A 55,714-nucleotide genomic window follows, 5' to 3' on the forward strand; every position below is an offset into this window, starting at 1 on the left:
GACCGCGTGCGTGACCGTGCGCGGGAAGACGCCGGGGCCGACGTCTGCCTTCAGCTTCGCGGTCTCCTCGTCCGCGGTCGAGAAGAGCGGGCCACCGGTCGCCACGGCCTGGTCGCCGACGCCGGAGGTCGTCGTGTTCGCGGGCTCGCGGCCGCAGGCGGTGAACAGGGTCGCGGCGGTGAGGATGGTCGCCGCGGTCGCGACTAATCTGGTCCATTTGGCCATCTGGAGACCTTTCGTTGGGACGGGCGAACGCTCACGTGGTGGGAGTGGTGCGGTGGCGGCCGACCGGGACGACCATCGGGGTGCCGGACACCGGGTCGGTGATGATCCGGCAGGGCAGGCCGAACACGTCCTCGACGAGTTCGGCGGTGAGCACGCCGGCCGGCTCGCCCTCCGCGGCGATCCGGCCGTCCTTCATCGCGATCAGGTGGTCGCCATAGCGCGCGGCGAGGTTCAGGTCGTGCAGCACGATCACCACCGTTGTGCCGTCGCCTCGGTTGAGGTCGGCCAGCAGGTCCAGGACCTCCACCTGGTGGCAGATGTCGAGGAACGTGGTGGGCTCGTCGAGTAGCAGGAGCCGGGTCCGCTGAGCGAGCGCCATGGCGATCCACACCCGCTGGCGCTGCCCTCCGGACAGCTCGTCGACCGGGCGGCTCGCGAGCCCGGCGGTGTCGGTCGCGGCCATGGCCCGGGCGACGGCGTCGTCGTCCTGGCTGGTCCAGCGGCGGAACATGCCCTGATGCGGGTAGCGGCCCCGGCCGACGAGGTCGGCCACCGTGATGCCCTCCGGTGCGGTCGGCGACTGCGGCAGCAGACCGAGCATCGTGGCAACATCCTTGCTGCGCAAGGAGGAGATGCTCTTGCCGTCCAGGTACACCCCGCCGGCCGCCGGCGCGAGCAGGCGGGCCAGGCCGCGCAGGAGTGTCGACTTTCCACACGCGTTGGTACCGACGATCATCGTGACCTTGCCCTCGGGGATGCGTACCGACAGCCCTTTCACGACCGTCAACGGGCCGTAGGCGAGGTCGAGGTCCTCGGTGTGCAGCCTGGAAGTCGTTGTCACCATGGCGTTCCTTCGCGAGTGGTGGTCACCGTGGGCGCCGCGAGTTGGCACATGTCGTGGTCTCCCTTCAGATCCGGCCGGCCCGGTTGGCGGTCGCGAGCAGCAGGAGCAGGTACGGCGCGCCGACCGCGCCGGTCACGACGCCGACGGGCAGCTGAGGGCCGAGCAGGTGCTGCGCGACGAAGTCGCCGAGCAGCATCACGAGTGCCCCGACCAACGCGGGCGGGACCAGACCGGTCCGCGCGCCGCCGACCAGGCGCGTCGCGATCGGATTGGCGACGAACGCGACGAACGCGACCGGCCCCGCGGCGGCGGTGGCGAAGGCGGCGAATCCGGTGGCGATCACCAGCAGCAGGAGCCGGGTGCGCTCGACCCGCAGCCCGAGCCCGGTCGCGGTGTCGTCGCCGAGCTGCAACCCCGTCAGCGCGCGGGTGAGCAGAAGCGCGGCCGGGACCAGCACCCCCAGCGCGATCGCGAGCGGGAGGACGTGGTCCCAACCGCGGCCGTTGAGGTTCCCGGTGATCCACACCAGGGCCTGCTGCGCCAGCGTCACGTCGGACCAGGTCATCAGGTACGACACGATGCTGGTAAGGACCGCGCCGACGCCGATTCCGACCAGCACCAGCCGGTACCCGGTCACGCCGCCACGCCGAGCGAGCTGGTAGATGACGGCACCCGTGACGACCGCGCCGGCGAGCGCGGCGCCCGACACGGCCGGGCCGGACACGCCGAACAACACGATGCACAGCACGGCGGCGGCACTGGCTCCCTGTGTTACGCCCACGACGTCCGGGCTCGCGAGCGGGTTGCGCAGCAGCCGCTGGAACAGCGCACCCGAAATGCCGAACGCGATACCGACGAGCAAACCTGTCACGGCGCGCGGGAGACGCAACTCGGTCACGACGTACGCGCCGCCACCGGCACCGTGGCCGAAAAGGATGCCGGGCAGGTCGCCCAGCGGGACGGCGAAGTCGCCGACGGCCAGCGACAATGCGAAAACCACGAGCAGGACGGCGAACAACGTCAGCGAAACCAGCCGGGAACGCATCGCCCCCCGCCGGCGGGCGGTACGGAGGGCACGGCGGGCCTCGGCGAGGTCGACGTTCATACCGTCACCAGCTTCCGGCGGCGCACCAGCACGATGAACAGTGGTGCGCCGACCACCGCGGTGATGATCCCGGCCTGCACCTCCGCCGGGCGCGCGATCACCCGTCCGACCACGTCGGAGGCCAACAGCAGCAATGGGGCGAGCAAGGCCGAGTACGGCAGTAGCCAGCGATGGTCCGGACCGGTGATCAACCGCGCCACGTGGGGCACGGCGAGACCGACGAACGCGATCGGCCCGGCGATCGCCGTCGCGGATCCACAAAGGACCACCACGGCGAGGGCGCAGACCAGCCGGGCGAGGGGGACGTTCTGGCCCAGCGCGCGGGCGACGTCCTCGCCCAGCGCCAGCGCGTTCAGCATCCGGCTCGACACCAGCGCGAGGAGAACCCCGGCCGCGATGAAGGGGATCGCCTGCAGGATCGCGTCCAGGTTCCGGCCGGTCAGCGACCCGACCTGCCAGAACCGGTACTGGTCGAAGGTCGTCGAGTCGGTGAGCAGCAGTGCGCTCGTAACAGAGGAGACGGCGGCGGACACGGCGGTACCGGCGAGCGCGAGCTTCACGGGGGTCGCACCCACGCGGCCGAGCGAGCTGATGCCGTACACCACGGCGCCGGCCGCGGCGGCACCCGCGAACCCGAACCAGACGTAGCCGTTGACACTGGTGATCCCCAGGGTGCTGATGCTCAGCACCACGAAGAGAGCCGCGCCGGAGTTGACGCCAAGGAGGCCCGGGTCGGCAAGCGGGTTGCGGGTCGCGCCCTGGATGATGGCGCCGGACAGGCCCAGCGCCACACCCGCGAGGATGCCGGCGAGGGTGCGCGGCAGCCGCTGCTCGTGGACGACGAGGTGGTCGTAGTTGCCGCTGTCGAAGTGGAACAGCGAGTCGAGCACCGTGCCCAGGGAAAGACCCCGCGAGCCAACAGCAATGCTCAACAGGACCGCTGCCACCAGCGCGGCGAACACGAGGAAAAGTCCGGCCGTCCGCGAGAGAACTTTCGGCCGCGCACGCTCGGACACAGATCGCCTACCCTTGCCTCCAGTTACTTAGGCTTGCCTAGCCTATCTAACAGGAGTGAGGATGTCGTTGTCGAACAGATCACTTCGATCGCGGGCAACTGGATCACTCGTCGATGCCGGCCGGCCCAGGTCCTGACCATGCCACTTGCGGGCGGCGATCAGCCGGCCGTCGCCGCAGTGGTGTTGGTGAGGGCAAATCGGCTTCTGGCGCGGGTTCGTCCACGAGATCACCGGACGATGGACGCCCGGCTGATCTCCGAAGCAGCGGCGGACCTGTGGAGAGAGTGGGCGGCCTGGGGCGGCACCTGGACGACGCCGACCCTGCCTTACGTCCGGACATGATCAAGAAGGCCGCTGCCTGCCGATCAGGAACCTGAACAAGCGGCTGATGGTTCTGCTTGTTCACATGAGCTGCTTCAGCGTTGGAGCGAGCGACCACGCGCTTTCACGGCGCCTTGTTCAATTGGAGCCAGATGTCCGAAACAGTGTCGTGGCTTGTGAGTTACTCGCGAAAACGCCTGCGGCGGAGGGATTCCAGATGGTTTCATTCCTGCCGTGCACCCCCAACAGGACCCGAAAGCCCAGCCGCCGCAACCGGCTCAGTTCCCGGCCGCGCCGGGATATCAGCAGAACCAGTTCTACGGCATGCCCCAGATTCAGCAGCAGTATCCTCAGCAGGCGTTTCCCGCCGCACCCCCGGTCGCGTTGCCGCCCGAGCCCGGCGCGCAGCCGGTCGACTCGGCATTGCGCCTGGTCATCATTCTCATGTTCGTCAACCTCGGGCTGTCCGTGTTGACCACGGTCATCACGCTGCTCCTGCAGGAAAGCGTGATCGACTACCAGTTGGCCCACTCGCACCTGTCGCCCGACGCCAGCCCGGCGGAACTCGACCTGGTCCGGCATGCCCTGCAAGTCGGGCTGTGGACCAAGCTCGGCGCGACCGTGCTGGTCGCCGGCCTCTACATCTGGCGGGCCTATGCGCTGCGCCGGGGCTCGCGGGGCGCCTACATACGGCTGTACTACATCTGCATCGCGGGTGTTCTCGGTATCGCTTACTTGATCTTCGCGGCCCAGGCCCCGGTGTGGATGCGCGTCGAACAGGGCTTGCAGGCGGCGGTGCTGGTGGTCTTGCTGTTCGCGGTCAGTCGCAAGGAGGTGCGCTACCGCTTCGCCAAGCGGCGGTATTCCTGATACCGCAAGTCGAGGACCTGCGCGACGGCCGCCATCACCGCGGCGACTCACCGCCATCGTCGCTGCGGAATTGTGTCCTTTTGCATGTCACCGAACCACTACTGTGCCGTTGCTGAGGTAGTTCACCGCATTTCGGATCTCCTCATGCGCGACGCCGATGTCCTTGAGGGGCAGCACAAGCTCGCCGAACATGCCGAACGCGCCGATTGGGCCACTCCAGTACGGCACGCGAACGCTGAGGTAGTGCCGGCCGGCCCAACTGTTGATCCGCATCCGCCTGACCGCGGACCATGGCGCATGGAACGCGCCTACGTCCGATTCGTAGCCGACGCCTTGCGGACTGAAGATGAGCCGCAGGTTCCGCATTGCTTTGTGGACGCTGTAGACGCGGAGTTGCTGCACTGCTAGACCCAGGGCGGGCACCGCGGCGGCACTGAGGATCCATCCGCTTGCGCCACTGCCGAGCACCGCGAGGGTGATCGAGCCGGCCAGTGGCCACGCGACGTTGCAGCACTGCGTCGCGATGAAGATCCGGAGACGCCGAAGCTGACGGCGGTGGACGCGCGAACTGCGTTCCAGGAAGAAGGTCGTTGGAGGAGCGGGCTGCACGCGCCGAAGTGTGCCAGAGATCCCCGGCCGGAACGGCGCCGGACGGCCCGGTACCCGCGCCAGGCCGGTCCGGCCAATGCCGCCTTTTCCGGCCCTGGACCTCATTACGTCGACTGCCGGCCGCGCTATCGTGTCGGGCCCATGGATACGAATTCAGCCGGCTCGCTGCCGGGGTTTCGCCGCAGATGGCTGCTGCCGCTGATCGTGGCGGTCGCGGTGATCGTCGCCGTGGGGACGCTGCTAACCATACGTCTGCAGTTCACATCCGGCGAAGACGCCGCAGCAACGATGCCCACGACCGCCGGCCGGGCGGTGGCCCGCGGATATGCCTGCGGCGGAGACAGATCAGACCCGGACCTGGGCAACATGTGCGAACGGCAGGTCAGGGACTATGCCCGCAGAAGTGAACTCACCACGCAGCAGCAGGCCGAAATCACAGGCGCCACCGCGCGGCTTCAAAGCTGGTTTCCCCAACTGCCCCAACAGCTGAAATGCGATGTCGGCACCGGGCGGTGCCAGGTCCAATTCGACCCCATCGACGAGACCTACGTTGCCGCCGCGCGCTCCGCAGTTGCCCGGGCCGGCTACCCGAACGCGGTCATGCGGCTCGCCCGCCCCGATGACCCAGCCCCGACCGGCAGCCTGGTGTACGGAATCCCAGTCGGCTCAGGCTGCACTGTCGGCTATCTGAACTCTGGCGGCGCAACCTACCACGTGGTCGGACCATTACCAGAAGGAACCTGCCTGACGCCGTAGTCGCCGGCCGCCGTCCGATCTCGGTGGCGGCCCGGTGGCCCGGTTTTGTCGGTGCTTGTCGGGAGACTGCGTCCATGGCTAGCTGGGCACAGTTCGAGAAGGAGGCGGCCGACCTCGCGGCCTTGATGATCACGTCGGTCGAAGGCGACGAACTTGTCGCCCGCCTCTGGCATCCTGGGCATCCGGTGAAAACCTTCCGCCGTAAGTAACCCGGCTCATCTGGCCACTACCGGGAGTCATCGGCTTTTGGTGTGGCTGTCGAGGGTTCGGCGGTGGGGCGAAGGGCGGCGAGAGCGCCGGCGAACATGGTGGACTTGATGGCGCCAAGGGTGCCGGGGTCCTTTCCGGCCAGCGGGCTCACCAGGCCGCAGGCGACGGTGACGAGTTCGGATTCGGACGCGATGTCGTCGACGAGGCCGAGATCGCGTGCCGAAGGGCCGCCAAAGCGGCGGCCCGTGGTCATCGAGGCGATGGCGGCGGACGGGGTCAGCTTGCTTTGGATCAGGGCGGCCATTCCGGGCGTGAACGGGATGTTGATTTCCGCTTCGGGAAAACAGAAATAGCCGCGGTCGGAGCGCATCACGCGGAAATCGTGTGCCATGGCGAGCATGGCGCCGGCGCCGAAGGCATGGCCGTTGACCGCCGCCACGGACGGAACCGGAAAGGCGAGTATCCGGGCGAGGAGGTCCTGAACATCGGCGACATAGCCTTGCGCCTGGTCGGAGTGCGTGGTCAGCCACTCCAGGTCCAGGCCGTTCGAGAAGAACTTTCCGGTCGCCGTGGTGACCAGGGCCGTCGCGCCCGTGATCGAGTCCAACTGGGTGTGCACCGACTTCAGCCAGTCGGGAGTGAAGCGATTCTCGGTGTCGCCCAGATCAAGGATGTGGACGCAATCCTGGGAACGCAGGGTGGGCACGGTCATTCCTTTCTCGGGGGAACGTCGAGAACCGCACGGACGGCGGCGGCAAGGCGGTCGCGAGTCGGCTGGTCGATCGGTTCGGCGGCCGTCAGGGGGCGGCGAAACAGCGCTGTCGGGAGGTCGACCACGCAGGTCGTGACCACCGCCACGGCCGCGGCGTCGCGGCGGTTCCAGACCAGGTGAGCGAGCCGGACCAACAGCGAAACCAGGCGTTTGTCCAGCGCCAGCAGAGCATCGGCAAGCTCGGTCGGTAGCTCGGGGCCGAGCAGGTGCTCCCGCTTCACGGTCAACAGCATCCTGGCCGCGGCCGGGCGTTGCCCGGCGAACACGGCTGGGGCGTCCGCCGCGGCCACCACCGCCGACACGGGGTTCGTGGCCTGATCGACCAGCCTCGACTGGAGGTCCAGAAAGCTGGTGGCGGCACGCAGCCACACCTGGCCGAGCAGCGTGGCAAGCGAACCGAAGGCATGGTAGATCGAGCCGTTCGACACCCCCGCCGCCGCGGCCACGGCGCGAACGGTCAGCCCCCGCGCGCCCACGTCAGCCGCCAGCCGCTCCGCGGCGTCGAGCAGCTCTTGCAGGTCGTGCACGCGGGGCCGGGGCATGCCCCACCATAACAGAGCACATGCTCCAAAACGACGGCAGCTAGTCTGGATCGTCGTCTGAAGCCAGCTGCGAAGAAGGAAGCTGCCTAACGCCGTAGTCGCTGCCCTTTATGTGTCCGAGCTGAAGTGATCTCCAGGCGGGATACTGGGTTGATGTTCGAGGGCTTCAGTACGGAGATGGTGCCCGGGGATGGTGTGGAGTTGTTCGTGCGCCACGGGGGTTCGGGGCCCGCGGTGTTGCTGTTGCACGGGCATCCGCGTACCTCGTCGACTTGGCATCGCGTCGCGCCGCGTTTGGTCGACTCGGGCTTGAGCGTTGTGTGTGCGGATTTGCCGGGGTATGGGCGTTCGGGGAAGCCGACTCCGGCCACGGACCATCGGCCGCACTCGAAGCGCGCGGGCGCCCGGCACCTTGTTGCGGTGATGCGCGCGTTGGGGCACGAAAGTTTCGCCGTGGTTGGGCATGATCGCGGCAGTTACTACGGGATGCGGATGGTGCTGGACTATCCGGATCAGGTGTCGCGCGCGGCATTGTTGGACTGTGTGCCAATCAGCGAGCACCTCGACCGGGCCGATGCGCGGTTCGCCACGGCCTGGTGGCACTGGTTTTTCTTCGCCCAGCCCGACCTGCCCGAACGTGCCATTACCGCGGACCCGACAGCGTGGTATCGAGCAGATCGACCAGCGATGGGGCCGGAAAACTACGACGAGTGGTATGCCGCCGTTCACGACCCCGATGTCATCCGCGGGATGCTCGAAGATTACCGGGCAGGGCTCACGGTCGACTATCGCGACGAGCAGGCCGATCGTGCCGAGGGGCGACACATCAGGCAGCCCGTCCTGGTGCTGTGGTCGTTGCGGGACGACTTGGCGGAGTTGTACGGCGATCCATTGGTCATCTGGCGGGACTGGGCCGACGACGTGACCGGTTTCGGCATCGACTCAGGTCATCACATGGCGGAAGAAGCTCCCGAGGCCCTCGCAGCCGCGTTGCGCGACTTCCTGGCGAACTCGTTGTGATCTCGGATGATTACGCGTGAACAGTCTCACGGTCACTCTTTCCCGGCGTTGTCCGGTGTCAGTCCGGCGACGAGGTTGAAGGCGCCGGTGAGGAGGTTGAGCGCGACGATGCCGACGACGTCGGCGATTTCTCGATCGCTGTAGCCGTGCTCGCGCAAGGCCGCGATCTGCTGGTCGGTGATGGAGGTCGGCTCGCGGTAGACCCGGAGTCCGAGATCGATGGCGGCCGCGATCGCCGGATCGGCCGAAGTGCCCTCGCGGGCGCGGGCGATCTCGTCGTCGTCCACCCCGAGGCCACGCGCCGCCGCGATGTGCGCTTCGAGGCACAAGCCGCATCCCTGCTGGACCTGGACCGCGATGGAGAGCCGTTCGCTGATCTTGCGGTTCAGCTTGGCTCGTTTCATTGCCCGGCTGAGCTGGAGATAGCCGCCGAGGACGGCCGGTGAATGGGCCATGGTGGCGACCATGTCGCCGACCTGGCCGTGCCGGGACACGAGTTCGCCCAAGAGGTCGCGCGACGCGCCGACCGCGGTGTCCGGAGTGAGTCGGGTGAGTCGGGGCATGGGACTCCGCCTTTGCTGGTCGGGGGGCCTTCGTGCTGTTCGTGGCCGGCAACGGTGCTGAGGTCCGATACCCCCAGTCCGTCGGCGCACATTCGGTCGGGGGTCGGGGGCTCGACTGGGCGGCCGGGGGTATGTGTCCCCTCGTGTTGCGTCAGTGGGCTGCTGGTCAGGATCGGACCAGTCGGGCGATGGCGTTCGGATGGTTCCTCGAGCCACTCGTCGATGAGATACCTGCCAGGGGTATTCGTCCTTGCGCCCTAAACTATACCCCCCTAAGGTAAGTTGCAACCCCGGTTTCCCGACAGGGCCACGACAGGTCCGTTGACCAACAGTCGGGGCGGACAAAGGAGAACCCAATGCGAGTGCAGGTCGATCTCGATCGATGCGAGGCCAACGGTCTGTGCGTCCTGGCGGCACCGGAGGTCTTCGACCTCGACGACAACGACCAACTCCAGTACGACCCCGAGCCCGGCGAGGAATTGATCCTCGACGTCGAGGACGCTGCTCGCAGTTGCCCCGTGCAGGCCATCGCACTCACCCGTACCGCGGCCGATGGCGGAGAGGTCCCGTCATGACGGCCAACCGCGCGGGGTTGCACGTCGCGATCGTCGGCGCCTCGTTGGCGGGAGTCCGGGCGGCGGCATCCCTGCGTCAGCTCGGCTTCGAAGGGAGGCTGACACTCATAGACGCGGAACCAGGCGAGCCTTATGACCGTCCGCCGTTGTCGAAAGGGTTGCTCGCCCAGACACTCGACGACACCGCCGTACGGCTTCGCGACGCGTCGAAGATCGACGCAACCTGGATCCGAGGACGACGAGCGATCAATGCATCGACGGCCGAGCGGACGCTTGACCTCGACGACGACACGACCGTGGGCTTCGACGGGCTGATCATCGCCACCGGGTCACGCCCACGATCCGACCTCCAAGCCTTGGTACCCGGAACTGACGGTCCACCGGCTGAAGTACACGTGTTGCGCAGCTTGAACGACGCCACCCGACTGCGACGGGCATTGTCGAGGCCTGGCATCCGAGTCGCCGTCATCGGAGCCGGATTCATCGGCACCGAGATCGCCGCCACGGCACGTCGACTCGGACATGCGGTCAGCCTGATCGACCAGTCCCCGGTTCCACTCCGGAAGGCGGTCGGCCCGACCGTGGGCGGATACGTGGCCGCCCTCCACCGTGACCACGGCGTCGACCTGCACCTGGGCACTCAGGTCCGGGCGCTCGACGTGCGGCACAACGGGCGCATCTCCGGCGTCGTCCTCGACGACGACACCGTCATCCCCGCCGACCTGGTGGTACTGGGGCTCGGCGCGATCCCGAACGTCGAATGGCTGCACCACAGTGGTGCTCTCCTGGACGACGGGGTACGCACCGACGCGCAACTCCGCGTTCGCGACATCTCGCACCAGTCGATCCCCGGAATCGTCGCTGCCGGAGACATCGCCCGCTGGCCGCACCCCCTCTTCGATGACGAACCCGTCCGGCTCGAACACTGGAGCAATGCCGCCGACCACGCGGCGATCGCAGCACGGACGGTGCTGGCGGACCTGGTGGGCGACCGCGCCCCCGAGGTGTGCGCGAGCGTGCCGTCGTTCTGGTCGGACCAATACGACCGCAAGGTGATGTCGGTCGGCCTCCCTCACCTGGGAGAGGACTCCGCCGTGCTCGACGGGCGGATCGCAGATGACCGCTTCGTCGTCGGCTTCGGCCGGCGCGGCCGCCTGGTCGGTGCGGTCGGCGTCGGCAGTCCCCGGACTCTCGCAAGGTACCGACGACTCATCGCGCGCCAGAGCTCATGGCCGGTCGCTGCGGCGGATCCCGAAACAGGCCCTTCTGCGACGGGACCCATGCCAGGGCCGGCTTCGTCGCCTGCGAGCGCGTCTGTCGCATCTTGTCTCCCGTCAGGCCATGACCGATAACGGAGGAGCAGAGTCATGAGTGTGCACAATTCGCGTATACGCGCCGGTATCGCCACCGCTGCCGGTTCTCCTGTCACTCGCACCATCGTGCGGTGTCTCATCGGGTGTGCCATTACCGCACTCACGGGGCGGATCAGCGCAGCGGAGCGGCCCGCTTCGAATACCTGCGCTTCGGGGTCTCGCTAGCTTGATCCGGGGAACAGGCGGCCGACCCCGTCAACCCAGAGCCATACTTGTGCCCGTCGCGAGTATCGAAGTCGGTTGGGGCGGGTTGGGCCGATTTCGGCGTTCTTGCCGGAACCTCGGAACTCGTCACAAACCCAGAACTCACCTCCTTCGCCCCAGAACTCAGCCACCCGAACCCAGAACTCGCCCACCTGCACCCAGAATTCAGCCACCTGAACCCAGAACTCGCCCTCCCCAGCCGGGGACACGCCAGCACCTGGCGTGTCCCCGGTTCAGGCACCCGAGTTCCCGGTTCAGGTGCCTGAGTTCCCGGTTCAGGTGCCTGAGTTCCCGGTTCAGGTGCCTGAGTTCTCGGTTCAGGTGCCTGAGTTCCCGGTTCAGGTGCCTGAGTTCCCGGTTCGGTCGGGCGTGTCCCCGGTCCAGGCACTTGAGTTCCGGGTTGGAAACAACAGATTTCGAAGGCGGGATTGCCCCGGCAGGACGGCTGCTTCGAAGCGATGGTCGAACGTACGTGGTCGAGTTCGGGAAGAGTCCCGGCCAGCTGTCAAGGCGACGGGCGTTACGCGGTGTCCAGCGATGCTTGATGTTGGGCGTTATGGGCATTACCGATGTCCACCAACTCGACGGAGTCCCGCCGGCGTACGAGCGAACGCGAGCTCCGATGGCATTGTCGCAGTTGGACTAGTCTGGCCTCGTGTTATTGGACGCGTTGAGCCCAGAGGCCTACCTTGCCGAGGATGCCGTCATCGACTTCGGTCGACCGGCGGTACGACTACTGGCCCACGGGTTGCGCGCACAGCACGACGACGACGTGGAGTTCGCCAAGGCGGCGTTCGAACACGTTCGCGACAACGTTGCGCACTCGTGGGACGCACAAGATCCCACGGTGTCCATCACCGCGTCGGATACGGCCGTCAACGGTGTCGGCCTCTGCTTCGCCAAGGCACACCTGTTGGCCGCCATCCTCCGGTCCCAGGGCATCCCCACCGGATTCTGCTACCAGCGCCTGACCGACGATGACCAGTCCTACTTGCTCCACGGCCTCGTCGCCGTGTTCCTGAACGGCGACTGGCATCGCCAGGATCCCCGTGGCAACAAGCCTGGCGTCGACGCCCAGTTCTCGATCAAGGAGGAAAGACTGGCCTGGCCGGTTCGCCCCGAACGGGGCGAGCACGACTACCCGCAGGTCTTCCCCGGCCCCCATCCGACAGTCATCGCCGCCCTGCAGGCGACGGACAACGTCCTCGACCTCTGTCGAGGAGGCCTCCCCAGCAGCCTCTGATAGTCGATTCGAAACGTCTACTCACCCCCGGCCACGACGTGGTAGATCATCGCAACGACACCCCACCGAGCGAACGCGTAGGCTGATAAGCGTGATTTGTCCCAAGTGCCAGAATGTCATGCGGACCGTGGACAAGAACGGTGTGCACATCGAGCAGTGTGACGGGTGCCGTGGCATCTTCCTGGACCGCGGTGAGCTGGAGCAGATAGCGGGCGCCGAGCGTGCCTACTACGGGAGCCCACCGCCGTATCGCGGTGAAATGCCGCACTACGGCGACTCACCCCGGCCGTATCGTGGCGGTCACGGCGACTCCCCTCGGCCGTACCGCGGCGGCTACCGCGACTCGCCCCGCCCGTACTACGACGACTCACCACGTCCATACCAGCACGGGCACCGGAAGCGCGGCTTCCTGGAGAACTTGTTCGACTAGTTCCGGGGAACCTCGGTTCGAGTAACTGTCGTCGTAGGGTGATGCCGGTGGGCTCCACGCGGGAATCCGCCGCTCCGGGCGGACAAACTCGTGTGGGGCGCAGGCTTTGGCCGGGAGGGTAGATGCTCGATCCGCGGATCTGTCCGGCGTGCAAGGAGCTTGAGCGGCGCCCGGTGGTCGAACACGGGAAGCGGGTGTGTGAGACCTGCGACCATCGGTGGTCGTTCCGGCACCTGCCGCTGTTCGCGTTGACCGGGCCGAGTGGTGCCGGCAAGTCCACGGTCGGCCCGGCGCTGGTCGAGCGGTTGGCCGGCCAGGTGATCGTGTTCGAACAGGACGTGTTGTGGGTCGCGGGGCTGCGCGATGACGTCGAGGGACACCCGCGGTTCCGTTCGGCGTGGCTGCGCATGGCCGCGATGACACACCAGAACGGGCGCCCGGTCGTGCTGTGCGGGACGGTGGTGCCGCCGGAGTTCGAGCGGTTGCCGGAGCGGGCGCTGTTCTCGGACATCCATTACCTGGCGCTGGTGGCGGACCCGGACGTGCTGACCAACCGGCTGCGCGCGCGTCCGGCCTGGCGCGAGTGGGACGAGCCCCGGATCGCCGAGATGCTGGAGTTCAACGACTGGCTCCAGCGTAACGCCGCGTCCATGGGCGTCAGTCTTTTCGACACCACGAACGCCACTCTGGACGCAACCGTTGACCACGCCGCCGACTGGATCCGTGCTCGGTTGAGAAGCGACGAGGTGGCGTGGGATGCGGTCACATAGAAACACAAAGTAGTCACGCAATTTAGGACGTTGCGCCCGTAAGCACCCCTTCCGCCTAGGTATAGTCCTGTCACCGCGATGTTCGGGTGTGGAGGCGCTTGTGGGCGAGTTCGTCGACGCCGCGTTGTCCTTTCCCGCGGCGATCTTCTCCGTTCTGCTCGCCGTCGTCGTGCTCTACTGGCTGCTCGTGCTCATCGGCACCCTGGACGTCGAGATCGGCGACCTCCACCTCGGCGACGGCATCGGGCTCGGCGGCGTCCCCATCACGGTCAGCGTGTCGGTGCTGGCCGCCGTCTCCTGGTTTCTCACCCTCGCGGGCACCGTGTCCATCGCCGGGCTCGCCACGACGCCGCGAACGCTCGTGGGCATCGTCGTGCTGGTCCTGGCGACCGTCATCGGTCTGCTCGTCGCGCGACTCGTCGCCGTACCGCTGCGCAGGCTCTATGTCACCGGCGGTCAGGCGTTCCGCAGCGACTTCCTCGGCCGCGAGTGCGTCATCCGCACCGGCACGGTCAGCGGGGACTTCGGCCAGGCCGAAGTCACGGCGGACGACGGGTCCTCCGCGATCATCCAGGTGCGTCAGACCGGCGAGCACGAGCTGGCCAACGGCCACCGCGCATTGATCTTCGACTACGACATCGACGGTGAGTTCTTCTGGGTCGTGCCTGCCTGAAAGGTAGATAAATGGAAGCAATCCTCATTGCCGGCGGCGTGGTGATCGTCGTGCTCCTGCTCATTCTCATCGCCATCAGCCGCCTGTACCGCAAGGTGGAACAGGGGCAGGCACTGATCATCAACAAGGTCCGCAGCGCACACGTGACGTTCACCGGCGGGGTGGTACTTCCGGTGCTGCACAAGGCGGAGACCATGGACATCTCCGTCAAGACCATCCACATCCAGCGCACCGGCCAGGACGGCCTGATCTGTCAGGACAACATCCGCGCCGACATCCGCATCACGTTCTTCGTGCGGGTCAACAAGACCAGCGAGGACGTCATCAAGGTCGCGCAGGCCATCGGTACCGAGCGCGCCAGCGACCAGGCCACGATGCAGGCATTGTTCGACGCGAAGTTCTCCGAGGCGCTCAAGACCGTCGGCAAGCACCTGGACTTCGTGGACCTCTACACCAAGCGCAACGAGTTCCGCGACCGGATTCTCCAGGTCATCGGCACCGACCTCAACGGCTACAGCCTCGAAGACGCGGCCATCGACTACCTCGAGCAGACCCCGTTGAACCAGCTCGACGCCAGCAACATCCTTGACGCGCAGGGCATCCGCAAGATCACCGAGCTGACGGCGATCGAGCACGTGCGCACCAACGAGTACCAGCGCAACGAGGAGAAGGAGATCACCAAGCAGAACGTGGACGCTCGCGAGGCGATCCTCGAACTGGAACGCCGCCAGGCCGACGCGGAGAACCGTCAGCGCCGCGAGATCGAGACTATGAAGGCCCGCGAGGAGGCCGAGACCGCGAAGGTGCAGGCCGAGGAACGGCTCAAGGCACAAGCCGCGCAGCTGCGTACCGACGAGCAGTTGGGCATCCAGGACCAGAACCGGGCCCGCGAGGTCGCCGTCGCCGAGAAGAACCGCGAGCGCGTCATCGCCATCGAGACCGAGCGCATCGAGAAGGACCGGATGCTGGAGGTCGTGTCCCGCGAGCGGGAGATCGCCCTTGCCAGCGCGGCCAAGGACAAGGAGGTCGAGGTCGAGAAGCGCTCGGTCGCCGAGGTGGTCCGCGAGCGCGTCGCCGTCGACAAGACCGTGGCCGAGCAGGAGGAGAACATCAAGAACCTCCGCGCGGTGCAGGATGCCGAACGCACCCGGCAGGCGATCGTCATCCAGGCGGAGGCCGAGGCGCAGGAGAACCTGGTCAAGGGCATCAAGGCGGCCGAGGCCGCGGAGGCCGCCGCCAAGCACAAGGCCCGCGAGCAGCTCACGCTCGCCGAGGCCCGGCAGCAGACCGCGGACCTGGAGGCGCGCGCCAAGATCCGCTTGGCGGAAGGTATCCAGGCCGAGGTGGCCGCGGCGGGTCTCGCCGAGGTGCAGGTCCGGGAACGCAACGCCGAGGTCCTGCAGAAGGAAGGCGTTGCCGAGGCGGTCGTCGAGCGGGAGAAGGGCCTGGCGAGGTCGGAGGCCGTGGAGAAGGTCGGCCGCGCGGAAGCCGTCGTGGATCGCGAGAAGGCGCTGGCCACCGCGGACGCGTTGCGCGAGAAGCTGAAGGGCGAGGCCGAGGGTCTCACCGAGAAGGCCGCCGCCATGGCGGCACTGGACGACGCGTCGCGCGGACACGAGGAGTTCCGGCTGCGGCTGGAGCAGGAGAAGGAGGTGCGGCTCGCCGGCATCGCCGCGCAGCGCGAGGTCGCGGAGTCGCAAGCGATGGTCCTCGCGGCCGGGCTGGAGAAGGCCGACATCGACATCGTCGGCGGCGACAGCGTGTTCTTCGACAAGCTCATGGGCTCGATCTCGCTCGGCAAGAGCGTCGACGGGTTCGTCGGTAACTCGGAGGTGGCGCAGCGGCTGGGTGGTGCGTGGCTGAACGGCGACGCGAACTTCACCGAGGACCTCAAACAGATCCTCGGCTCGTTGAGCACCGAGGACCTCAAGAACGTCTCCGTGTCGGCGTTGTTGACCAAGATGATGAAGGACGGGGTGCCTGACTCGCCGGCCGTCATCACGCCGAAGCCGTGACGTCGACCGTGTCCGCGCCGGCCGAGGAGGCGGCCGGCGCGATTCAGGACGGGCTCGACGCCCGCACGTACGAGGTGCTGCGGCAGCGGCTCGCCGGGGCGGCGAAGGAACTGGCGCGGCGGGCCGAGGCCCTCAACACCCGCCGCCTGGAGGTGTTCGGCGGCACCGATTTCCGGCTGCTCGGCGGCGAGCGGATCCGGACCGACAACAACTGCGTGCCGCGCGACATCGTGTCCATTCCGGACAGTGACGGCGGCGCGAGCGGGCTGATGCTGTTCGGCTACAACGTCTTCATCGGGCTGAAACCCGAGACGACGGTCGACGACGTGTTCTCGCTACACCGGTTCACCCGCGACGGCGAGGCGTTCCGGTTCGAGGACGCGTCGAACGAGCGGCCGGAGCTGTTGCGGGACGAGCGGTTCCGGCGTGAGTTCACCGAGCTGTACCGGTACTACCGGGAAACCCGGCTCATGCAGTTGCGGCCGGTCGAGGGCAAGCTGCTCGCGGTGTTCCAGACCGGCCCACGTACCGAGGACATCAAGGTGCTGCGGTGGGTGGCCGGCGCCCACGGCGAACTGTCCTACCTGGACAATGTGGGCGAGCGGGACCACGTGTTCCCACCCGCGTACGACTTCAGGTGGACCGAGACCACGCGGGACGATCACGTGCTCGGCCGCCACCCGCACATCTCCATCGAGAACGAGGTGTTCGTCGAGACGATCGGCGGCGACCTGACCGTCAAGATCGAGAACAACACCGAGATCGGCGAGGGCATCTACCGCGAGCCGGTCGACGAGCCGCTGCAAAGCCTCGCCGACGCGGACGTCCGGTACGCGCGCGTCGGCCCGCTGATTCTGCTGAAGATCCTGCCGTACAACGAAAAGACCCACCGATACCTGGTCTTCAACACCCGTACCAAGACGGTCGTGCGGCTCGACGGCATCGGCCAGGCCTGCCTGCGGCTGCCCGAGGACCAGGGCATCATCTTCCCCGGCGGCTACTACCTCGCCACCGGCGTGTCCCGCACGTTCGAGAACACCGATACCGACGACCTGGAGTTCGAGCGGGTCATCCGGTCTCCCAACGGCGAGGACGTGCTGTACGTCTTCCACGCCCGCCGCGAGGGACGCTCGCTTCTGTTGCCGTACAACGTGATCCGCAAGGAGGTCGCAAGCCCCCTGCCGTGTCACGGGTACTCGCTGTTCGAGGACGGCACGCTCGTCGCGTTCCGCGCCACGTCGGACGAGCCGACGCGAGTGCACCCGATGCAGGTGTGGCAGACACCGTTCGTGTCGGACTCGTTCGCCGCCGCGCAACCCATCGGCACCGGGCCGCTCGAACGTGTCGGCAACGCGGACCTCGTGCGTGGCATCTCCGACTGTCTTTCCGTGACCCGGATGGTCGACGAGATGACGCCGTCGACGGCCGTGTTCGAGGGCCTGATCGCCGCGTGTGCCAGGGCGTTCGACAGCTACCACTGGCTGGGTGAGCCGGACCTCGGCGACCTGCGGGGTGCGCTCACCGACGTCCGCGCGACGGCCGAGCAGGTGCTGGCCGAGTTCGAGAACGTCAAGGCACTCACCGACTCCGCGGCCGCCGAGCTGACCAGGACCGGTGAGGACATCGCGTCCCTGGTGCGGCGGGTGCGGGGCGAGGTGCCGGGTTCCGCGGACGAGTGGGTCGAGCAGCTCACGTCGCTGCGGAAGGCACAGGGCCGCCTCGAAACGCTGCGCGAACTGCGGTACGTGGACACGGCACGGATCGACGAGCTGGCCGCCACCCTACAGTCCGAACTGGACAGTGCTGCCCAGCGAGCGGTCGAGTTCCTCCAGGGCGAGGACGCGTTCACCGGCTACCACGAGAAGGTCGAGGCGCTCGCCACGGCGGCAGCCGCCATCAAGACCGTGGCCGAGGCCGCGCCGGTCGTCGAGCGGCTGGCCGAGCAGGCCGGCGGACTGGAGATCATCACCGAGATCGTCGGCTCGCTGGACATCGGCGACGCGACCGTACGCACGAAGATCCTCGAACGGGTCGGCGAGGTGCTGGCCCGCGTCAACCGTGCACGGGCCACTGCGGACGCCCGGCGGCGCGACCTCCTTGCCACGGAAGGCCGTGCGGCGTTCGCGGCCGAGTTCGCCCTGCTGGGCCAGTCGATCACGGGTGCGCTCGCGGTCGCCGAAACGCCGCGCAAGTGCGACGAGCAACTGGGCCGGCTGCTGCTGCAGCTGGAGAATCTGGAGTCCCGGTTCGGCGAGTTCGACGACTTCCTCGCCGAACTGACGGCCAAGCGCACCGACGTCTACGAGGCGTTCTCGTCCCGCAAGCAGGCGCTGGTCGATGAGCAGGCACGGCGTGCGGACCGGCTGTTCGAGTCCGCTGACCGGATTCTCACGAGCATCAGCCGGCGCGCGGCGTCCTTGTCCACTATGGACGAGATCAACACGTACTTCGCGTCCGACCCGATGGTCGCGAAGGTTCGGTCGGTTGCGAACGACCTGCGTACCCTCGACGACGCGGTCCGCGCCGAGGAGTTGGACGGACGGCTGAAGACGGCCCGTCAGGAGGCCGGCCGCTCGCTGCGGGACCGCGTGGACCTCTTCGGTGACGGTGGCGAGACCGTTCGCCTCGGCCGGCACCGGTTCGCGGTCAACACGCAGGCCATCGACCTGACGCTGGTCCCGAAGGACGGCGAGATGGCGTTGGCCATCACCGGAACCGACTTCCGCACGCCCGTGCAGGATCCCGGGTTCCAGGGCACGAAGCCGTTCTGGGACCAGCTACTCGTGTCCGAGACCGCGGATGTCTACCGCGCCGAGTACCTGGCCACCTCCGTGCTCGCGGACGGTTCAGCCGACGGGGCTGGTGACGCCGCGGACATACTCGACATCGTGCGCCGCGCGGCCGAGTCCCGGTACGACGAGGGCTACGAGCGGGGTGTGCATGACCACGACGCGGCGGCCATCCTCGAGGCGCTGCTGCGGTTGCGGTCGAGCGCGGGCCTGCTGCGCTATCCGGCAGCGGCACGCGCATCGGCCCAGTTCTTCTGGGCGCACGGGACGACCGACGAGGCGCGCACGGTGTGGTCGACGCGTGCCGGTTCGCTGGCCAGGGCACGGGAAGCGTTCGGACCAGTACCGGCGATCAGCGAGCTGTGCGCGGAACTGGCCACGGCCATCGACGAGTTCGGCCTGGCCACCGGCGATTCGGCCCTGGCCGCGGAGTACCTGTTCGAGGAGTTGGGCTCGACCCCGCTCGGTTTCGTGACCAGTGCCGGCGCCCCCGCGCTCGTCGAGAGGTTCCGGCGTGCGCTGGACGGCCGTCGCGAGTTCGACGACGACCTCCGCGCACTCGAGGATCTGAACGCCAGGCACCAGCTCGCGACCGCGTGGCTGTCGGCGTTCGTGTCCACACAGGACGACCTGGTGGCCGACGAGCTACCCGAAGCGGTGGCGTTGCTGCTGTGCGAGCTGCCCAGGCACGACTCGTCGGCGGCCGTGTCGGCCACGGTCGAAGGTTTGCTGGGCGCCCACCCCCGCGTGGTGGAGGGCCGCATGACCGTCCGGCTGGACGAAGTCCTGACCAGGACCCGCAAGTTCCGGCTCGAGCGCGTGCCGGCGTTCCGCGCGTACCAGAAGCAACGCAACGAGTTGCTCACCCGCGAGCGTGCCCGGCTGCGGCTCGATGAGTTCACGCCGAAGGTCATGAGCACGTTCGTGCGCAACAAGCTGCTCGACGAGGTGTACCTGCCGCTGATCGGCGACAACCTGGCCAAGCAGCTCGGTGCGGCCGGCGACGCCAAGCGCACCGACCAGATGGGCCTGCTGCTGCTCATCTCCCCACCGGGCTACGGCAAGACGACGCTGATGGAATACGTCGCGAACCGGCTCGGCCTGGTGTTCGTCAAGGTCAACGGCCCGGCACTGGGCCACGACGTGACGTCGCTCGACCCGGCGGACGCGCCGACGGCGACCGCGCGCCAGGAGGTCGAGAAGATCTCCTTCGCGCTCGAACTGGGCAACAACGTGTTGCTCTACCTGGACGACATCCAGCACACGTCACCGGAACTGTTGCAGAAGTTCATCTCCCTCTGCGACGCCCAGCGGCGCATGGAAGGCGTGTGGGACGGCCGGACCAGGACCTACGACCTGCGTGGCAAGCGCTTCGCGGTGTGCATGGCCGGCAACCCCTACACCGAGGCCGGCAAGCGCTTCCGCATCCCGGACATGCTGGCCAACCGTGCCGACGTGTGGAACCTCGGCGACGTGCTCTCCGGCCGCGAGGACGAGTTCGCGTTGAGTTACCTGGAGAACGCGCTGACGTCCAACCCGGTCCTGGCTCCACTGTCCACAAGGGATCGTGCGGATCTCGAGCTGCTGATCCGGTTGGCCCGTGGCGAGGAGGTCCAGTCGGACCAGCTGTCGCACCCGTACTCCGCCGTCGAGTTGGACCAGCTCACGTCCGTGCTGCGCAAGCTGTTGCGGGTCCAGGAGGTCGTCCTCGCCAACAACCAGGCGTACATCGCATCGGCGGCGCAGGCGGACTCGTCGCGTACCGAGCCGCCGTTTTTGCTCCAGGGCTCGTACCGGAACATGAACAAGCTGGCAGAGCGCATTGTCCCGGCAATGAACGATCAGGAACTGGAAGCCACGATCGACGACCATTATCTTGGTGAGGCGCAGACGCTGACGTCCGGCGCGGAGGCGAACCTGCTGAAACTCGCTGAACTTCGTGGTCGGCTCACCAAGGGAAAGGCCGAACGCTGGGCGACGGTCAAGGCGGCGTATTTACGGGACAAGGCGTTGGGCGGCACGGAGGACGATCCGTTGAGCCGCGCGGTCGGCGCCGTCGGTCTGCTCGCGGACCGCGTCGCGGCCGTGGAAAAGGCCATCGTCCGAGCGAGCGAACGTCGCGGTTAGGCCATTCGGTAACCGCGTCAGCTTCGCTTTACGCCGGCGCGAGACGTTGTCTTTTTCTGCGGTCCTTGTTGTGACCTTCGACGAGGTTTCGGCTTTGGCGGTTGCGCGGCCGGCGGCGTTGGCTCCTTTCTGGTGACGGTTAATCGGACGGTGCCGTTGTTGTTGCCATAGAACCCCCAAGCGTCGTTGGCGAAGGCATAGAGGTAACCGCCGTGGCGCACTTGGTGGACGCTTGTGCCCCCGGTGCCGATGTTGATGCGTTGGTGGCCGGTGTTGGGCTTGCCGTTGACAGTGACCGCGTTGTTCGCGACGTAGCCGACCAGCGACATCCACGGCAGGTCTGGTTCGCGTGGGGCCCCGAGGAAAGACGCTTGTTCGTCCCCGGATAGGCGGCGGTACAGCATCTCACACCTACCGATCAGGCTTCCCCAGCTGCGCCACGCTCTCTCCACCGCTACCACGGGCTCTCGCCAGTCAAACAACCCTGTGCTGCCGTTCGGGCCCGAGGGGATGTCCATATCCAGCCACTCGCCCTCGGCTTCGAAGGTGTAGTCGCCCGGTTCGAGATAGATGCCCGTGTCGTTCCATGGCTCTCGCGCGAACACCTCGGCTTGCTGGGGGTGCCCCACGGTGGCGGTGCGCGTAGGTCGGTACGGCCCGCTGGTGATGGGTGGGTCGTTCGGGTTTTGACGTTCGTACGCAGACTCGTGCACGTAGATGGAGTCATGCACGTGATGCAGATTCGCCGGCGGGGTGGGGGCATCCCGGTGGTCGAGCAGAGGGATCGCCCGCGGCCGTAAGGAAAGGAAGGGCTCCATCGCCGGCTCGAGCACCGGGTTGAGCCAGCCGAGTGCGCTGCGGTCGTCGTCGTGGAGGAGATCGTGGGGATCCGGGTGGATCTGCCGCGTGGTGCTCGGGTGGAAGGCGAGCTTGATGTCATGTTCTGCCTGTTCGATCATCCACTGCAGGGCGCCGTCGCTGAGCCCGATTTCGCGATGGCCGCCGCCGACGTCCAGGTGACTGCCGGGAAACCACACCTGTTTGACCTTCTGCGGTTGGAGAATATCGGGCGGTGACGACATCTCCTCCCACAGCGTGGGCGAGAAGGTGCCACGGGATTCATCCACGGCCAGCGCCTGATAGGCGAACGAGACGTAGGGGTTGAGCCGGACGTCGTTGAACTCATAGCGGCGAGAGGAGAAGCCCGGGGCAACCCAGCGCCAGGGATCCGGGATGCCCAGCGAGCCGACGGTGTCCCACACCCCGATGAACTTCACCGGGAGGTCCTTGGCGTTGCGCGGGTCGAACCAGAAGTCCAGACCGTCACGCCAGTGTTGATCGCCATCCTGGCCATCGCGGCCCCGCTGATCCTGGTAGCCCAACTGGTAGCGGTGGTATATGCGTTTGATCCGGCACCAGGTGTCCTGTTCGTCTGGACCGCGGCGGATCAGGCCACACATCGCGATCAACCCGGCGAGGCTACGCGCGGTGTAGGCGCCACGGCTGAAACCGAACAGCGCGATGTAATCGTCAGGCTGATAGTTCGTGATGAGCCAGTGGTAGCCTTCGAGCACATTGGCTGCCAAGCTTCGCCCTGGGCCGCGGCCGAGGCCCACACCAAAGCCACCGGCCATCAGCCTTGACACCACACCGCCGCGGGTGCCCACGCCCGTTATGTAGTAGCTCAGTTGCTTGCTGGGATCAGTCTTGTCGAGAGCGTTGAACAGTCGACGGACGTTCGTCACTGAATCTTGTTCAGGCGAGTTCCACGTGCCATCACAACACACGATGAGATAGCGCATGATGACTTCCTCTCAGCGATCGAGACCACCTCCCGCAACACACCGCAAAGTCGGCAAAGCCCGGAAACAAGAACAACAGAACATGAAGGCCCAGGCTGGGCATATCACCCGAGGCCGCCTCGCGTCTTCGTGCGCGGATTGTAGTCCGGCATCGTCACCGCTTACCTGTGAACCAGCCTGCGCACCCGCAATGATCGCCCTGGCCCGTCGAGTAGTTCGCGGCGCTCGCCGCCCACCGGCCGTCGAGGTCAGGAGCGGACTGCCCAGGGGTTGACGGCCAGCCGGCTGGTGTTGCCGAGGTCGATCCCGCCGTGCGGTTCGACGAGCTGGGCCGGTTCCCCTGCCGCTGGGGCAATCTCCAGATACCGGCCCTCCATCGCCGGCGCCGTCGAGTCCGTCATGGTGTTACGCCACAGCACCCGCGCCATCACCTGGTCGCCGGGCCGCAGCGTCACCGGCACGGGTTGGACGTCAAAGCTGTCCGGCGCGCTGATCGGCGTCGAACCATTGCCGACCGTGACTTCCAGGGGCTTTCGATCCGCGTCCAGCACCCGAACCGCCGGATAGCCGTTGGCGGTGTAGTCGCGGGTGCCGCAGTTGGTCAGCAGGATCCCGAGCGCTCGCAGGCCCATGGCGGCGTCCACCGCACCCGCGGTGATCCTGATGCCGGACTCCGGACAGGCCGCGGCAGCGCTCGCCGGCGACCCGGACGGCGTGGCCGGGAGTGGAGCCGGGGCGGGGCCGGAACAAGCGGCGATCAAGGCGGTTCCCACGAACACCAGGCCAAGGCGGCGGATCATCACGCGCCCACGCTACCTGGCGACTCATGGCAGGAGTTCGTACCGGACACCCTGTGGGCCGCCGGGCTCGAACCCGGAACTCGTTCACCGCTCGGCTGGCGCCGCGGGTGGCCGTGTCGTGCGCCGACCCGCTCAATCCAACCGGCGGCGCGCGGATCTTAGGGGACTACGGCGACGCGCGGCGTGGGCGAGGTCGTGGTAAGCAGGTGGGTGAGGTCGGCGAGGGGAGCCGCGGGAGCGGTGAGGGTGGTCCAGGGGGCGTCGGTGTGCGCGAGGAAGTCGATGGCGTGGCCGAGGTGGCGAGGTTCGTAGTTGTGCACGCCGGTGATGGTGAGATGGCGGCGGACCACTTGTTCCGGGTCGACGGCAAGTGGCGTGCTCGGGGTGACCGAGCCGGCGAGGACGGCGGTGCCACCGATGTCGAGCAACGGAAGTGCCTGGTCGATCGCCGCCGAGGAGCCGGAGAAGTCGAGCACAACGTCCACTTCGGACGCTTCAGCCACAGTGGCCAGGACGCGGTTCGCGCCGAAGCGGGTCGCGTGGCCGCGGCGGTCGGAGTCGGGGTCCGCTGCGATGATCTCGGCCGCGTCGGAGCAGGCCGCGATGGCGGTCAGACCGAGCATGCCCGCGCCGATGACCAGGACCCGGCGGCCGTCCACCGCGCCGGCTCGGTCGAGCGCGGCCATGACGGTGGCCGTGGCGCACGCCGCCGGAGCGGCCACGGCGTCGGGTAGCGACCGCGGGACGCGCACGATCGTGCTCCCGCGGGGCAGCACCACATGCTTGGCGTAGCCGCCGGACAACGGCCAAGGGCCGTCGAGGGGTTCGTGTCCGGTCTTGCGGACCGTGCGGCACTTGGCGGTCACCCCGCCGGCACAGCGATCACACTGTCCACACGGGACGGTGACGCTCCAGGTGACGCGGTCGCCGACCGCGACCGGTGAACCGTCGAGGCAGCTCGCGCCCGCCGGCCCCACCGCCTCGACGACGCCGGTCGCTTCGTGTCCCAGGATGCTCGGGCAGGGGGCGGGTCGCCGGCCGGAGACCGTGTGCCGGTCGCTGCCGCACACGGTGGCCAGCCGGACGCGCACCAGCACTTCGCGTGGACCGAGCGGCGGGATCGGGATGTCCTCGATCCTCACCCGGCCGCCGCCGCGCCAGACGGCCGCGGTGGTGGTCGCGGGGATCACGCGGGCAGGCCGAGCAGATCGGGCAGGTCGGCCACCGATCCGACCAGGTGGGTGTGCCGGGCCCGGCCGAGTTCGTCGGGTGTGCCGGCGCCGCTGAGCACTCCGACCACCATCGCGGCACCGGAGTTGGTTCCGGCTTGGAGGTCACGTGGGGTGTCGCCGGCGACCAGGGTGGCCGCGACGTCGTGGACGCCGGTGAGCTCCATCGCGTGGTGGATCATGTGCGGTGCCGGCCGTCCCCGTGGCACGTCGTCCCCGCACACGACGGCGTCGACGACCCCGGATTCCCAGCCGAGGGTGGCCAGCAGCTTGTCGACCACCTCGCGGTCGAAGCCGGTGGTCAACACCACCCGAACGCCGTTGCGGCGTAGCCGGGCGAGCGCGGGCACCACGCCGGGAATCGGCTCCGGCGGGGTCCGCTCGTACGCGGCGCTCAACCTGGCGCGGAAGTCGTCGAGGGCGGCGTCCACCACGTGCTCGGCAGGCGGGGTGCCGTCGGGCGCTGCCAGCAGGTTCCGCAGCGCTTCCCGCTTCATCGCGCCGTGCCAGCGGTGGAACTCCTCCGGGCCCGCGTCCGACCCGGCCGCGGTGGCGGCCTCGGCGAGCGCCCGGTAGACCAACTGGTGTTCCTCCACGGTGGTTCCGGCCATGTCCAGCACTGCAAGTTCGATCACGATGTCTCCGCGGTCGTAGAGTTCACGTTGCGCACCAAGGAAGTGCGCGCGTCCAGGGTGTTGTTGAGGGTGAAGCTGACCAGGTCGGGTCGGTAGCGGTCGTCGGAGAACTCGACGGCGGCGCCGGCCGAGTTCCTGGCCAGCCGGCGTTGCCGCAGCAGCGGCGCACCGACGGTGACGTCCAAAGTGTCCGCGTCGGTCTCGTCGGCGGGCACGGCGTCGATGACGTGCGACGCGGAGGCGAAGTCGATGCCGCGCGACTGCAGGTAGGCCCAGAGTGAGCCCGAATCGCAGTCGAAGTCGAACAGCAGGCGGCCGACCGGCTCGATGAACGAGCCACGCTCCAACAGCGTCGGCTGCCCGTCGAGCAGGCGTTGCCGCAACACGCTGACCACCCGCTGCCCCGGCTCGATGCCCAGTTGTGCGGCGATCTCGGGCGTCGCCGGCCGCAGCGCGAGTTCGAGCGTGCGCTGCCCGGGCGTGCGGCCGAGGTCGTGCGCCCACGCCGAGAACGAGAGCAGCGTGTCGAACGGCTGACCGAGCGCGTCGTGCCGGACCGTCGGCGGCTTGCCCCGCCCGCCCGCGATCAGCCCTTCGGAGCGCAGCGCCGCGAGCGCCTGGCGGACCGGTCCGCGCGAGGTCGACCACTCCGAGCACAGCTGCGACTCCGACGGGACCGGCTGCCCGATGGCGAGGTCGCCGCGCCGGATCCGCTGGCGCAGGTCGTCCGCGATCTGTTCGTGAAGGGGCGTGGACACAAGTTGACTATATAGGTCGCCGCAACCGCTCGGTCAAGAGAAAGTGTTGATGGTGAACGGAATCTGAACAGGTCAAGGCATGTCGTTGGCGATCCTTGACGGCACTTACGGGGATGGTCGACCGTTCTTGTCATGACAAGCTTGCGGTGGGCTGCCGAGACCGATCTGGTCGTGGTCGGGGCCGGGATCGTCGGGCTCTCGCACGCGGTCGAGGCGGTTGCCCGGGGGTTGTCCGTAACCGTCGTCGAGCGCGATGAGCGCGCGGTCGGCGCCTCGGTGCGCAACTTCGGCCACGGCTGCGTGACGGCCCAGTCCGGCGTCGCGCTCGAGTACGCGATGGCCGCCCGCCCCCGCTGGCTGCGGCTCGGCAAGGACGCCGGTTTCCTGGTGCAGGACGCCGGGACCCTGGTCGCGGCCCGCGCGGACGACGAACTGGCGGTGCTGGCCGAACTGCGCGACCTCCGCGGCGACGACGTCGTGCTGCTGGATCGCGCCGCGGTCCTGGAGCGGGTGACGCTGGGCGAAGAGGTGATCGGCGGCGCCTGGCTGCCGCTGGACCTCCGCGTCGACGCGCGGTCGGCCCCGGCCGCGATCGCGGCCTGGCTGGCGAGCCAAGGCGTGGTGTTCCACTGGGGCACCGCGGTGACCTCGACCGAACCGGGCATCGTGCACACCGCACATGGTGACCTGTGTGCAAAGTGGACGGTCGTCGCGGTCGGCCACGACGTGGACCGCCTGCACCCGGAGATCGCCGCGACGCACGGCGTTCGCCGGTGTGGCTTGCACATGCTGCGGGTGCGCGACCCGCATGCGCGACCGGTCGAGGAGGCCGTGCTGACCGGCCACGCGATGCTGCGCTACAGCGCGTTCGACGCCTGCCCCAGCCGGTCGGCCGTCCGCGACCGGCTCGCCGCTGTTGCACCGGAGACGCTCGACGCGCAGCTCAACCTGATGTTCACCCAGCGTCCCGACGGAACGCTCACCATCGGCGACACCCATGACTACGCGACCACGTTGCCCCCCTTTCGCGACGAGGCCCGCGACGAGCTGATCCGGGCCGAGACCGCGCGCCTGCTCGGGGTGTCCACAGTGGACGTCCTGGAGCGGTGGCCCGGCGTGTACGCCTCGGCCCCCGAACCGTTCCTCATCGACACCCCACACTCCGGCGCCCGCGTCGTGTCGGTCACGTCGGGCATCGGCATGACGACCGCCTTCGGCCTCGCCCCGGCCGTTCTCGACTCCCTCCTCACCTGATCACCCACGTCCTGTCCAAGGAGCACCCCATGCGCATCCGTCGCCCCCTGACGCTCGCCTGCAGCGCGGCCCTCCTCGCCGTCCTCACCGCGTGCGGCGCCGACTCGTCCGGCACCACCCAGGGCGCCAACGGGATCGAGTGCCCGAACGGCGGCACGGTCCGCTTCGGCGTCGAACCGTTCGAGGACCCGGCCAAGCTCACCCCCGCGTTCACGGTGCTGGCCCAGGCACTCGAGAAGCAACTGGGTTGCAAGGTCGAGTTGAGCGTCGTCTCCGGCTACTCGGCTGAAGTGCTGGCGATGCGCAACGGCAAACTGGAGATCGGGCAGTTCGGGCCGCTGGGCTACGTGTTCGCCAGCAGCCAGGCCGACGCGCAGCCCGTCGCTTCGTTCGGTGACGCGTCCGGCAAGCTGAGCACGTACACGGCCGGAATCTGGGTCCCGAAGGACTCGCCGATCACGACCGTCGAGCAGTTGCGCGGCAAGTCGCTCGCGTTGGGCGACGTCGGCTCCACCTCCGGCGACGCGTTCCCGCGGCTCGCGCTGCGCAAGGCGGGCCTTCAGGACAGCGACGTGCGCATCGACTACGCGGGCGGGCACCCGCAGGCGCTGCTGGCACTGACCAACGGCAAGGTGGACGCCGCCGAGATCAACACCCAGCAACTGGCCACCTCGACCCAGGCGGGCCAGTTCGACCCGGCACAGTACCGGCGGATCTGGGAGTCCGAGCCCATCCCCAACGACCCGATCACCGTGGCCGGCTCCCTGGACCCGAAGTTCCGCGACGCCGTGGCCAAGGCGCTGCTCAACCTCTCCCCGGGCGACGTGGCGAAGGTGGCCGAGTTCCTCGACGTGACGCCGCCCGGGCCGCTGGTACCGGTGACCAAGGAGACCTACGGCCCGCTGTTCGACCTGGCCAACACGCTCGGGCTGACCGAAAAGGACGCGGGATGAGTAACCCTGTGCTCGCGCGCAAACTCGCGGAGAAACAAGCATGAGCACGCTGCGGCTGACCGGCCTGCGCAAGTCCTTCGCCGGCCGGACCGTGCTGGCCGGGGTCGACCTGGACGTGCCCGCGGGCGAACTCGTCGCGGTGCTCGGCGCCAACGGTTCGGGCAAGTCGACCCTGCTGCGGTGCGCCGCCGGGCTGCTCGAACCGGACGAGGGCCGGGTCACGATCGACGGCGCTCCGGCGGGGCCCTGCGACATCGCCATGGTGTTCCAGCAGATCCACCTGGTGGCCCGGCGAAGCGTGCTGGACAACGTGTGCGCCGGAGCGCTCGGCCGGTTGTCCCTGCACCGGTCACTGCTGCCCGCGCTCTACCCGAGCGAGCTGCGCGTCGAGGCCATGGGGTGTCTGGACCGGGTCGGCCTCGCCGACCGCGCTGCCGACCGCGCCGGGCAGCTCTCCGGTGGCCAGCAGCAACGCGTCGCGATCGCCCGTGCGCTGTGCCAGCGGGCTTCGGTCGTGCTGGCCGACGAACCGGTGTCGGCGCTGGACCCGGCGGCCGCGGAGAAGGTGATCACCTTGCTGCGTGACGTGGCCCGTGCGGGCTACGCGGTCGCGGTCGTGCTGCACCAACCCGAACTCGCCCTGCGGTTCGCCGACCGCGTGGTCGGCATGCTCGACGGCCGCGTCGTCGTGGACCGCGCAGTGAGCGACCTCGACTGGTCCACTGTGGACCAGCTGTACGCCCCGGACCACGTGACCGAAGGAGCGCTGCGATGACCGCGACCGAGGACGTCGAGCGAAACCGGTTGAGCCCGCCGCGCAGACGGGTGCTGGGCTCGGCCGGATTGGTCATCACGGTCGTGCTGGTCGCCGTGCACGTGCTCGCCTGGCGGGAAACGGACTTTTCACCGGCCGCGCTCGTCAAGGGCTGGCACGGCATGGTCGACTTCCTCGACGACGCCGTCCCGCCCGACTTCGACTGGAACCGTGTCGTCGCACCGGGTCTCTCCGCCGCCTTGGTGACGTTCTACATCGGACTGCTCGGCACCACGTTCTCCATCCCGTTCGCATTCCTGCTGGCGTTGGCCGCGGCGCGGGCGACCACCCGCAACACCTGGGTCTACCAGGCGGCCCGCGCGCTCCTGTCGGCCCTGCGGGCCATCCCGGACGTCGTGTTCGCGTTGATCTTCGTGACCGCCGTCGGGCTCGGGCCGTTCGCCGGCGTGCTGGCACTGGTCTGCCACAACACCGGCGTGATGGGCAAACTCTGGGCCGAGGCCATGGAGGAGGCCGACCTCGGGCCCCGGGACGCGTTGCGCGTCACCGGCGCGTCGAGCGTGCAGATCGCGGCGAACGCCGTGCTGCCCACCGCGCTGCCGCAGATGACCGGCCTGCTCCTGTACCGCCTCGACGTCAACGTGCGTTCGTCGTTGGTGCTCGGCCTGGTCGGTGCCGGCGGCATCGGGTTCCTGATCAACCAGTCCATCCAGTTGTTCCGCTTCGACCAGATGGTGACCCACATCCTCATCGTGCTGGTGCTGGTCATCGTCGTGGACCAAACGTCCGCGCTGATCCGCCGCCGCATCGCCGGCCGGACAGCCAATCCCGGCCGGCCGACCCGTGGCTGATGACACTCGGACTACCGCGGCACGAGCGCTCAGCGTCCGGGTTTGGCTGCACGGGGTTTCAACTTTCTTCAGAATTGCGTCGTTTTCCAGCAGCACTTATGCGTCTGGTTTCGCAAAAAGCAGTGCAACCTCATGACACACGCATCTGCATTGACTTCACTCGAACACTGGATCGAGCCTCACATCAATGCGTTCTGAGTGACCCCGTCTGCGGGTCGAAGCAAATCAGTCCACGAGCGTTCGCAGTCTCTGCCACAAAGACGGAGGCGCCATCTGCACTACGCCATGCGAGCGCAATATGGATATACGGCCCACTTGCGCCTCTGATCAGCGGAGTAGCAGCCCAAGGCGTATCATCACCAGTTTCCCTATCGGGCCACCGATCGGTGAGGGCGGCCACAAAATCTGCGATAGAACTCGCTGCCGGTACTAGCTCATCAGCTTCGAGGTATTGCTCATACAGACGCTCGTGCGCCCTAGCCGCCTCACGATCGTTCGGCGGCACGTCCCCTTGCCAAACGGCCAGGTCGTAGCTCATATCTCACGTACCTCGTCTCGGAAGGTCTTGGAATATGCCACACCGCCGCTGGAAACCAGCCACCCTCTACCCAACTCCACGCAGCCGTCACCAACATCACGACCTCATACAGCTAGCTCGTTCGGCGGCGGGAAGGAAGCCGCCGCTATCCTGACGTCGGACTTGCCGGAGCCGATGGGGGTGCAGGTGGAGCGCGGGCAGCTGATCTCCGGCCGGTACGAGCTGCTCAAGCGGCTGGGCCGGGGCGGGATGGGCGAGGTGTGGGCCGCGCGGGACCGATCCCTTCACCGAGAGGTCGCGCTGAAGGTGCTCGACCTGGACGGCGCCGATCACCCGGACCTGGCGAAGCGCTTCGAACGCGAGGCGGTCGCGGCTGCGCAGATCAACCACCCGAACGTGGTCGCCCTGTACGACCGGGGGATCCACGAGGACGTCATGTTCCTCGTCATGGAGAAAGTCGAGGGCGGCACCCTCACCGAGCACATCCGCGCGGAGAATGCGCTCACGCTGTCGCGTGCCGTAGGGATTGCGAGCGGAATCTGCGCCGCGCTGACGGCCGCACACCAAGCCGGCGTCATCCACTACGACATCAAGCCGCACAACGTGATGCTCACCCCGGACGGCCGGGTGAAGGTCCTGGACTTCGGCATCGCGGGGTTCATCCAAGCCACCTTCTCGGTGCCGCATTCCTCGCAGCTGGCGCCGGCGTTCACCATCGAATACGCCGCCCCCGAACAGTTCCTCTCCGAACGCGGGGACGAACGCTCGGACCTCTACTCCCTCGGGTCCGTGCTCTTCGCGCTGCTTGCCCAGCGGCCGCCGTTCACCGGGCACAACGGCGTCGCGGTCATGCGCGCGAAGCTGGACGAGGAGGCGCCCCGCCTCGATTCGTTCCGCGACGATCTCCCACCGGCGGTGACGGAACTGGTTGCGGAACTCCTGCAACGCGATCCGGGCCGGCGCCCGCCGTCGGCCCGGCTGGTCGGGAACCGCCTCGCGCGGCTGCAAACAGCTTCTGCCCAGGCGAAGGTGGACGCGACGAAGGTTTTGCCTGCCACGGACACCGCGACGGCGCGGCCACCGCGGACCCGGCGCATGGAAACGACGCCGTCTTCGGAGACGGACGAAGGGTTCGCCATCGGGTGGACGGGAAACGATCCGCTCGACGCCTACGCCGATGCCCACGGGCTGGGTCGCGTCTACATCCGCCTGAGGGTGGGCGCGATCCTGGGTTTGCTGGGTGTCCTGGTCGCGCTGATCGTGGCACAAGTAGACGGCTTTCCGCCTGAAATTTGGCTGCCCGTGCTGGTGGTATCGGGTACTGTCGGCGGACAGTCCCTCATCTTCCGTCGCCGGGTCACCCGTGTGTGGCGGCGGGACACGTCCTCGTGGTCGTTGCGAATCGGGCCGCGGGGCATCCGAACCACCAAGGGGTCGGAGAGCCACGACTACCGTTGGAGCGAGATCCGGAGATTCGGCGTCGAAGAGGTCTACGCCCCCAAGGGCACAGGTCGAGAACCCCCCGCATCATGCAACGCCGGGCTCTACCTCGAACTCACGGACACCCGGCAGCCGGCTGGGCCCCAGCCGGTCCACCGTCCGGCAGGGTGGCCGTGGCGACTGGCTCGTGCGGTTGACCGCGACGGGATGATCCCGGTGTGCGTGCTCGGACCGATGACGGATCGGCAGGAAACCGCACTGTGGGACGCCCTCGCCCAGTACGGTGCGCGGGCGAATACCCAGGGCGAATGATCACTCCGCTTTCGCGGTGGTGAAACTAAAGACCTCGCGGGCATGCCCGTTCTCGGCGCGGTAGCCGTTATGGTCGATCCACCGGGCCAGCGCCTGATAGGACTCGGCGAGGCTGTCCATGGTGCCGTGGTAGACCAGGGTGGCCACCTGGTCCAGTCCCGGTAGCTGGAGTTATCCGATCCCTCCGGTGAGCAGAGATACGGCGCACCGGCCCGTACTTGGACTCGATCGTCGCCGGTCGGCTCGTACCAGGCCGCTGCGGGCCCGGCGAATGGGAGACCCGCGCGCTGCATATGCTCGGCAAGGCTCCCGCACAACCCACCGACAACCGGGCCCATGTGTTCATACTCGTAAGACTCGGCAATACCGCTGACCGCGACGACCCGCGCCGGCGCGATAGGTTTGACCACGACATCCACTGTGGACATTGTGTGCTCCGATTCGATCAATCGAAGTCGCGCCTCGACTCGTGCCAACCGGTCGGTTTGCGTCGCGACCTGATCAGCCAGCTCACTCCGGCGCAGCCGGAGCATGCCGCGCAGCTGTTGCGGACTCGGCTAGTGGTCAAGCAGGTCGGCAACCTGCCTGAAAGTACCGCGGCAGATTGCAAACCCGATCACGAGGGAGCGATCAGGAGACGCCAGCGACTCGGTGAACGAACCTGGAACCTATGGATATGGATCAACTCAGCTCGACGGGTCCGGCTAGTTCCGGTTGTTGCCGGTTAGCGGAGTAAAACGGCACCCTGGCCACGGCCTTCGTCTAGCGGTATTCGCCGACGCCCACGTTTGAAGGCCCAGTGATCCAGCGGCTTCAGCGTGCCTGAGCGGTCCGGTGCCAGATCACGGGCCCGCTTAGTGACATCGGGCGCAGCTTCCGCCCGGCTATTCTCATCCCCATGGCGCAGCACTACCCCTTCGTGCGCGATGTCTTCCCAGACCTCGTCTCCGAGCTGACTACCCTCTTGAAGGAAGAAGGAGAACACGACCTAGCCGTCAGCGCGAGGGATCTGCGCCTTGTAGGCGAGTGTGGCTGCGGCGATGACTTTTGCCAGAGCATCCGGACGGCAGATCATCCGCGGGGGCAGCCTTATGGCGTTGGCCATCGATGTGTGCCGCTCATGCCCTCGAAAGGCATGCTGGTCCTCGACGTCGTGGACGGCCGGATCATGTTCATCGAAGTACTCGATCGACCGCGTATGCGCCGCCAGGATGAGCAGCGGTGACTCGCAGGAGTGGAACAACCTAACCTGCGTTGAGGCCAAGCGGGGCACGGCCGCGACGGCCCAGGGAGGGGTTCCGCTCTTCGCCCTCCCTCTTCGTCCCTGCCGCGAAGCTCATCGCGAAGCGACGCCGCAGGCGCCCTTGATGCGGCCAGCCTGGCGTAAGACGATCGAGCAGGAAGGGGACTCCTCGTAACTGGTGGCTGCCCAGTCAGGGAAGCTGATGGCCGCGTGCGGCCGTTACGTCACTCGTGAACGTTTGATGGCCCTAAAGTTCAGGCCCAGACCGCGTAACCGGGTGCCTCTGCTCGCCAGGCAGTTCAGCATCCATGCGCGTTGCTGATCGCTACGACTGCCCCAGGTGTAGCGGAGCGCGCTCACGGAGGTGCGGTGGCCGTTGGGCCGGAGGCCGGGTATGAGGTTGTCGCACACGTCGGCAAGTTCGCAGATTTGCTCGGAGTAGTCGAGTCCTGGGAAGAACTCGTCGCACATGCTCTCGCGGGTGTGTCCCATCGCCCGTATGTAGAGGATCGAGTTATGGACGACGGTGACGACCGCTTGTGCTGCGGCGTCTTGGCGCCGCCTTCGCCACATGCGACACAGTTTTGCAGCATCCGACGCCCGATCAATCAAGCTGGCCGTGGCATCGCTTCGCCGGGCCGCCGGCCGGAGCGGAGCGCAGGCCCAGCGGCCACTGGCGGCGGCGCGCTTGCGCGCCGCTCTTGGCGAAAAACGGCAGTAAAACGGCAGCAAGATCAACAGGGGAAGGGCTCCGGGCCGGTGACCTGGGGAGAGAGTGGTCCGCCCGGGGCTCGAACCCGGAACCTATGGAGTAGTTGGCTACCGGGCCGGTTATTTGCCGTTGCCTGCTGACACCAGTTGTGAGCTGGACTGGATCGCCACACAAACGATCACCGGTGCTGGTCGTCTTCGCGCATCTGTCGCCGTTTCATGGGGGTAAAGCGGGGAGATGATCTTGCTGCGGCCAACGGCCCATGCGGCTCAGCGCGATGACCTGGCCGTGCGGTCGTCGAAATGCGGCACCGGTACCGGGGCTCATCGTAGACTTGGGGCCATGAGTAGCCCAGAGCGTGACGAGCTGATGCGTCTGGTCCAGGAGATCCCGGAAGACCAGGTGCCAGACGCGCTACGCGAGCTACGGCGTCACCTCCAGCCCGTCCGCGAGCGGCCATGGCCTCCGGCCTTCTTCGCTAGCGCCCCCGGCGACGGCGTGAGCATCGCCGAGCAGGCCGACGAACTACTGCGCGAGGGCTTCGGCCGGTAGTGATCATCTGCGACACGGCCCCGATCGTCGCGGCCGCGCTCTACAAGGACCCGGATCACCACCGGTGCGTCGAACTGTTCACCGGCCTACGCCTGGCGAACCGTGAGCTCGTGCTTCCTTCTCCCATCGTGGCCGAGGTCGGTTATCTGCTCGGCGCCAAGGCTGGTACCCACACCGAGGCCTTCTTCCTCCGCGCCCTGGCCGACCGCGACTTCATCCCCGGCGAACTGACTACCGCCGACTACCCCGCATGGCTGAACTAGTCGAGCAGTACCACGACCTACCCCTGGGCACGAGTGACGCATCCGTGATCGCCTGGCCGAACGGCTGGACGTGGAAGAGGTCGCAACGCTGGACTTGCGGCACTTCACGGTGGTCCGCCCCCGGCACGTCAAGGCGTTCACGTTACTGCCCTGATCACTTCCCGCGGAAGCGGATTGATGTTGTCGCAGCGATGACCTGGGAAGAGAGTGGGCCGCCCGGGGCTCGAACCCGGAACCTATGGATTAAAAGTCCACAGCTCTACCAATTGAGCTAACGGCCCGCGCCCGTAGTCTAGCGGGAGGCCCGGTGCGGCCGGCCGTGGGTCATGAGGGTCACCACTTGCCCCAGTGCACGACCGCGTCGAAGTCGCGACGGTTCGGGTGGCGCAGGGGGGTGAGGGGGCGGTCGGCGGGGTAGCCGAGCGCGATCATGTAGGCGCAGAGCTTGTCGTCGGGTAGGCCGAGGATCCGCCGGGCGAGCTTCTGGTCGGCGACGGCGGAGTGGCCGCTGCCGATGCCCAGGTCCGTGGCGGCGAGCATCATGTTCATGGTCGCCTGGCCGAGGTCGTACTGGGCGGTCGCGCGGGTGTCCTCGTCCGGTGGAACCGAGGTCACGAGCACGATCGTGGCCGCGGATCGGGCGATGTGGCCGGCGCCTTGCCAGACCTTGGCCAGCTCGCGCAGCTCGTCCCGGTCGGTGACGATGACGAAGTCCCAGGGCTGCCAGTTCCTCGACGACGGCGAGCGCCGGCCGGCCTCCAGGATCTGTTCGAGCCGCTCCCGGGCGATGGGCTCGGCCGTGTAGGTGCGCACGTCCCGCCGTGATCGGATCGCGTCCAAGGTCTCCATCGATTCAAGGTACTCAGCCAGCGGGTTTCCCGCTCGGCGAGCAGCGGGCACCCAGTCGTTGGAGGTGAGAAACGAGATGACGACACAATCAGGCGAACGAATCACCGGCGCGCAGCCGCCCACCCGATCGGCCGGGACCGCCTTCTTCATCGGTGTGCTGCTCCTGGCGGGCCTCTACCTGGTCTTGTCCCCGTGGGTGATCGTTTCCGCGGGGCAGGTGCGCGTCGGGGTCGCCAACGTCGTCACCGGCGTGGCTCTTGCGCTGCTCGCGGCAGGGTTCGCGCGTTCGGCCGAGCGGCTTCGTTCCTTGGCGTGGGTGACACCGGTGCTCGGTGCCTGGGTGATCGCCGCACCCTGGGCGGTGTACCGCGGCAGCGGGGTAGCGCCGGTGGACATCGATCCGTCGTTGAGCACCGCGACCTGGGTGGACAACGTCGTGGTCGGCGCCATCGTGCTGCTGGCGGGCGCCGGGCTGGCCTGGCGCAGCAGCAGGGCCGACCAGTAACTCCTCTAGTACATTCGGTTCAACTGAACATGAAAGACTTTCGCGATTGCCAGCTCCGGGATTAGCGTGACCTACCGCACAGTGCCGTGCACGGTCGGACAGAGGAGAGCGCGCTATGCCCGGAGCAGCACGTCGCGTAGCCGTAGTCCTGGTCGCGGCGATCACGGGGTTCGCCCTCGGCGCACCCGTTCCGCTCGCCCAGGCCGCACAGGCGAACGACTACTGCCTCGGCCAATGCAGCGACATCCTCCCGCCCGGCGAGAACGGCAATGCGACGCTGGCCGACATTTTGGCCAACCAGCTTCTGGGTACCAGGCCCGCGCACACCGCCGACCAGCTGACCGCCTACGGCACGCTCGCGAACAACTACCAGTCGATCACCAACGCCACCATCGACCAGTTCTTCGACAACGCGTCCTTCGGTGTCCCCGCCGATCAGGTCGAACGCACCACCAAGCCGCGTTCCGACGTCACCATCGTGCGGGACAAGTCGTTCGGCATCCCGCACATCTACGGCACGACCCGCGCCGGCACGGAGTTCGGCGCCGGGTACGCGGCCGCGCAGGACCGGCTGTGGCTCATGGACGTCTTCCGGCACGTCGGCCGCGGGCAGCTGAGCAGCTTCGCCGGTGGCGCCGCGGCCAACCGGCAGCTCGAGCAGACGTTCTGGGCCGCCGCGCCGTACACCGAGCAGGACCTGCGGAACCAGGTCGCGGCCATCGCCAGCAGCGGTCCGGCCGGGGCACAGGCGCTCGCGGACATCAACGCCTACCTCGACGGGATCAACACCTACATCAACCAGTCGCACCAGGGCCGGTACTTCCCCGGCGAGTACGTGCTCACCGGCCATGTCGACGCGATCACCAACGTGGGCACCATCGCGCCGTTCACCGCCACCGACCTGATCGCCATCGCCGGGGTGGTCGGCGCGCTGTTCGGCAGCGGCGGTGGCGGCGAGGTGCAGTCCGCGCTGGTCAAGCAGGCCGCGGACGCGCGGTACGGGACGGCGATCGGGGACGAGGTGTGGCGCTACTTCCGCGCGGAGAACGACCCCGAGGCCGTGCTGACGATCCATAATGGACAGAGCTTCCCGTATTCGGCCAGTCCGTCCGACCCGGTGGGGGTGGCCATGCCCGACGCCGGATCGGTCACCCCCGCGCAGGAGGTCTTCGAGCCCACCGGCTCGGCGACCAGCGCGACCACGGCGGCGGCCGGCGTGCTGCCCGCAGACCTGTTGTCCGCCAAGCACGGCATGTCCAACGCGCTCGTGGTCTCCGGGAAGTACACCGACGACGGCCATCCGATCGCCGTGTTCGGCCCGCAGACCGGATACTTCGCGCCGCAGTTGCTGATGCTGGAGGAGTTGCAGGGCCCCGGGATCAGCGCCCGCGGCGTCTCCTTCGCCGGCACGAACTTCTACGTCCAACTCGGCCGCGGCCAGGATTACTCGTGGAGCGCGACTTCGGCCGGGCAGGACGTGACCGACACCTTCGCCGTGCCGCTGTGCCGGCCGGACGGCTCGACGCCGACCAAGGACGCCGACCACTACCTCTACCAGGGCCAGTGCATCGCGATGGAGCCGCTGGAGGTGGACAACTCGTGGCACCCGACGGTCGCCGACAGCACCCCGGCCGGCTCGTACAAGCTGATCGTCTACCGGACGAAGTTCGGGCTCGTGCAGTTCCGCGCGACCGTGGGCGGGAAACCCGTGGCCTACACCAGCCAGCGGTCCAGCTACCAGCACGAGGCCGCGTCGATCATCGGCTTCCAGATGTTCAACAACCCCGAGGACATGGCCACCGCCCAACAGTTCCAACGGGCCGCGTCGAACATCAACTACACGTTCAATTGGTTCTACGTGAACTCCACCGACATCGCCTACTTCAACTCCGGCGCCAACCCGATTCGACCCTCCGATGTGGACCCAAACCTGCCCATCGACAGCTCCCACGAATGGCAGAACTGGAACCCCGACACGTTCACCGCCGACTACACGCCTGCGGCCGAGCATCCGAACTCGATCAACCAGGACTACTACATCTCCTGGAACAACAAGCAGGCCCTGGACTACACCGCGGCGGGCTTCGGCGAGGGCAGCGTGCACCGCGCCGACCTGCTCGACTCCCGGGTGGGAGCCCTGGTGACCAGCGGAACGAAGATCAGCCGGGCGGACCTGGTGAAGGCCATGGAGGACGCCGCCGTGACCGACCTGCGCGGCGAGGACGTGCTGCGCACGCTGCTGCAGGTGATCAACAGCGAGCCGGTGACCGACCCGGCTCAGGCCGCGCTGGTGAACGAACTCCAGACCTGGCTGGCGCACGGGGCGAAACGGGTGGAGACCAGGCAAGGCAGCAAGACCTACGCGGACGCGGACGCGATCCGGGTGATGGACGCGTGGTGGCCGCTGCTGGCGCAGGCGGAGTTCCAGCCGGATCTCGGCGACGACCTGTTCACCGCACTGGTCGGCGCCATCCAGCTCAACGAGTCCCCCTCGGGCGGGCAGACCGGCCCGAGCGCCGGGCCGGCGGACGCCAACCAGTCCGTCGCGCACAAGGGATCCTCGTTCCAGTACGGGTGGTGGTCCTATGTGGACAAGGATCTCCGCGCGGTGCTCGGGCAGGACGTGCCCGGCGGGCCGGCACGGAAATACTGCGGTGGGGGCAGTGTTTCCGGCTGCCGGGCGGCGTTGCTCGCCAGCCTCGCCCAGGCCGGCGCGCAACCGGCCACGACGGTCTACCCGGCCGACTCGTCGTGCGCCGCGGGTGACCAGTGGTGCGCGGACTCGATCATCCAGCGACCGATGGGCGGGATCACCGACCCGTCGATCACCTGGCAGAACCGCCCGACCTACCAGCAGGTCGTGCAGTTCCCCGCGCACCGCTGAGCCGCCGCCCCGGGTGGAGGGCTCAATCGCGGCCGGCGACCTGGGACCGGTGCGACTTGCCGAGTCGCGCCGTCATGCCCTGGGAGGAGGCGCGCAGCATGTCCGCCAGGGTGTCCGGTGGGACCGGCTGGCCGTGGTCGAGCCAGGTGAGGATCGCCTCGAACATCAGTCGCGGGATGAGGCGTGAAAACCATTCCGTAGCCTCACCGGTCGCGAATCCCTCGGGGAGGGCGTCGCGGACGAACTGTGCGCTGCGGTCGTCGAACTCCTCGTAGTAGGCCACGAACTCCGGTTCGTGGCGGGCATTGGCGAACAGCATCCGGAACCGGTCGGGGTCGCGCTGGGCGGCGCGAACCAAGCCCTCCACGGAGCCCGGCCCGACCCCCACGTCGGCGCCTATCTCGGCACGGACGGCGGTACGCGCGTCGTCCAGGGCGGCGCGGTAGAGGTCCTCTTTGGAATCGAAATGGCGATAGACCACGGCGCGGGTGATGCCCGCTTCCGCGGCGATGTCGTCCAGGGACGACTCGCGAAAGCCGCGCCGGGCGAAGAGGGTGATCGCGCAGCCGAGGATCTGCGCGCGACGGTCGTCACGACGCATCAGCTTCCGGCCGGCCTGACCTGTCTTTTGCCGCACGCCCTCATTCTGTAAACTCCACTTGTATACTTTCAAGTCTATACTTGTGAGTAGGGAGTTGTCGTGGATGTCGCGTTCCTGGTCCTGAACCTGCTCGTCCTCGCGGTCACGCTCGAAAGCGACGTGGGCACCCGCAAGGTGCGGTGGTTCCGGGTGCTCCGCCCGGCGGTCACCGCCCTGATCGCCATCCCGTTCTTCTTGACCGGGATCGACCTGTCCGGCATCGGCCTGCTCCTCGAGGTCGGCGCCCTCTTCCTTGGCGTGGCAATGGGATACGCCGCCTGCCGGCTCATGCGTTTCCTCATCGATCCCGGCGACGCCCAGCCACGCACCCGCGCCGGCTGGGCCTACGTCCTCGCCTGGACCGGAGTGATCGCCGTCAAGACGCTCATGACCTACGCGGCCACCACGTGGTTTCCCGCGGAACTCGGCCGGTTCATGCTGGACCACCACCTCGGACCCGACTCGATCCGGGCGGCCTTCATCTTCCTCGCGCTGGGCTCACCGCTGGTGCGGCCGGCCTATCTGTGGATCGGCGGTCAGCGGTTCGCACGGCGACACGGCACCCGGCTCCGCCTGTTCACTCGCCCCCAGCAGGTCGTGCGGTTCCCCGCGCATCGCTGAGCCGACGCCCGCGCGCCAGCAGCAGGAGGGCGGCCGGCAGGAGTACGCCGAGCGCAAGAGACACGGTCTGGGAAATGGCGGCGGACAAGGAAAAGCCGTCCAGGTGCGTGAGGTGGAAGAAGAAGTGCGGAACCGCGAAGACCAGACTCGCGGCCAGGGCGGTGCGGATCATCAGGCGGTCCATGGTCACCGCCGCGACGGCGAGCATCAGCACGTACGCCAGGGTGAGCGCTCCAACGTCGCGCATCAGGTGCTCGCTGTACGGCGGCTCCAGCGACACCCACGGGAAGTCGTTGACAGTCGCTGCACGGTCAGGTGAGCCGGACCGGGTTCACCAGGTCCGCCGCGATCGTCAACAGCATCACGGCACCACCGACGAGGACGACGACCATGGTCGCGCCGAGGAGCTTCGTATAGTCCACCGGGCCGGCCGCCGCCTTGCCGAACAGGCGGCGAACACCGTTGCGCACCCGCTCGTACCAGATCACCGCGACATGCCCGCCGTCCAGCGGCAGCAACGGCAGCAGGTTGAGCACACCCATGAAGAAGTTGAAGCTGGCCAGCAGCAGGAAGAACAACGGCCACAACCCCTGCTGCACCGCCTCACCACCGATCCGGCTCATCCCGACCACACTCACCGGGGTGTTCGGATCGCGCTCGCCGCCGAAGATCGAATGGGCCACGGCGGGGATGCGCTGGGGGAGTTCGATCAGCCGCTGCCAGGTCTGGCCGAACATCTGGCCGGTGAAGCCCGCCACGCCACCGACCGCCGTGACAGCGTTGTATTCGTAGACGCCCGGGAACGTGACGCCGATTGCGCCGTCCCGCACGTCCACGTTCAGCGGGACCGGCTCCCCCTGCCGGAGCACCTCGACCGGGGTCGGCCCGTTCGACTGCCGCAGCGCGGCGATGACCTCGGGGTAGGTCGGGGTGTCCCGCCTGGCCACCGCGACGATCCGGTCCCCGGGCTGAACGCCCGCCGCCTGCGCGGGTGCGCCGCTGGTCACCGTCGCCACGTCCGGGGTCCCGGCGAGGTTCGGCAGGCCCATGGTGGTGGCCATCGCGTACAGCACGACCAACCCGAGGAGGAAGTGGGACACCGGCCCCGCCGCCATCACCACGGTGCGCTGCCACGCCTTGAACCGCCACATCGCGCGGGGCACCTCGTCGGGCTTGACCTCGTCCAGGGTGGTCATTCCGGCGATGTCGCAGAACCCGCCGAGCGGGAGCCATTTCAGCCCGTATTCGGTGCCGCCGCGGCGGAACGAGAACAATGTGGGCCCATATCCGATGAAATAGCGGCGAACCTTCATGCCGAAGGACTTCGCGGCCAGCAGATGCCCTGCCTCGTGGAGCGCCACGGACAGGCAGATGCACAGCACGAACAGCACGACCCCGAATGCGTAGGCGAGCATCGGCCAACTTTGTCATCCGTCGTGTACAGCGCGCGTTGTGCCGGCGGGCGTGCCGGAAACAATGCCTACTTTCGGAGTAACCCGCTCGGCGGGAAATGGAATTCGCCGTGCCGGAAACTACCGCGGCGGGTCCGGCTGCGGCGGGATCGGCGGCTCGGGCTCCGGCGGCGTAGGCGGCTGGGGCGGCGTCGGGGGCCGGGGTGGCTCCGGTGGCGACGGCTCGGGTCCGGGCCCGGGCAGGGGTGGTTCCCGATCGGGGCCGGGAAGCGGGGGTTCGGGGCCAGGTGGAACCGGGTGAACCATGGCGTACTCCCTTTCGTGCTTCGATCGGGACTTACCACCCGGCCAAGCAGGCCAAACCGCCTAAGCTTGACCTATGCGCCGACGCCGTCCGGTGACCGAGGTGCCCGATGTGGTGGGGCTGGGCTCCCAGGACGCATGCGAGATCCTCCGCGGAGCACGGCTGGTCCCGCGGGGCCCCGAGGGCGAGGACGAACCGGGGCCGGGTGTGGTCGTGGCCCAGGCCCCGGTCGCTTCGGCGGGCGCGGAAGAGGGCAGCGAGGTGGTCCTGTGGACCCAACTCGGCCCCGAAACGGCGGCGGATCTCCTGCCGCCGACGCCGGCCGAATCGGCGCTGGCCCCGGTCTGAGGGGCAGCGGCACGCGGCCCGCTTTGTCAAGCCCTCGGCGTCATGAGTGACCCGTTACCGTCGAAAAACGGGAGCAACTGGTCACTCGTGCAGGTCCAGACCGTTCACTTCAGTACCTACACCAACGCACGTTCAACTCTTCGACGGGCGCGAGTCGCGATGGTTACTTGCCCGCGTTGGCGGACGCCAGGCCCGGCGGCGCGGCCGCGAGGGCGCGATGGATGGCGTCCGCGAGCGCCAGCGCGGCCTCCTCGGTGAGCTCCACCGGGACCCGGGCCGACGGCCCCTCCTCGGGGTTCAGGAAGTCGATGTTGACCGTGTGCGCGTAGGGCGCGTGAACCGGGTGGTCGACATAGACCGTGGCGTGGGACAGCGAGAACCAGCCCTTCGACGCGGACTTCCCGCTGCCCTCGATCTCGATCTTCTCGGTCTGATAGGTGCACATGGGCTTTCCCCTCAGGAGGTACTGGACTCTTACAGATGCTGGCCGAAGAACTCGAAGATGCGCTGCCAGCCATCGACCGCCGCCGCCTGCCGGTAGGAAGGCCGGTCGACCGAGAAGAAGGCGTGCCCCGCGCCGTCGTAGGTGTGGAACTCGTGCTGCTTGCCGAGGCGGTCCAACTCGGCGGAGAGCTTGGCGGTCTCCTCCGGCGCGGGGTACTGGTCGTCCGCGCCGAACAGGCCCAGCAGCGGGCAGGAAAGTTGCGGCGCCAGGCCGAGCAGCGGTTTCATCGTCGTCGGCATTCCGGCGGGCGGATCGTTGACGACAAAGGCGCCGTAGCAGTCGACCGCCGCGTCGATCTTCAAGCTGCAGGCGGCGAGGAACGTCTGCCGGCCACCGGAGCAGTGCCCGATGACGCCGATCTTGCCGTTGGAGTTCTCCAGCGACTTCAGGTATCGCGCCGCGCCGTCCACGTCGCCGACGAGCCGCTCGTCCGGCACGCCCCCGGCCGCGCGCACGGTGGCCGCGGCGTCGTCGGGATCCGCGCCGGGCGCCTCACGTGAATACAGGTTGGGGCACAAGGCGTTGTACCCGTGCACCGCGAACCTGCGGACCATCTCCTTCGTGGCCGCGTCGTACCCCGGCATGTGGTGGATGACGACCACGCCACCCCGAGCCGCGGAGTCCAGCGGCCTGGCCAGGTATGCCTCGATCTGGTCCCCGTCGTGGCCGGCGATCGTGATCGTCTCGGCCTGCATCGCATCGCTCATGGGGCCAGCGTGCCACTAAGCGACGCGCTGATCACGGTCCGAGACAAGAGTGAATCCGGCTATGCGCCGAGCGGTCACTCCGCGTCGGGGGGCTCCTCGTCCGGACTCTCCTCGAGAAGCCGTTCGAGACCGAACTCCTCGGTCAGCGCGGCGAAGATCGGGGTGGTCTCCAAATCCTGCTGGGTCACGCTCATGTCGGTTCTGCCCCCTGAATAGTTCTCCGGCATGTTAACTCGCGGTAAGCATACCTACTCACGGTGAGCAATCGGGCGGCGGCGGAGAAACTTCACACAGATCGCGGCCATGACAAGCGGGCGCGTCCGGGACCATAATGAAGCGGTAGAGGCGGTGCGACGATGGCACTTCATGGCGAAGAGCAGCGGCGACTGTCCGAAATCGAACGGCAGCTCGCCGAGGAGAATCCGCGACTGGCCCAGCGGCTTGCCGAACTGCGGCCGATGCGGATTTCTGGCGTGGTCCTGGCCGTTCTCGGCGTGCTGTGCGCACCGCCGATCGGCTTGCTGGTGCTGACCGCGGCCGCCCAGACACACTCGCCGTTCCTCATGGTCCTCGGCACCGTACTGGCCGCAGTGGTGCCCACGGCGATCATCTGGCGCACCTGGCTACACCGGCTGCGTTAGCCCCGCTGTCGGCCACCACCCTGAACGGTCGCGTGGTGGCGCGAGATGCGCCGCGGGACGAGAAACCACAGGATGGCGAACATCACGCCGATCAGGCCGCCCACGACGCCCATCACCACCGTCCCGTAAACCACGTTCACGATCAGTGCCACGGTCACCGTGACCGCGGCGGCCAGGCAGGCCAGCCCGGCCAGCACGGCGCGGTTCGCGGACGCCACGATCTCCCAGCGGTGGCCGGTGCGGAACAGGATGCGGTGCCAGGCCGCGGGGGCCGTCAGCAGCACGGTCGACGACGCGGTCAGCACCACCGCGACCAGGTGGAGCGCCTTCTCGAGGCCACTGGCCTGACGAAACGGGACCGTGAAGACCACCGCCAGCAGGAACCCGAACAGGATCTGCACCCCGGCCTGCGCCACCCGGAGTTCGCTGAGCAACTCGCTGACGTTGCGTGCAAGCCGCTGTTTCGGCGTCTCCTCGTCCTCGGCCGGCATGACAACCACACTAGGCGCGGTTGAACCGGCCTACGCACGTCGATTCACGCATTTGAACATCTAGGGTACTGGCCATGGAACTGATTCGACTTGGTGAGCCGGGCCGGGAACGTCCCGCGGTGCGCCACGACGGCGCGACCTTCGACCTCGGCACGCTGACCGCCGACCTGACCGGCGACTTCCTCGCCGAGGGCGGCCTCGACCGGGTCTCCTCGGCGCTGGCCGCGGGCACCTTGTCCACAGTGGACGAGTCGGGGCAGCGGCTCGGGGCGCCGGTGGCGAAACCGAGCGCGGTGGTCTGCATCGGGCAGAACTATGCGGCACACGCGGCCGAGTCGGGTTCTCCGCCGCCCGAACGCCCGATCATCTTCTTCAAGCACCCCAACACCGTCGTGGGACCCAACGACGACGTGCTGATCCCGCCCGGTGCGACCAAGGTCGACTGGGAGGTCGAACTCGCCGTCGTAATCGGCCGGCCCGCGCGCTACCTCGAATCCCACGACCAGGCCTTGGCATGCGTCGCCGGGTACACCGTCAGCAACGACGTGTCGGAGCGGTCGCTGCAGCTGGAGCAGTCCGGCGGGCAGTGGTCGAAGGGCAAGTGCGCGGAGACGTTCAACCCGCTCGGGCCGGTGCTCGTGCCGGCCGCCGACGTCGACGACCCCCAGCGGCTCGGCCTGCGCTCGTGGGTCAACGGCGAGCCGCGCCAGAACTCCTCGACCGCGGACATGATCTTCTCGGTGGCCAAGCTGATCCACGACCTGTCCCAGTACATGGTGCTCGAACCCGGTGACGTGGTGAACACCGGCACCCCGGAGGGGGTCGCGCTCTCCGGCCGCTTCCCCTACCTCGAGCCGGGTGACGTGATGGAGCTCGAGATCGACGGGCTGGGACGCCAGCGTTCGGTGCTCAAGAGCGCCTGACCTTTCCCCGACCAGGCCACCTCCGCCGGCTCCCGGCGTGGGTGGCCTTTTCGTTCCCGGCATGAGTGAGGAGTTCGTACCGCTTTTCGACAGTAACGAGTCACTCATAACAGCTTGGGCTTGGCAGGCCGAGCTTGCCCTCTGGCTCTCTGTTCTATAAGTTGTAGAGCAGATGACTGGAGGGATCATGAAAGTACTGCTCGCGGCCTGCACCGCGGCGTGGATCGCCACGAGCGGCACCGCCACCGCCACGGCGCAGCCGCTCGTGCCGGCCGCCGACCGGGACGTGCGGTTCGTCGCCGACGGCACGATCACCTACGGCACCGTGCACGTGCCCGCCCACCGACCGGGCGCCCGGCTGCCCGCGGCCCTGCTGATCCCGGGCAGCGGGCCCACCGACCGGGACGGGAACGAGCCGGGCCTCGCCCCGGCCACGCTCCGGCTCATCGCGGAAACCCTCGGCGACGACGGCGTGATGACGCTGCGTTTCGACAAGTACGGCACCGGAAAGACCGGGCTCGGCCGCTACCAGGACGACCCGTCACGGCTCGACATGGAGTCCTTCACCCGCCAGGCCGGCGTCGCGTACGCCACGCTGCGCGCCCAGCCGGAAGCCGATTCGCGGGCGATGCTCATCGTCGGTCACAGCGAAGGCGGGTTGCAGGCATTACTCGTCGCGCGGCAGGGACACCCCGCCGCGATCGCGCTCCTCGCGCCCCAAGACCTGCGCCTGCTCGACCTGCTGAAACTGCAGATCTCCGAACAGATCGACGCCGCGTTGGCCGCGGGCGCGCTTACCGCCGCGGAGGCGGAAGCGAACAAGTCGGGCCTGACCCGGGTGATCGCGCAGTTCCGCGACGGGGCGCAGCCGGACTACACCGGCATGACGGCCGACCTCGTCACCTTCCTGCAGCAAGCCATCTTCAGCTCGGTCAACGCACGGTTCGTCCGCAGCGACGACGCGATCTATCCGCCGGACGTCGCCCGCACCGTCCATACCCGCGCGATGGTCACCTGCGGCACCGCGGACACGCAGGTTCCTTGCTGGACGACGGCTCCGTTGCTGGCCGCGCTGCCCACGCCGGAACCGCGCGTCCTGCCCGGCATAGACCACTTCCTGCACACCGCGGGCACCCCGGCCGGCGAGCAGGTCCTCGCGCCGGCCGTGCGACAGGCTTTGCGAGAGTTCTGGCCGTGATCATCGCCGTCGACCTCACCAGCGAGGTCCCGATCTACCAGCAGATCCGCGATCGAGTGGTGGAAGCGATCGCCCAGCGGCAGCTCGCCGAGGGTGACCCGCTTCCGTCCACCCGCCAGCTCGCCGTGGATCTGGGTATCAACTTCCACACCGTGAACAAGGCGTACGACCTGCTGCGCCGCGAAGGTCTGCTCCGGCTCAATCGCAAGAGCGGCGCGGTCGTGCAACGGGACGCGCGCTCGGGCGAGCCCGAGGCGGGGTTCGCCCAAGACTGGGAAACCCGGCTGAAAACCCTGTTGGCCGAGGCCGTGGCGCACGGTCTCGACCGGGACGCGGTGTTGGACCGCTGCCGCGCCACGCTCGACGTATTCGACGCCCCACCGAGCCGGCGCGAAAGAACTCCGGAGAAAGAGCACCCATGATCACTTACCTGCTGACCGGACCGCTGCTCCTGGTAGTCCTGGCCTGGCTCATGCCATCGCTGTCGAAACCGACGCTTCCCTTCGGGGTCCGCGTCCCGGCCCGGCATGCCGGCGACCCGGTGATCGTCGAACAGCGCCGCGCCTACCGGTGGTGGGTCGGCGGCGCCGGTGGGTCCCTGGTGGTCGCCGGGGGCGTACTCACCTTGCTGTTCAACAACCCTCTCGCCGGTGTGCTGGTGGTGATCGCCGTGTTCGCGGTGATCGTGCCCAGCTTCGCCCACGCCCGCAGCACCATCCGGGCGGTCAAGCAGCACGAACACTGGTACAGCGGGCTGCGCCAGACGGTCGCCGTGGACACGTCGCTACGCACCCGGCCCGAGCCGTTTCCGTGGCTGTGGGCGCTCCCCGCGATAGCACTGCTCGTCACCACAGTCGTGGTGGGCGTCGTGCGGTATCCGACGATGCCGGAGACCCTGGCCCTGCACTACAACGCTCTGGGACAGCCGGACCGCGTGGTAGCGAAGTCGATCACCAGCGCGTTCGGGCTGGTGATCGTGCAGGCCATCCTGACCGCGGGCATTCTCCTGCTGGCCTTCCTGTCGTCGAGGTTCCGGGCCGACCTCGATCCGGCCAACCCCGCCGCGAGCGCGCGGCAACACCGCGGGTTCGTGCGCGGCATGGCGAAGGCCACCCTCATCCTCGTCGCGTGCTTGAACCTGTCGCTGCTGTTCACCGCATGGCAGATCTGGAGTGCGGCGCACAGCTTCTCCGCGGCACCGGTGCTGGTACCCGTGCTGGTCGGGCTCGTCGTTGTCCTCGGTTTCGCCATCCGCACCGGCCAACAGGGCAGCCGGCTGCCCGTGACCGAAGATGAGCACACCGACGCCGTCGAGCGTGATGACGACCGGTACTGGCGTGGCCTCGGCCAGTTCTACGTCAACTCCGATGATCCGGCGATCTTCGTGCCTAAGCGGTTCGGTGTCGGCTGGACGATCAACATGGCAAACCCGCGCAGCATCGTGGTTTTCGTGGCGATCGTCGCCACCGCGGTCGCCGTGCCGTTACTACTGCGCTGATCTTGACGGCGGATTCAGCACCTCTTCGGTGTGCTCGCCGAGCAGCGGGGGTGCGGTACGCACGGGCGGGCGGTTTCCGTGGTAGTTCACCGGGAAAGCCACCTGCCGCAGCGGGCCGGCGACCGGATGGTCGACCGTCTGCACGATGTCCAGGGCCGCGGTCTGCGGATGCTCGTAAACCTCGGCGAGGTTCTGGATCGGCGCGACCGGCACCCCGCCTTCCTTCAACAGGGCACACCATTCGGCGACCGTCCGCGTGCGCAGGACCCGGTCGAGTTCGGTGTTGAGCTGGTCGCGATTCGCGACGCGGTCGCGGTTGTTGGCGAAGCGCGGGTCCGACGCGAGCTCGGGCAGGCCGATGAGCGTGCACAGCCGCGCAAACAAGGCGTTGTTGCCGACGGCGATGACGAAGTGACCGTCCGAAGCGGGGTATGCCTGGTAGGGAACCAGGTTGGGATGCCCGGACCCGAGCCGCGACGGGGTCTGGCCGGTGGCGAAGTATCCGGTCGCCCAGTTGATGTGCAGCGCCAGCTGGGTTTCGTACAGGGAGGTCGTGACGTACTGCCCCAACCCGGTGCGTGCGCGTTCCACCAGCGCGGACAGCACACCGATGGCCCCGAACAGCGCCGCTCCCAGATCGCCGGCCGCGATCCCGGCCTTCACCGGCGGACCGTCGGCCTCCCCGGTCAGCGACATCAGACCCGACATCGCCTGAGCGACCATGTCGTACCCGGGTTCGTCGCGGAGCGGACCGTGGTCGCCGAACGCGGAGATGTGCAGCACCACCAGCCGCGGATACCGCTCGGTCAGCCGGGTGTGTTCGAAGACCTGTTGCAGCCCGCTGCCCGGGCGGAAGTTCTCCACGACCACGTCGGCGTCGGCGATGAGCCGGTGCGCGGTCTCCTGGCCTTCCGGTGACTTGAGGTCGAGCGTCACCGAGCGTTTGCCGCGGTTGGCCGCCAGGTAGTAGGTGGCGTCCGGTCCCTGAAAGGGTGGCCCCCACTGGCGGGTCGGATCGCCGCCCTCGGGGTGCTCGACCTTGATGACGTCGGCGCCGAGGTCGGCCAGGGTCATCGAGACGTAGGGGCCGGCCAGGATCTTGGACAGGTCCACCACCTTGATCCCGGCGAGTGGCCGTCCGCTGCGGGGCGTGAAGTCGCCGAGGTCAGGCACGAGCGAGTCCTCTCGTCGCTTGTTCGGTGAGCGCCGCCATGGCGGCGTCCGCCGGCACCGGGCCGCCGTCGGCTAAGGCTTCGAGGTGGGCGAGCGCGGGCGAGCACGGATCCTCGGGGTCCTCGAGACGCCGCAGGTAGGTGTGCGCCACGAGCAGGGCGCGGTACCCGGCGCCCTGCCGGATCTGATGATCGGCCTGCTCCAGCAGCAGCGTCGCCATCAGCAGGTGGGCCAGCCTGCCGGCGTATCGGCCGATACCGGCCTCCTGATGCTCGGCAGGCGCCTGAAGCAGCCGATCACCGGTCTCCAGCGTTTCCTGCCACCAGGTAGCGATCTGTTCGGCCGCCTCACGAGTTTCCTTGCTGCACAAGGAACTCGCCCGTTGGCCGTAGGCTTCCGCGAGATGCCGGTGTGCCTCTTCCTTGCGCATGCAGCGAAGCACGTCCAGGGCGATCACGTTGGACGAGCCCTCCCAGATGGATCCGAGGTGGGCGTCGCGCAGCAGCCGCGCATTGACCCAGTCCTCGATATAGCCGTTGCCCCCGCGGATCTCCATCGCCTCGGCGGTGACGTGGCGGGCCCGCTTGCAGATCGTGTACTTCGCCAGTGGGGTCAGGACGCGGACCAGCGCATGGGCGCCGGTGTCGCCGTGGTCGGCGCGGTCGAGTTGCGCGGCGGACTCCAGGACCAACGCCAGCGCCGCCTCCGCGTCGAGCAGGAGCGGCAGCAGCGTGGCGCGCATGAGCGGCTGCTCGAACAACGGCTTGCCGAACACGATCCGCCCACGGGTGTGATCGACCGACTCGCGGACCGCGCGGCGCATCAGCGCGGCCGACCGCATCGCATTGGACAGACGCGAAACGTTGACCATCTCGAGCATCTGCGGGACCCCACGGGTGAGGTCGCCGACCGGCAGCGCGTAGGCGTCTTCGAGGGTCACCTCGCCGCTGGCAATCGACCGCGTGCCGAGCTTGTCCTTCAGCCGGTCGATGCGGATCGCGTTGCGGCTGCCGTCCGGGCGGAGCCGGGGAAGCAGGAACATGCCCAGCCCCCGGGTGCCCGTCCCCTGGCCGGGCACCTTCGCCAGCGTCAGTATGATGTCGGCGTCCACATTGGACGCGAACCATTTCCGGCCGCGCAGCGTCCAGCCCTCGCCGGCCTTCCTCGCCTCGGTCGCGGTCCGGCCGATGTCCGTGCCGCCGTCGATCTCGGTCATGAACATCGCGCCCGTGGCGCGTTCGTCCGGATCGGTGGCCGACAGCGACGCGATCTCGCCGGCATAGCGGTCACGATCGAAAAGGCGCAGCACGCGCGCGGCCGAGTCGGTCATCGAAAGTGGGCACGCGAGGCCGAACTCGGACTGCACGAACAGGTAGGACAGGGCGTACTTGACGACGTGCGGCGTGATGGTGGGCCAGCCGTTCACGCCGGATCGATGCGACATCGCGGCCAGGCCGAACCGGCCGAACGCGATCTGGCCCATCCGCCGGTAAGCGGGGTGGTACTCGATCTCGTCGATGCGCTCGCCCTCGGGGGAAAACTGGGTCAGCACCGGAGGATTGCGGTCGGCGGTGCGGGCGAGCCGGTCCAGCTCACCGGCCGCCACCTCGCCCATTTCGGCCAGCAGCGGCTCAACCCGGTCCCGGTCCTCTGTGGACAGTACCCGGTCGAGCATCGGGCGCAACGCCGGATCGCGATCTGCGAAGTTCACTTCCTACCTCTTCTCTTCCAGCGACCGGGAAACGGCGTCACCGACGGGGGATGCCGACCAGGAGCTGCGGCGGATGAGCGCCACCACGCAGACCAGCGAGATGACGACGTAGGCCAGTCCCAACGCGACCACCGACCAGATGGAGCCGGTGCTGGTCAACAGGAACTGCGACAGCAACGGGGCGGTTCCGGCGAACACCGTGGTGCACAACTGGTAGGCCAGAGAGGTCGCGGTGTAGCGCACCCGGGCGGGGAAGACCTCGGACAGGATTCCGGCGAGCGCGGCGTAGAACATGGCGTGCGGGAAGGTCGCGACCGCCATGCCGAGCATCGCCAGCGGGAACGAACCCGTCTTGATGAGCACGAACATCAGGGGCAGTAGCACGATCTCCGGCAGCAGCATCCACAGCACCGCCCGGGTGAGGTTGATCTTGCTCGCCAGCACCGCGCCGAAGGGCTGCACCACCACCTGGACCGCCAGGGCGACGGTGATGATGGTCAGGAAGGAGTCCTTGCCGAATCCGAGGTCCGTGGTGGCCCAGGACAGCGCGAACGTGGTCTTGACGTAGGTGATCGCCACTCCCGCGGCGACGGCGCCGACACCGAGCGCGACCAGCCCACTGTGATTGCGCAGGACATCGCGAATGGGAAGGCGACTGGTCTGCCGTTCTTCGAGCAACCGGGTCATCTCCGGGGTCTCGTCCATCCGCAGCCGGATGAACAACCCCACCACGACGAGCACCACGGAGACCAGGAACGGCACTCGCCAGCCCCAGGACGTGAACGCGGGCTCGGACAACTGGGCGATGGCCAGGAACGAGACCGTCGCCAGCAGGTTTCCCACCGGGGAACCCTGCTGCGCGAACGCGCCGTAGAGGATCTTTTTCCCGGGCGCGGCGTACTCCGTGGCGATCAGCACCGCACCACCCCACTCGCCGCCGACCGCGACGCCTTGGACCATGCGCAGGATGATCAACAGGATCGGCGCCGTGGGGCCGATCGCCGAATAGGTGGGCAGCAGCCCGATCCCCGCGGTCGCGACCCCCATCAGGGCCAGGGTCGTGATCAGTGCGCTCTTGCGGCCCAGCCGGTCGCCGATGTGCCCGAAGATCACCCCGCCCAGCGGGCGCGCGAGGAAACCGACCCAGAACGTCCCGAACGCGGCGAGGGTGCCCAGCGCCGGGGAGACGTCGGGAAAGAAGATCTTGCCGAACACCAGGGCCGACGCGGAGCCGTAGACGTAGAAGTCGAACCACTCGACGGTGGTGCCGACGAACGCCGTGATTCCGGCTTTCCTTGCCTCGCGCGGCATTTCGCCGCGGAGCGAGGTCTGTGCGGCGCCTGCGGGCGGGCTCACTGGCATCCCTGACTCCCTTGTCGCGGATGGACATGTCGTCCGCCGGGCCAGGGACATGGCCACTTAGGACGGCGGAACCAGCAGAACTTTGGCACACGCCACTGAGACCTGTCCAAGACAGATTATCGCGCTGATCGAGACCTAATCGGCATCAGTTGGGGTGGGGAGCGCGGTTTCCGCGACCCTGAGGACCGCGCGCAGGGCGCGCGAGGGGTTGTCCGAGCGCCAGGCGAGCGAGATGAGCAGTGCCGGGACTTCGCCGGCGATCGGGCGGAACACGACGTGATCGGTGTGGATCCGGCGAGAAGACTCGACCATGATCGCGACCCCCAGTTCGGCCCCGATCAGGGTCATCATCGTGTAGGCGTCGGGCGCCTCCTGGACGATCCGGGGTGAGACACCCGCCTTGAAGCACGCTTGCATCCCGGCCTCGCGTACGGCAGAACCACTGCCGGACGGAAACGAGACGAACGGTTCACCGGCAAGGTCGGGCAACGCCACGATCTCGCGCGCGGCAAGCGGATGCGTGTCGGGCAGCGCGACAAGGAGACGCTCACGGCGCACGACGCGCGCGGACACACCCTCCCGAGCCGGCATCGCCACGAACCCCAGATCAAGGACTCCCTCAGCCACGTTGTCCAGCGCCGTACCCGAATAAGTCTGTCCACGCAGGAGCAACTCGATACCGGGCAGGGAGGACGTGACGGCCCTGGTCAACGTCGGCAAAGCATCAGAGCCCGCGGCGCCCGCGAAGCCGACACTGACGCGGCCTACCTCACCCTTGCTCGCCGCGAGTGCGGCACGCCGGGCTCGGTCGGCCTCCGCGAGGGTCTTCCTGGCCGGCTCGAGGAACGCCTCCCCTTCCGGCGTCAAGCGGACGATCCGCGTGTTCCGTTCGAACAGTGCGACGCCGAGATCGCGCTCCAGCAACCGGACTTGGCGGCTCAGCGGTGACTGTGCCATGTGCAGCCGCACGGCAGCCCGGCCGAAGTGAAGCTCCTCGGCCACCGCGACGAACGCCGCGAGATGCCTCAGTTCCATCCACGCCTCCCACCGCCCAACGTACGACTCAACCGATCAGGTCGAATGCGCAGGCCACGCCCGAGGCGCCGGCGAGTTTGGCTTCGCACGTGATCAGCGGACCACGAAGCCGCCCAGCGAGCGCAACGCTTGAAAATGTGACTCAAATCATGTCCGTTTTGTCCGATTACCGGGGGTCCCCGCCCCGGCATTATGCGAGCGCAGATCACTCAGCAGCGAGGAGAAGCGTGTGGACAACGGTCGAAGTGCCGGCTCGTGGCGGGAACTTGGGGCTCAGCTGAGCACCGCGGTCGTGTTGGCCGGCGGTGTACTCGTCGGCGCGGTCAACATCTACGTGGCTGCGAGCCTGTTGCCGACGGCGGTCCGCGATATCGGCGGTGAGCTGCTGTACGCGTGGAACATGACGGCCTTCCTGGTCGCCCAGGTGGTCGCGACGATGTTCGTGAGCCGGATGCTTTCCCGGTACGGCAATGTCGGCTCCTATCTGATCGGGTTCGGCGTCTTCGCCGCCGGTTCGGCGGTCTGTGCGGTGAGCCCGGCGATGTCGGTGCTCCTGGTCGGCCGTGGCATCCAGGGGCTGGGCGCCGGTCTGCTGACCGGTCTCGGGTTTGCCGTGATCCATTCCGCGCTGCCACCCCACCTGTGGGCGCGCGGGAGCGCCTTGATCTCCGCGATGTTCGGGGTCGGTAACTTCGTGGGCCCGGCTCTTGGTGGTTTGTTCGCGCAGTTCGGGTCGTGGCGGCCGGCCTTCGTCGTGCTGGCCGCTGCCGCGGTCGTAATGGCAGCGTTCGTGCCCCGGGCACTGCCACCAAGCGAACGAGGCGAGCGAGCGATCCCGGTGCCGACCATTTCGTTGGCGTTGGTCGTCGGGGCCGTGGGCGCGGTGAGCGTCGCCGGGATTGTCTCGAACGCGGCCGCGATTGCCGCGCTCATCGCGCTGGGCCTCGCCTTGGTGATCACGTTCCTGGTGACGGAGAAGCGGGCGAAGGTACGGGTCCTGCCGCCGTCGACGTACCGGTCCAGCTCGGCATTGCGGTGGGTCTACCTGACCATCATGTTCCTCGCGGCCGGTGTCGCAGTGGAGACGTTCCTGCCGTTGTTCAGCCAACACCTGGGTGGGCTGCCTCCCGTGGCGGCGGGATTCTTCGGCGCGGCATTGTCACTGGGCTGGTCGGCAAGCCAGATCGTCAGCTCCTCCGCGCGCCGTGAGCGAACCATCCGGCTACTCCGTATCGCCGGCCCCGCTGTGCTCGCCGCTGGGTTCGCCGTGCTCGCTGTGTTGCAACACCAGAACCCATCGCCGCTTGTCGTCACCGCTTGGCTGCCCGTGCTTCTTGTCGGTGGCGCGGGAATCGGCATCGCCATGCCACACCTGTCGGTCGCCGCCATGTCCAGCACCACCAACCCCGAAGAGGGGCAGCAAGCCGCCGCCGCGATCGCGACCGTACTGACGATGGCCACCGCCTTCGGTGCAGCCGTCGCCGGTCTTCTGGTCAACCTGGGCGCACCGTCGATGGTCACCTCCGTGCGCTACCTGTTGATCGGGTTCGCCATCATCTCCGCCTTCGGCATCTTCACCGCACGGCTGACCAGCCACCGCACGCGACGCCCGGAGGTGTCCGGCGCCGAGCCCGCCGCGACCGATCGCCCGTGACCGACTCCGCCGAGCACACGGCGCCGGCAAAGGTCACTCCGAGAGCTGCTTCTGCAGACCTGCGAGATCACCGAGAACCCACAG

The 55,714-nt window shown here is 67.9% G+C and carries 57 protein-coding genes and 1 tRNA gene (2 of these 58 cut by a window edge); 30 read left to right on the forward strand and 28 right to left on the reverse strand.

Annotated features, from left to right (window positions below; genetic code table 11):
• From A3CU_RS0105045 to A3CU_RS0105060, 4 genes are all read right to left on the reverse strand, one after another.
• Positions 1-225, reverse strand: partial view of an ABC transporter substrate-binding protein gene (locus A3CU_RS0105045; protein WP_156960238.1) — the 5' portion only. It extends 795 nt beyond the left edge of the window; 225 of the gene's 1,020 nt are visible here — the first part of the coding sequence; the start codon lies at positions 223-225; the stop codon falls past the left edge of the window.
• Between the two features lie 31 nt (positions 226-256).
• Entirely contained in the window at positions 257-1,069 is an 813-nt protein-coding gene (locus tag A3CU_RS0105050; protein ID WP_027941353.1) for an ABC transporter ATP-binding protein, read from the reverse strand.
• Positions 1,070-1,133: 64 nt separating this feature from the next.
• The gene (locus tag A3CU_RS0105055) at positions 1,134-2,174 is read right to left on the reverse strand and encodes a FecCD family ABC transporter permease (protein WP_027941354.1); all 1,041 of its coding nucleotides are present in this window, start codon (positions 2,172-2,174) and stop codon (positions 1,134-1,136) included.
• Complete coding sequence (locus A3CU_RS0105060) at positions 2,171-3,190, reverse strand: FecCD family ABC transporter permease (protein ID WP_027941355.1); 1,020 nt, start codon at positions 3,188-3,190, stop codon at positions 2,171-2,173. Before A3CU_RS0105060 ends, A3CU_RS0105055 begins: the two co-directional genes overlap by 4 nt.
• A 555-nt stretch (positions 3,191-3,745) precedes the next feature.
• On the opposite strand from A3CU_RS0105060, the gene A3CU_RS43475 reads away from it, so the two are divergent.
• Positions 3,746-4,381: a hypothetical protein gene (locus A3CU_RS43475; RefSeq protein ID WP_043840647.1), complete on the forward strand. Its 636-nt coding sequence runs from the start codon at positions 3,746-3,748 to the stop codon at positions 4,379-4,381.
• A gap of 87 nt (positions 4,382-4,468) precedes the next feature.
• Here the strand turns inward: A3CU_RS43475 and A3CU_RS0105070 are convergent, their stop codons facing one another.
• A complete protein-coding gene (locus A3CU_RS0105070; protein WP_027941356.1) occupies positions 4,469-4,990 on the reverse strand; it encodes a hypothetical protein in 522 nt (173 codons plus the stop codon).
• Between the two features lie 141 nt (positions 4,991-5,131).
• On the opposite strand from A3CU_RS0105070, the gene A3CU_RS0105075 reads away from it, so the two are divergent.
• Both A3CU_RS0105075 and A3CU_RS55080 read left to right on the forward strand, forming a co-directional pair.
• Complete coding sequence (locus A3CU_RS0105075; protein ID WP_027941357.1) at positions 5,132-5,746, forward strand: hypothetical protein; 615 nt, start codon at positions 5,132-5,134, stop codon at positions 5,744-5,746.
• Between the two features lie 74 nt (positions 5,747-5,820).
• A complete protein-coding gene (locus A3CU_RS55080; RefSeq protein ID WP_281174090.1) occupies positions 5,821-5,955 on the forward strand; it encodes a hypothetical protein in 135 nt (44 codons plus the stop codon).
• A 17-nt stretch (positions 5,956-5,972) separates the two neighbouring features.
• Here A3CU_RS55080 and A3CU_RS43480 read toward each other — a convergent pair whose 3' ends face one another.
• Both A3CU_RS43480 and A3CU_RS0105090 read right to left on the reverse strand, forming a co-directional pair.
• A complete protein-coding gene (locus A3CU_RS43480) occupies positions 5,973-6,662 on the reverse strand; it encodes an enoyl-CoA hydratase-related protein (RefSeq protein ID WP_245616880.1) in 690 nt (229 codons plus the stop codon).
• A 2-nt stretch (positions 6,663-6,664) separates the two neighbouring features.
• On the reverse strand, positions 6,665-7,270 hold the full coding sequence (locus tag A3CU_RS0105090; protein ID WP_027941358.1) for a TetR family transcriptional regulator: 606 nt from the start codon (positions 7,268-7,270) through the stop codon (positions 6,665-6,667).
• 177 nt (positions 7,271-7,447) lie between these two features.
• On the opposite strand from A3CU_RS0105090, the gene A3CU_RS0105095 reads away from it, so the two are divergent.
• Positions 7,448-8,290 (forward strand): alpha/beta fold hydrolase, encoded by an 843-nt coding sequence (locus A3CU_RS0105095; RefSeq protein ID WP_342668897.1) that lies wholly within the window; start codon positions 7,448-7,450, stop codon positions 8,288-8,290.
• A gap of 32 nt (positions 8,291-8,322) precedes the next feature.
• Here the strand turns inward: A3CU_RS0105095 and A3CU_RS0105100 are convergent, their stop codons facing one another.
• Positions 8,323-8,853: a carboxymuconolactone decarboxylase family protein gene (locus A3CU_RS0105100; RefSeq protein ID WP_027941360.1), complete on the reverse strand. Its 531-nt coding sequence runs from the start codon at positions 8,851-8,853 to the stop codon at positions 8,323-8,325.
• A 356-nt stretch (positions 8,854-9,209) separates the two neighbouring features.
• On the opposite strand from A3CU_RS0105100, the gene A3CU_RS43485 reads away from it, so the two are divergent.
• From A3CU_RS43485 to A3CU_RS0105140, 8 genes are all read left to right on the forward strand, one after another.
• Positions 9,210-9,428, forward strand: coding sequence for a ferredoxin (locus tag A3CU_RS43485; RefSeq protein ID WP_052371460.1), 219 nt, complete (start codon positions 9,210-9,212; stop codon positions 9,426-9,428).
• Positions 9,425-10,780 (forward strand): NAD(P)/FAD-dependent oxidoreductase, encoded by a 1,356-nt coding sequence (locus A3CU_RS43490; protein WP_052371461.1) that lies wholly within the window; start codon positions 9,425-9,427, stop codon positions 10,778-10,780. The genes A3CU_RS43485 and A3CU_RS43490 overlap by 4 nt, the downstream gene beginning before the upstream one ends.
• A gap of 880 nt (positions 10,781-11,660) precedes the next feature.
• Positions 11,661-12,248, forward strand: a complete 588-nt coding sequence (locus tag A3CU_RS0105115) for a transglutaminase-like domain-containing protein (protein WP_027941361.1) — start codon at positions 11,661-11,663, stop codon at positions 12,246-12,248.
• Positions 12,249-12,339: 91 nt separating this feature from the next.
• Positions 12,340-12,678 (forward strand): TFIIB-type zinc ribbon-containing protein, encoded by a 339-nt coding sequence (locus A3CU_RS0105120; RefSeq protein ID WP_084143090.1) that lies wholly within the window; start codon positions 12,340-12,342, stop codon positions 12,676-12,678.
• 122 nt (positions 12,679-12,800) lie between these two features.
• Entirely contained in the window at positions 12,801-13,448 is a 648-nt protein-coding gene (locus A3CU_RS0105125; RefSeq protein WP_027941363.1) for an AAA family ATPase, read from the forward strand.
• Between the two features lie 88 nt (positions 13,449-13,536).
• Complete coding sequence (locus tag A3CU_RS0105130; protein WP_245616881.1) at positions 13,537-14,121, forward strand: hypothetical protein; 585 nt, start codon at positions 13,537-13,539, stop codon at positions 14,119-14,121.
• Positions 14,122-14,132: 11 nt separating this feature from the next.
• A complete protein-coding gene (locus A3CU_RS43495) occupies positions 14,133-16,136 on the forward strand; it encodes a hypothetical protein (RefSeq protein WP_052371462.1) in 2,004 nt (667 codons plus the stop codon).
• Positions 16,133-21,052: a DNA repair ATPase gene (locus A3CU_RS0105140; RefSeq protein ID WP_027941365.1), complete on the forward strand. Its 4,920-nt coding sequence runs from the start codon at positions 16,133-16,135 to the stop codon at positions 21,050-21,052. The genes A3CU_RS43495 and A3CU_RS0105140 overlap by 4 nt, the downstream gene beginning before the upstream one ends.
• A gap of 17 nt (positions 21,053-21,069) precedes the next feature.
• Here A3CU_RS0105140 and A3CU_RS43500 read toward each other — a convergent pair whose 3' ends face one another.
• From A3CU_RS43500 to A3CU_RS0105165, 5 genes are all read right to left on the reverse strand, one after another.
• Complete coding sequence (locus A3CU_RS43500; RefSeq protein ID WP_245616882.1) at positions 21,070-22,854, reverse strand: DUF2235 domain-containing protein; 1,785 nt, start codon at positions 22,852-22,854, stop codon at positions 21,070-21,072.
• 248 nt (positions 22,855-23,102) lie between these two features.
• Positions 23,103-23,654: a DUF4232 domain-containing protein gene (locus tag A3CU_RS0105150; protein ID WP_027941366.1), complete on the reverse strand. Its 552-nt coding sequence runs from the start codon at positions 23,652-23,654 to the stop codon at positions 23,103-23,105.
• 158 nt (positions 23,655-23,812) lie between these two features.
• Complete coding sequence (locus tag A3CU_RS0105155; RefSeq protein ID WP_027941367.1) at positions 23,813-24,844, reverse strand: zinc-binding dehydrogenase; 1,032 nt, start codon at positions 24,842-24,844, stop codon at positions 23,813-23,815.
• Positions 24,841-25,518: a phosphonatase-like hydrolase gene (locus A3CU_RS0105160; protein WP_027941368.1), complete on the reverse strand. Its 678-nt coding sequence runs from the start codon at positions 25,516-25,518 to the stop codon at positions 24,841-24,843. The genes A3CU_RS0105155 and A3CU_RS0105160 overlap by 4 nt, the downstream gene beginning before the upstream one ends.
• Positions 25,515-26,276 carry a GntR family transcriptional regulator gene (locus A3CU_RS0105165; protein ID WP_027941369.1) on the reverse strand — a complete coding sequence of 254 codons (762 nt, stop codon included), beginning with the start codon at positions 26,274-26,276 and terminating at the stop codon, positions 25,515-25,517. The genes A3CU_RS0105160 and A3CU_RS0105165 overlap by 4 nt, the downstream gene beginning before the upstream one ends.
• Before the next feature lie 132 nt (positions 26,277-26,408).
• Here A3CU_RS0105165 and A3CU_RS0105170 point away from each other — a divergent pair, with 132 nt between their 5' ends.
• The 5 genes from A3CU_RS0105170 (at position 26,409) to A3CU_RS49640 (ending at position 32,399) form a co-directional block, all read left to right on the forward strand.
• Positions 26,409-27,530, forward strand: coding sequence for a TIGR03364 family FAD-dependent oxidoreductase (locus A3CU_RS0105170; protein ID WP_027941370.1), 1,122 nt, complete (start codon positions 26,409-26,411; stop codon positions 27,528-27,530).
• A gap of 29 nt (positions 27,531-27,559) precedes the next feature.
• Positions 27,560-28,483: a phosphate/phosphite/phosphonate ABC transporter substrate-binding protein gene (locus A3CU_RS0105175; protein WP_027941371.1), complete on the forward strand. Its 924-nt coding sequence runs from the start codon at positions 27,560-27,562 to the stop codon at positions 28,481-28,483.
• 40 nt (positions 28,484-28,523) lie between these two features.
• Positions 28,524-29,258 (forward strand): phosphonate ABC transporter ATP-binding protein, encoded by a 735-nt coding sequence (locus A3CU_RS0105180; RefSeq protein WP_027941372.1) that lies wholly within the window; start codon positions 28,524-28,526, stop codon positions 29,256-29,258.
• Positions 29,255-30,109 carry a phosphonate ABC transporter, permease protein PhnE gene (gene phnE, locus A3CU_RS43505; protein ID WP_052371464.1) on the forward strand — a complete coding sequence of 285 codons (855 nt, stop codon included), beginning with the start codon at positions 29,255-29,257 and terminating at the stop codon, positions 30,107-30,109. Before A3CU_RS0105180 ends, phnE begins: the two co-directional genes overlap by 4 nt.
• A 700-nt stretch (positions 30,110-30,809) precedes the next feature.
• On the forward strand, positions 30,810-32,399 hold the full coding sequence (locus tag A3CU_RS49640) for a serine/threonine-protein kinase (protein ID WP_156960240.1): 1,590 nt from the start codon (positions 30,810-30,812) through the stop codon (positions 32,397-32,399).
• On the opposite strand, the gene A3CU_RS52200 is transcribed toward A3CU_RS49640, so the two are convergent.
• Positions 32,400-32,546, reverse strand: a complete 147-nt coding sequence (locus tag A3CU_RS52200) for a GyrI-like domain-containing protein (protein WP_156960241.1) — start codon at positions 32,544-32,546, stop codon at positions 32,400-32,402. It lies immediately after the preceding gene.
• A 751-nt stretch (positions 32,547-33,297) separates the two neighbouring features.
• Between A3CU_RS52200 and A3CU_RS43520 the strand changes: the two genes are divergently transcribed.
• Positions 33,298-33,624, forward strand: coding sequence for a hypothetical protein (locus A3CU_RS43520; protein ID WP_211246351.1), 327 nt, complete (start codon positions 33,298-33,300; stop codon positions 33,622-33,624).
• Between the two features lie 237 nt (positions 33,625-33,861).
• Here the strand turns inward: A3CU_RS43520 and A3CU_RS0105205 are convergent, their stop codons facing one another.
• Positions 33,862-34,380, reverse strand: a complete 519-nt coding sequence (locus A3CU_RS0105205) for a hypothetical protein (RefSeq protein WP_156960242.1) — start codon at positions 34,378-34,380, stop codon at positions 33,862-33,864.
• A 316-nt stretch (positions 34,381-34,696) separates the two neighbouring features.
• Here A3CU_RS0105205 and A3CU_RS0105210 point away from each other — a divergent pair, with 316 nt between their 5' ends.
• On the forward strand, positions 34,697-34,906 hold the full coding sequence (locus A3CU_RS0105210) for a hypothetical protein (RefSeq protein ID WP_027941374.1): 210 nt from the start codon (positions 34,697-34,699) through the stop codon (positions 34,904-34,906).
• Positions 34,906-35,169, forward strand: coding sequence for a hypothetical protein (locus A3CU_RS54315; protein ID WP_245616883.1), 264 nt, complete (start codon positions 34,906-34,908; stop codon positions 35,167-35,169). The genes A3CU_RS0105210 and A3CU_RS54315 overlap by 1 nt, the downstream gene beginning before the upstream one ends.
• A gap of 208 nt (positions 35,170-35,377) precedes the next feature.
• Here A3CU_RS54315 and A3CU_RS0105220 read toward each other — a convergent pair.
• Both A3CU_RS0105220 and A3CU_RS0105225 read right to left on the reverse strand, forming a co-directional pair.
• Positions 35,378-35,450: transfer RNA gene (locus A3CU_RS0105220), tRNA-Lys, on the reverse strand.
• A 52-nt stretch (positions 35,451-35,502) separates the two neighbouring features.
• Complete coding sequence (locus A3CU_RS0105225) at positions 35,503-36,018, reverse strand: nitroreductase family protein (RefSeq protein WP_027941375.1); 516 nt, start codon at positions 36,016-36,018, stop codon at positions 35,503-35,505.
• Between the two features lie 76 nt (positions 36,019-36,094).
• Here A3CU_RS0105225 and A3CU_RS0105230 point away from each other — a divergent pair, with 76 nt between their 5' ends.
• Positions 36,095-36,523, forward strand: coding sequence for an SPW repeat domain-containing protein (locus tag A3CU_RS0105230; RefSeq protein ID WP_052371466.1), 429 nt, complete (start codon positions 36,095-36,097; stop codon positions 36,521-36,523).
• 115 nt (positions 36,524-36,638) lie between these two features.
• Positions 36,639-39,407, forward strand: a complete 2,769-nt coding sequence (locus A3CU_RS0105235) for a penicillin acylase family protein (protein WP_052371467.1) — start codon at positions 36,639-36,641, stop codon at positions 39,405-39,407.
• 22 nt (positions 39,408-39,429) lie between these two features.
• Here the strand turns inward: A3CU_RS0105235 and A3CU_RS43530 are convergent, their stop codons facing one another.
• Complete coding sequence (locus tag A3CU_RS43530; protein ID WP_052371468.1) at positions 39,430-40,044, reverse strand: TetR/AcrR family transcriptional regulator; 615 nt, start codon at positions 40,042-40,044, stop codon at positions 39,430-39,432.
• Positions 40,045-40,107: 63 nt separating this feature from the next.
• Here A3CU_RS43530 and A3CU_RS0105245 point away from each other — a divergent pair, with 63 nt between their 5' ends.
• On the forward strand, positions 40,108-40,668 hold the full coding sequence (locus tag A3CU_RS0105245) for a hypothetical protein (protein WP_027941378.1): 561 nt from the start codon (positions 40,108-40,110) through the stop codon (positions 40,666-40,668).
• Here A3CU_RS0105245 and A3CU_RS43535 read toward each other — a convergent pair.
• Positions 40,625-40,915: a hypothetical protein gene (locus A3CU_RS43535; RefSeq protein WP_156960243.1), complete on the reverse strand. Its 291-nt coding sequence runs from the start codon at positions 40,913-40,915 to the stop codon at positions 40,625-40,627. The two genes, A3CU_RS0105245 and A3CU_RS43535, sit on opposite strands and share 44 nt — an antisense overlap.
• Before the next feature lie 64 nt (positions 40,916-40,979).
• The gene (locus tag A3CU_RS0105255; RefSeq protein ID WP_027941379.1) at positions 40,980-42,083 is read right to left on the reverse strand and encodes a M50 family metallopeptidase; all 1,104 of its coding nucleotides are present in this window, start codon (positions 42,081-42,083) and stop codon (positions 40,980-40,982) included.
• Between the two features lie 376 nt (positions 42,084-42,459).
• Here A3CU_RS0105255 and A3CU_RS43540 point away from each other — a divergent pair, with 376 nt between their 5' ends.
• The gene (locus tag A3CU_RS43540) at positions 42,460-42,732 is read left to right on the forward strand and encodes a PASTA domain-containing protein (RefSeq protein ID WP_052371470.1); all 273 of its coding nucleotides are present in this window, start codon (positions 42,460-42,462) and stop codon (positions 42,730-42,732) included.
• A gap of 163 nt (positions 42,733-42,895) precedes the next feature.
• Here the strand turns inward: A3CU_RS43540 and A3CU_RS0105265 are convergent, their stop codons facing one another.
• A complete protein-coding gene (locus A3CU_RS0105265; RefSeq protein WP_027941381.1) occupies positions 42,896-43,177 on the reverse strand; it encodes a DUF6295 family protein in 282 nt (93 codons plus the stop codon).
• A 29-nt stretch (positions 43,178-43,206) separates the two neighbouring features.
• Complete coding sequence (locus tag A3CU_RS0105270; protein WP_027941382.1) at positions 43,207-43,944, reverse strand: dienelactone hydrolase family protein; 738 nt, start codon at positions 43,942-43,944, stop codon at positions 43,207-43,209.
• A gap of 356 nt (positions 43,945-44,300) precedes the next feature.
• Between A3CU_RS0105270 and A3CU_RS0105280 the strand changes: the two genes are divergently transcribed.
• Positions 44,301-44,585, forward strand: a complete 285-nt coding sequence (locus A3CU_RS0105280) for a DUF3040 domain-containing protein (RefSeq protein ID WP_027941383.1) — start codon at positions 44,301-44,303, stop codon at positions 44,583-44,585.
• Here A3CU_RS0105280 and A3CU_RS43545 read toward each other — a convergent pair.
• Complete coding sequence (locus A3CU_RS43545; protein ID WP_052371471.1) at positions 44,582-45,076, reverse strand: DUF6328 family protein; 495 nt, start codon at positions 45,074-45,076, stop codon at positions 44,582-44,584. The genes A3CU_RS0105280 and A3CU_RS43545 overlap by 4 nt on opposite strands.
• 74 nt (positions 45,077-45,150) lie before the next feature.
• Here A3CU_RS43545 and A3CU_RS0105290 point away from each other — a divergent pair, with 74 nt between their 5' ends.
• The 4 genes from A3CU_RS0105290 to A3CU_RS43550 all read left to right on the forward strand — a co-directional run bounded on the left by A3CU_RS0105290 (position 45,151) and on the right by A3CU_RS43550 (position 48,695).
• Entirely contained in the window at positions 45,151-45,999 is an 849-nt protein-coding gene (locus tag A3CU_RS0105290; protein WP_027941384.1) for a fumarylacetoacetate hydrolase family protein, read from the forward strand.
• A gap of 187 nt (positions 46,000-46,186) precedes the next feature.
• Positions 46,187-47,197: a dienelactone hydrolase family protein gene (locus tag A3CU_RS0105295; protein ID WP_027941385.1), complete on the forward strand. Its 1,011-nt coding sequence runs from the start codon at positions 46,187-46,189 to the stop codon at positions 47,195-47,197.
• Positions 47,194-47,619 (forward strand): GntR family transcriptional regulator, encoded by a 426-nt coding sequence (locus A3CU_RS0105300; RefSeq protein ID WP_027941386.1) that lies wholly within the window; start codon positions 47,194-47,196, stop codon positions 47,617-47,619. Before A3CU_RS0105295 ends, A3CU_RS0105300 begins: the two co-directional genes overlap by 4 nt.
• The gene (locus A3CU_RS43550; RefSeq protein ID WP_052371472.1) at positions 47,616-48,695 is read left to right on the forward strand and encodes a DUF1648 domain-containing protein; all 1,080 of its coding nucleotides are present in this window, start codon (positions 47,616-47,618) and stop codon (positions 48,693-48,695) included. The genes A3CU_RS0105300 and A3CU_RS43550 overlap by 4 nt, the downstream gene beginning before the upstream one ends.
• Here A3CU_RS43550 and A3CU_RS0105310 read toward each other — a convergent pair.
• From A3CU_RS0105310 to A3CU_RS0105325, 4 genes are all read right to left on the reverse strand, one after another.
• Positions 48,684-49,868 (reverse strand): CaiB/BaiF CoA transferase family protein, encoded by a 1,185-nt coding sequence (locus tag A3CU_RS0105310; protein WP_027941387.1) that lies wholly within the window; start codon positions 49,866-49,868, stop codon positions 48,684-48,686. The two genes, A3CU_RS43550 and A3CU_RS0105310, sit on opposite strands and share 12 nt — an antisense overlap.
• Positions 49,861-51,579 (reverse strand): acyl-CoA dehydrogenase family protein, encoded by a 1,719-nt coding sequence (locus A3CU_RS0105315; RefSeq protein WP_027941388.1) that lies wholly within the window; start codon positions 51,577-51,579, stop codon positions 49,861-49,863. Before A3CU_RS0105315 ends, A3CU_RS0105310 begins: the two co-directional genes overlap by 8 nt.
• 3 nt (positions 51,580-51,582) lie before the next feature.
• Complete coding sequence (locus tag A3CU_RS0105320; RefSeq protein ID WP_156960244.1) at positions 51,583-52,941, reverse strand: MFS transporter; 1,359 nt, start codon at positions 52,939-52,941, stop codon at positions 51,583-51,585.
• Positions 52,942-53,076: 135 nt separating this feature from the next.
• Positions 53,077-53,976, reverse strand: a complete 900-nt coding sequence (locus A3CU_RS0105325) for a LysR family transcriptional regulator (protein ID WP_027941390.1) — start codon at positions 53,974-53,976, stop codon at positions 53,077-53,079.
• A gap of 229 nt (positions 53,977-54,205) precedes the next feature.
• On the opposite strand from A3CU_RS0105325, the gene A3CU_RS43555 reads away from it, so the two are divergent.
• Positions 54,206-55,630: an MFS transporter gene (locus tag A3CU_RS43555; RefSeq protein WP_043840648.1), complete on the forward strand. Its 1,425-nt coding sequence runs from the start codon at positions 54,206-54,208 to the stop codon at positions 55,628-55,630.
• Between the two features lie 33 nt (positions 55,631-55,663).
• Here A3CU_RS43555 and A3CU_RS0105335 read toward each other — a convergent pair whose 3' ends face one another.
• A protein-coding gene (locus tag A3CU_RS0105335; protein ID WP_211246352.1) for an ester cyclase crosses the window boundary here: on the reverse strand, positions 55,664-55,714 show its final stretch. 477 nt of this gene lie beyond the right edge of the window; only the last 51 of its 528 coding nucleotides appear in the window; its start codon lies beyond the right edge, outside the window; its stop codon occupies positions 55,664-55,666.

The sequence above is a fragment of the Amycolatopsis taiwanensis DSM 45107 genome, assembly GCF_000519205.1.
GTDB lineage: Bacteria > Actinomycetota > Actinomycetes > Mycobacteriales > Pseudonocardiaceae > Amycolatopsis_E > Amycolatopsis_E taiwanensis.

What these genes read in the sequence shown, in the direction of transcription:
- A3CU_RS0105050 (WP_027941353.1), bottom strand. Translation starts at nt 1,069, where the DNA reads ATGGTGACAACGACTTCCAGGCTGCACACCGAGGACCTCGACCTCGCC.
- A3CU_RS0105055 (WP_027941354.1), bottom strand. Translation starts at nt 2,174, where the DNA reads ATGAACGTCGACCTCGCCGAGGCCCGCCGTGCCCTCCGTACCGCCCGC.
- A3CU_RS0105075 (WP_027941357.1), top strand. Translation starts at nt 5,132, where the DNA reads ATGGATACGAATTCAGCCGGCTCGCTGCCGGGGTTTCGCCGCAGATGG.
- A3CU_RS55080 (WP_281174090.1), top strand. Translation starts at nt 5,821, where the DNA reads ATGGCTAGCTGGGCACAGTTCGAGAAGGAGGCGGCCGACCTCGCGGCC.
- A3CU_RS0105090 (WP_027941358.1), bottom strand. Translation starts at nt 7,270, where the DNA reads ATGCCCCGGCCCCGCGTGCACGACCTGCAAGAGCTGCTCGACGCCGCG.
- A3CU_RS0105095 (WP_342668897.1), top strand. Translation starts at nt 7,448, where the DNA reads ATGGTGCCCGGGGATGGTGTGGAGTTGTTCGTGCGCCACGGGGGTTCG.
- A3CU_RS0105100 (WP_027941360.1), bottom strand. Translation starts at nt 8,853, where the DNA reads ATGCCCCGACTCACCCGACTCACTCCGGACACCGCGGTCGGCGCGTCG.
- A3CU_RS43485 (WP_052371460.1), top strand. Translation starts at nt 9,210, where the DNA reads ATGCGAGTGCAGGTCGATCTCGATCGATGCGAGGCCAACGGTCTGTGC.
- A3CU_RS43490 (WP_052371461.1), top strand. Translation starts at nt 9,425, where the DNA reads ATGACGGCCAACCGCGCGGGGTTGCACGTCGCGATCGTCGGCGCCTCG.
- A3CU_RS0105125 (WP_027941363.1), top strand. Translation starts at nt 12,801, where the DNA reads ATGCTCGATCCGCGGATCTGTCCGGCGTGCAAGGAGCTTGAGCGGCGC.
- A3CU_RS43495 (WP_052371462.1), top strand. Translation starts at nt 14,133, where the DNA reads ATGGAAGCAATCCTCATTGCCGGCGGCGTGGTGATCGTCGTGCTCCTG.
- A3CU_RS43500 (WP_245616882.1), bottom strand. Translation starts at nt 22,854, where the DNA reads ATGCGCTATCTCATCGTGTGTTGTGATGGCACGTGGAACTCGCCTGAA.
- A3CU_RS0105150 (WP_027941366.1), bottom strand. Translation starts at nt 23,654, where the DNA reads ATGATCCGCCGCCTTGGCCTGGTGTTCGTGGGAACCGCCTTGATCGCC.
- A3CU_RS0105170 (WP_027941370.1), top strand. Translation starts at nt 26,409, where the DNA reads ATGACAAGCTTGCGGTGGGCTGCCGAGACCGATCTGGTCGTGGTCGGG.
- A3CU_RS0105175 (WP_027941371.1), top strand. Translation starts at nt 27,560, where the DNA reads ATGCGCATCCGTCGCCCCCTGACGCTCGCCTGCAGCGCGGCCCTCCTC.
- A3CU_RS0105180 (WP_027941372.1), top strand. Translation starts at nt 28,524, where the DNA reads ATGAGCACGCTGCGGCTGACCGGCCTGCGCAAGTCCTTCGCCGGCCGG.
- phnE (WP_052371464.1), top strand. Translation starts at nt 29,255, where the DNA reads ATGACCGCGACCGAGGACGTCGAGCGAAACCGGTTGAGCCCGCCGCGC.
- A3CU_RS43520 (WP_211246351.1), top strand. Translation starts at nt 33,298, where the DNA reads ATGGCGCAGCACTACCCCTTCGTGCGCGATGTCTTCCCAGACCTCGTC.
- A3CU_RS0105210 (WP_027941374.1), top strand. Translation starts at nt 34,697, where the DNA reads ATGAGTAGCCCAGAGCGTGACGAGCTGATGCGTCTGGTCCAGGAGATC.
- A3CU_RS0105225 (WP_027941375.1), bottom strand. Translation starts at nt 36,018, where the DNA reads ATGGAGACCTTGGACGCGATCCGATCACGGCGGGACGTGCGCACCTAC.
- A3CU_RS0105230 (WP_052371466.1), top strand. Translation starts at nt 36,095, where the DNA reads ATGACGACACAATCAGGCGAACGAATCACCGGCGCGCAGCCGCCCACC.
- A3CU_RS0105235 (WP_052371467.1), top strand. Translation starts at nt 36,639, where the DNA reads ATGCCCGGAGCAGCACGTCGCGTAGCCGTAGTCCTGGTCGCGGCGATC.
- A3CU_RS43535 (WP_156960243.1), bottom strand. Translation starts at nt 40,915, where the DNA reads ATGCGCGACGTTGGAGCGCTCACCCTGGCGTACGTGCTGATGCTCGCC.
- A3CU_RS0105255 (WP_027941379.1), bottom strand. Translation starts at nt 42,083, where the DNA reads ATGCTCGCCTACGCATTCGGGGTCGTGCTGTTCGTGCTGTGCATCTGC.
- A3CU_RS43540 (WP_052371470.1), top strand. Translation starts at nt 42,460, where the DNA reads ATGCGCCGACGCCGTCCGGTGACCGAGGTGCCCGATGTGGTGGGGCTG.
- A3CU_RS0105265 (WP_027941381.1), bottom strand. Translation starts at nt 43,177, where the DNA reads ATGTGCACCTATCAGACCGAGAAGATCGAGATCGAGGGCAGCGGGAAG.
- A3CU_RS0105270 (WP_027941382.1), bottom strand. Translation starts at nt 43,944, where the DNA reads ATGAGCGATGCGATGCAGGCCGAGACGATCACGATCGCCGGCCACGAC.
- A3CU_RS0105280 (WP_027941383.1), top strand. Translation starts at nt 44,301, where the DNA reads ATGGCACTTCATGGCGAAGAGCAGCGGCGACTGTCCGAAATCGAACGG.
- A3CU_RS43545 (WP_052371471.1), bottom strand. Translation starts at nt 45,076, where the DNA reads ATGCCGGCCGAGGACGAGGAGACGCCGAAACAGCGGCTTGCACGCAAC.
- A3CU_RS0105290 (WP_027941384.1), top strand. Translation starts at nt 45,151, where the DNA reads ATGGAACTGATTCGACTTGGTGAGCCGGGCCGGGAACGTCCCGCGGTG.
- A3CU_RS0105295 (WP_027941385.1), top strand. Translation starts at nt 46,187, where the DNA reads ATGAAAGTACTGCTCGCGGCCTGCACCGCGGCGTGGATCGCCACGAGC.
- A3CU_RS43550 (WP_052371472.1), top strand. Translation starts at nt 47,616, where the DNA reads ATGATCACTTACCTGCTGACCGGACCGCTGCTCCTGGTAGTCCTGGCC.
- A3CU_RS0105320 (WP_156960244.1), bottom strand. Translation starts at nt 52,941, where the DNA reads ATGCCAGTGAGCCCGCCCGCAGGCGCCGCACAGACCTCGCTCCGCGGC.
- A3CU_RS0105325 (WP_027941390.1), bottom strand. Translation starts at nt 53,976, where the DNA reads ATGGAACTGAGGCATCTCGCGGCGTTCGTCGCGGTGGCCGAGGAGCTT.